The organism is Paraburkholderia podalyriae, from assembly GCF_014397785.1.
Taxonomy (GTDB): domain Bacteria; phylum Pseudomonadota; class Gammaproteobacteria; order Burkholderiales; family Burkholderiaceae; genus Paraburkholderia; species Paraburkholderia podalyriae.
Window position 1 is genome coordinate 1 of record NZ_VZQQ01000038.1, and the last position, 57,671, is coordinate 57,671.

Here is a 57,671-nt window from a genome sequence, read left to right on the forward strand (position 1 = left end):
CTGTCCGATCAGACGCCGGATGAGGCATACTTCGCGACGCTGCCAGCGATCAAATTGGCAGCTTGATGACCCCGGCGCTTCCACTTATAAACTCGATCTGACTGTCCGAACCAACGGCGCCACCTCTAAAGGCGAGCTGGTGACGACGGGTTTTGATTTGTGCGACCGAACTTCGGTGGCAGAGAGGCGCGGGAAGATCCTGTGAGGCGTTGCTCGAAAAGATGCGGTGCCATGCTCGGTCCTCGCGGCTCGGACTGTGAGCCCCGATATGCAGGACGAAAACGTTGAGGTTAACTATGAAGATAGCTGCTGTAGAAACATTTGAAATTCGTCTTCCTTACCGACGGAACCATACCTTGAGTTCCGGGCCGCTTTATGGTGCTCACTCCGTCATCGTCCGTTTGCAAACGGATGAGGGATTGGTCGGGGCAGGCGAAGCGTCGATTCCAGGTGGGCCCGTGTGGAGTGAGGAGTCTGTCAGCTCTGCACGTGCCGTGATCGAAGAATACCTCGCTCCTGCCATCCTCGGACGGGATCCTCTTCAGTGCTCGGATGTTGCCGCCGTCATGAGCAAAACGGTTCGTGGCAATCCCTTCGCTCGCGCGGCGATCGAGATGGCATGCTTTGACGTCGCCGGTCAGGCGCTTGGGGTACCTGTTGCACAACTAGTGGGCGGCCGGCGGCGTTCGAGTGTGCCGATGGTGTGGTCGTTGGCATCAGGCGTTGTTGAACAGGAAATCGAAGAGGCCCGGGACGTTAACGAGCGGTTTGGAATTTCTCGCTTCAAGGTGAAGGTTGGCCACCTTGAAGCCGCAGCAGATATACAGCGGGTTCGCACATTGGTTAGCAATGTTCCCGAAGATTTCCAGATCCGCCTCGATGCGAATCAAGGCTGGAACGAGATGACCGCAAACTGGGCACTGCCAAGACTGCAGGATCTGGGCATCACGGTCCTCGAACAACCCTTGCCAAAATGGGACCTGGCCGGAATGGCACGCCTGAAAAAGCAGAGCCGTGTTGCCATTATGGCGGACGAATCGGCAATGAACGCGAACGATGTTCTCAACATTATTCGCAGTGCTTCGGCAGACATGATTGCGCTGAAGCTGGCGAAGGCCGGAGGCATATTGGCGACATTGCAAAGCGCTACAGTCGCGGACGCAGCGGGTCTGTCGTATTACATGGGCTGCATGATGGATACCGGGCTCGGGACCGCGGCGTATCTCCAGACTGCGTCCGCACTTAAGGACATGTCCTACGGAGCCGCGTTACCCGGACCATTGATGATGAGCTCCGATATCCTCTCGACGGAAATTGTGTATCGAGACGGGAATATCGAGGTGCCCGCAGGGCCTGGTCTTGGAGTCGCTGTCGACTGGGATGCGGTCGAACACCTCTCTAACAAGACCCGATAGCGTTCGCCGACGCTCTGCTTTGCCCAAGGCCGCGCATTAGGGGCGAAAATTATCTTCGCGTCCTGAGTCAAAGTTTGGGCCGTTAGCGAGATCTTGCCGGCAAGAAGTCGCCGCGTTGCGCATCGATTTTTTTCAGTATTTGCCGGGCGCGACGCTGATATGTATGGGCCGTGTCAAGTATCAAAATCGGTTCTCCAAAGCCTGTCGTGACGCGGTTTCCATGCAATGCATTGGTCGTGAGCGTATGCGCGCTCACGACCATACGAAACCGGGCGTCTTCGATGGTCGTCAACAACAGGCTGCCAGGCCAGGACGAGGCGGTTATCCGACAGTTGATCATTCTGATATGCGCGGGTTGGCTACCTCATGACAAACGAAACGTCGGGCAGCTGCCCCCAGTCTGGTGTCGACGAATGTGTGGCCCAATAGCCTAGATATAGCCGACGAGCACCCGCGCAACGGCGGCACAGATTTGGTTCTTGATCTTGCCGCATGCCATCAACTCGCGAAACTGTGACGCGGGCGCTTGTATGCCGATCACGTGATCACCTGGACTTCGAGTGCCGTGCGGTCCGCGAGCCGCTGCAGAATTGCGGTCTTTTGCGGCAGCATGACGATAGGTCCACCTGCTTCAACTTATACCCGCGGAACGTGGCTGTCGCCGGTCTTGGTGATTCCACCGCGGCCCTCGCGCTTGCCGCTGGAGTGTTCACTGGGCACAGCACGAGACCTGGACAGGCAGGTAGTTGGGGTTGGCGCGCGTTCGCAAACCGTGCGAAATCACCCAGCTCTGCGATCACCGTTACAGCCGCGAGCAGACTGATACCGCGCAGCGCCATCAACGCCTCGATCATCGCGGGCAGAGCGCACTGACGTGCGACGCAGTCCCGACTTTGCCGTCACGACTAGCCACGCGTGTGCCGCAGGCATGCGCTGCGTCGATATATTCCTGCATCACCATCTTGTCCCTTCGGCGGGGCTGACTCGATAACAGCCGTTGCTTGGCCTGACGCGTCGCTGATACTTCATGTCCTTGCGAGCTCAAGTCAGATCGCGCAGCGCCCTTTCTTCATCGGTTGAGGCCACCGACTTTGGGCCAATATGCACTCGATTTTAGTCAATCCGAGGGAAGTGAAACTCCTCGTTCAGGACCTTAGTCGATGATTGCTACCAGTCGTAAAGTGAGTGTCGAGGAAATATGAAGACGAAAGCAGCAATCGCGTGGAAAGCCGGTGCACCGTTGACGATCGAAGAAGTCGACCTCGAAGGGCCGCGCGCCGGTGAAGTCCTGATCGAAGTGAAGGCGACGGGCATCTGCCACACCGACTACTACACGTTGTCGGGCGCCGATCCGGAAGGCATCTTCCCGGCGATTCTCGGTCATGAAGGCGCAGGCGTGATTGTCGACGTCGGTCCGGGCGTCGGCACGTTGAAGAAGGGCGATCACGTCATTCCGCTCTACACGCCGGAATGCCGCCAGTGCAAGTTCTGCCTGTCGCGCAAGACCAATCTGTGTCAGGCGATCCGCTCGACCCAGGGCCGCGGCCTGATGCCCGATGCGACCTCGCGCTTCTCGCTGGATGGCAAGCCGCTGTTTCACTACATGGGCACGTCCACGTTTTCGAACTACATCGTCGTGCCGGAGATCGCGGTCGCCAAGGTGCGTGAAGACGCGCCGTTCGACAAGATCTGCTATATCGGCTGCGGCGTGACGACGGGTGTCGGTGCGGTCGTGTATTCGGCGAAGGTCGAGGCGGGCGCGAACGTCGTCGTGTTCGGTCTCGGCGGCATCGGCCTGAACGTGATCCAGGGCGCCAGGATGGTGGGCGCCGACAAGATCATCGGTGTCGATCTGAACCCAGGGCGCATCGAGCTCGCGAAGAAGTTCGGCATGACGCACTTCATCAACCCGAATGAGGTGGAGAACGTGGTCGATCACATCGTGCAGCTCACCGATGGCGGTGCCGACTACTCGTTCGAGTGCATCGGCAATACGAAGGTGATGCGTCAGGCGCTGGAGTGCACGCACAAGGGCTGGGGGCAGTCGTTCATCATCGGGGTGGCGGCGGCCGGTCAGGAAATCAGCACGCGTCCGTTCCAGCTGGTCACGGGCCGCGAGTGGAAGGGTTCGGCGTTCGGCGGCGCGCGTGGCCGCACCGACGTGCCGAAGATCGTCGACTGGTACATGGAAGGCAAGATCAATATCGACGACCTGATCACGCATCACCTGAAGCTCGACCAGATCAACGAAGGCTTCGACTTGATGAAGAAGGGCGAGTCGATCCGCTCGGTCGTCATCTACTAAAGGGGCGCGCGATGCTGGAACTGATCGAATCGCACGCGTCGTTCGGCGGCACGCAGCGCATCTATAAGCATGAGTCGAAGGCGACCGGACTGCCGATGCGCTTTTCCGTCTTCATGCCGAAAGAGGCGTCGCAGAAGAAGGTGCCGGCGCTGTTCTATCTTGCCGGGCTAACCTGCACGGAAGAGACATTCCCGATCAAGGCAGGCGCGCAGCGCTTCGCCGCGCAGCACGGCATCGCACTGATCGCGCCCGACACCAGCCCGCGAGGCGCAGGCCTGCCGGGCGAGAGCGAGTCGCGGGACTTCGGTGTCGGCGCGGGCTTCTATGTCGATGCGACGCAGGAGCCCTGGTCGAAGCATTACCGGATGTACTCGTACGTGCGGGACGAACTACGCGAGATGGTGGTGAATGAACTGCCCGTCGATGGCGAACGACTCGGCATATTCGGTCATTCGATGGGCGGACACGGCGCGCTGATACTCGCGCTGCGCAATCCGGACATCTATCGGTCGGTATCTGCCTTCGCACCGATTGCCGCGCCGATGCACAGTCCATGGGGTGAGAAGGCATTCGGCGGTTATCTCGGCGCGGCTCGCGAAGTCTGGAAGCAGTATGACGCGAGCGAGCTCGTCGGCAAGGCGACGCGCAAATTTACGGAAGGGATTCTGATCGATCAAGGCTTGGATGATCAGTTTCTCGTGGCGCAATTGAACCCAACGGTGTTCGAAGCCGCGTGCAAGGTTGCGGGCCAACCGCTGACGCTGCGTCGGCATGAAGGCTACGACCATAGCTACTTCTTCATCTCAACGTTCGTCGAAGATCACATCAGACATCACGCCACGACTCTCAACCGCGTCTGCTGATTCCGCAACGCGTTGAGTAGCAACACATGGCACCCGGATGAATGAGCGGAACCTCGAACCGCTCGCAACGCGGGAGCCGGGTAGGTTCTTTAAAGGAGGCAATATGACAGCTTTCACCCACGTCACGGTAGGCACCAATGATCTCGCCACAGCCCGGGTTTTTTACGACAATATCCTTGCTAAGATCGGCCTGCTGCGACTGGCGGACCTTGGAGATAATGGGTCTATCTGGGGCAAGGACTCCCCGTCATTTTTTGTGCTGAAGCCTGCGAATGGCCAGCCGGCGACGGTGGGCAATGGTGTTACCGTGTCGTTCGAAGCACCGGACCGCGCTTCGATCCGCGCCTTTTACGACTCTGCGCTAGCAGAGGGGGCGAAGGACGAGGGCGCGGCGGGTCCGCGCGGGTGGGCACCGAATGCTTACGCCGCCTATGTCCGTGATCTGGATGGCAACAAGTTGGCGGTTTACTGCTTTAAACCCGAATAATTCGCTAAGCCGCGTGTGGCGACCCATCGCATCGCGAGGCAGCGCCTGGCTGGGGACGCTACGCTTGCGGCGGTCGACGTAATAGCAGCGCCTGGACAAGCCGTCACCTCAGATGCTCTTCTGCCTGGTCGTCGCCATGATGAAGACCGAAGTGATCACGGTAGGCGAGTGGAGTGACGCCCAGCGTCTGGTGAAACGCCTTTCTCATTGCTTCGTATGTCTTGAAGCCACACCGTGCAGCGATAGTCTTTGCCGGCGAGTTTCCTTCTTCCAGCATCCGGCGAGCGGCTTCAATACGAGCGCGCGTCAGGAAAGTCGACGGCGTCATGGCCGTTTCCCGTTTGAAACAGCGATTAAAGCTGCGCACGCTCATCGACAGACGTTCCGCCATCTCGGACGGGGAGAGCTCTTTTTGCGTGTTGGCGAGAATCCAGGCCTGTACGTCCCTGATACCCGGATGATGCGTTGCCTGGCTGACGAGATGGGCGCTGAATTGTGACTGACCGCCAGGCCGTTTGAGATAGACGACGAGGTCTCTGGCAACGGCGAGTGCGATATCCAGACCAAAATCTTCCTCAACGAGCGCAAGCGCGAGATCGATTCCGGCCGTCACGCCGGCCGAAGTCCATATACGGCCGTCACGAATGAAGATGCAGTCGGCATTGACGCGCACTGAGGGGTATTTCTCTTTCAGTGCGTCCGCGACTGCCCAATGCGTCGTTGCCCGTCTTCCGTCCAGCAGCCCCGCGGCAGCCAGAAAGAATGCTCCAGAGCAGAGCGCGGCTGTCCGTGCCATTCGGCCTGCCGCAGCTTCGACCCACTGCACGATTTCGGGTGCCCTGCTCACCGCTTTTTCGATGTCCCATGCGCCGACAATGATCGCGGTGTGGGGTAACGACAGTGTATTGAGGCTCTTTGCGGACACAAGCGGTACGCCCGTGTCGGACGGAATTTCACCGCGGCGGACCGAAGCGAGCTTGACGTCATAACGCTCTGACAGGCCGCAGCGCTCCAGATGGGTATTCGCGTACGTGAAAACGCTCAGAGCACCGATCGCCTCGAGGGCCTTAAAACCGTTGTAAATGACGATATCGACTGTCAAAAGCATAGTTCAATCCGACGCGTTGAAGATGCCGAGTTGGTGAGTGCTGCATTTCGCTGGCAACGCCGGCGTGCATGACGATGGGCTCGTTCGCCTGCCAGGTGGGCGCGACGTGGATCATCGCAGCTACCCGTGCAACCAGGGCGGGTAATCGTTTCCGGCGGCAACCCGTCAGCGCCTCGTGACGGTTGCTGCTCCCCGGCGCAACTCGACCAGTGAAGCCGCGTAGCAGCGCCTGTATGTTCGGCGACATGAGCACAAAGAGCAGGCCGGCAGAAACAGCGGGCATCACATCCGCGCGGCAGCGACAACACTGCGCTAGCGCCGCACCAGAGCGTCGTGCCTATAATGGCACGCAACTGACGGCATTGAAGGCGGAGGCGACGGCCCTCAGGCCAGGCGCCGCCGCGAAGCCGCCGATGGCCTGGCCGACTGCGCGGCATGCGGCCGCCGGCGGAGGTCTGCCACGACTGCTTGTGGCGCCCGGTTCGGAGGCCCGACAGGAAGGTGTCGTCGAAGCCGCAGCCACCGCGTCAGCGTGCCTTGGTAAGCCAGCACCGCAAGTACACCGACATGGCGAACATGAAAGCCTGTGCGATCAACATCAACAAGCCGTGGTGGAGGTTGTCGGCAAGCGCGCGGCGGCCCGCGAGAACAACATGATCGGCATCGCCGGGCTGGGGGCCTGGACCAGCGCCACGTTGTGGTCGCTGGAGTGCTGATCGCGGCTATCAGCCCGGCGGCGTCGATATTCTGCATCATCGTGCCGAAGCCATAGATGCAGACGCCAATCCGAGGCGAGCGGTAGTGTGGCAGCGGCGACACGCAATCAGGCATCGCGGCATTCCGGTTGCGCGGCCTGACCGCGAACGCCAAATCGCTTGTTCCGGGAACCCTCCAGGCCGCCCACTCTCCGGAGGTGATGGCACGACTTGCGGTAAAGACGTGCTACGCGTTCCTACGCCACACGACAGGGAAGGCTTCGCAATCCAAGGGATCACCATCGCGTGGCGCGCCAACGGCGGGCGGGGGAGGAGACATATCTCCCGACCTGCGCTGGAACCAGGCATCATCGCCAGCCCACCGCGTCGAGAGGACACGCCGGTCGGTCGTGTCACTATTTCCTGCTGATCCATGCAGAGTGAGACCCTGGAACACGACTACATCGCCTGGCTCCATCGCCCACCTCAAGATCTCGTAGCGATCCCGATCTGCTTCGACATCTGGCAAGAGCTCCCAGCGCGCATCGTCGTCCTCTCGAAGGGCTCCTGTGGTAAACCGCTGCGGCCGGTACCATTTGCCTGAAGCATGAGAACCGGCCACAAACTCAAGGGCCGTTTGGTTAGAAACGGGCCCGGTCGGCAGCCACATCGTACAGAAATCACGGCCATCGATCGGGCTGTATGGCTGATCTTGATGCCACGGTGTTCGCATGGCGACACCCGCCTTCTTCACGAGCGTATGGTCATGAAAGAAGTTGATCTTTGACGCGCGCATCAATTCTCCCGCAATGATCTTGGCTGGAGAATTCAGGACGAAGTCGCGGAACTCTTCAATACGTTGCCAGTTACAGCTGTCCTGAAAGAAACCGCGCGACTCGCCGTCAACGTATGCATCAGGTCTGCTTGGTTTCTCCAGATTCTTCGTAATACCCGCAGCGACGGTCTTCAGCCAATCCTTCGTGAAGACACCCCTTACGACGGTGACCCCCTTTTGTTGAAATTGTTCGATCTGCTCCCTGGACACGATCTGTTCCATGATGTTTCTCCTTTCCGTTGCGACAGTCAGCCTGCATGCGTACAAATTGTATTGAAAATTGCGAAACGATTCAACATGAAATAAATCATTCGTTCAGATGGGTGGGCTTGGGCGAATTTGGGGTGCGATGGTCGTGCTGGAGGTCTTGCACTGGCACCTGGTGTTCACTCAGACCTATCCTCCTTCGCCGGCGGCCTCAGTGCGATCCTGGACGACGTTGGTTATGGGCGGGTCTCCGCCATGCAGGTGTAGCCGCTGATCAGTGGCGGCAGAATGGTGGCGCTCGCCCTTGAGTGTGACCTCGTCATCGATCATTGCTGGCATTAGTGGGAGCAGGAGCCCGAGCCGCTCGCGACGATCAGCGCACTGGTCATGGAAGCGGCGCGGCGGAGCCTGGTTCAGCCGGTGCCAAGGGACGCGCGCGCCAGTTGACGGAGCATTGCGACGCGCCGACGTGATGCTTTGCGTCGACTCTTCAGATCGCGGCTATCGTGCCGCTCGTCCCTGGCATTTTTATGGAGGCAGCAGACGCGAACATGATGGTCGCGGCGCCGCCTGCGATCGCGTGATCCAGGCAGTGATCGCGTCACTCTGAAAATTGCGATCACCCGCTACGTTGTGGGCCTCAGCGCGGCTCGCTTGTTGACTGTTTCGGTGCACGAACGGTCTTTCGAACGACTATCGGCATTGGCCGCAGTGTCACTGACGCGTGCAGCATAGTCATGGCTGCACGGGTTCACGCCTGCCCGTTTCGTGCAAGGTATAGGCGGCGTGTTGATGCGTTCAATGATCATTTCACGCCTCAAATTGCGAGCGCCGCATTCGATGTCCTGACACTGCTCGGATACGACGTCGTGTCGCCTCACAAGCGTCTGTGTTGCGGACGTCCGCTGCATGACTACGGGCTCATCGACCAGGCGAGAGCCTTGTGAAGCGGGTCGACGAACTATCCGAAGAGATCGTGCTCGGCGTTCTGGTGGTCGGTCTCGAGCCGGCTTGTCTGTCCGTGTTCAAGGACGCACTACTCAAACAGTAGCCGCAGGATGGCATCGCGCGAACGCTCTTGGCGCAAACGTATCTCTTGTCGACTTCCTTGCCGCTACGGATTTTCAATGGCCGATGCTCGAAGGCGATGTCGTCGTGCACTGGCATTGACATCGGAAGTCGCTGTTCGGCATGAACGGCGAAACCGCGCTGGCCGACAAACTCGGCGGGCGCTGGAAGCTGCTGGACACAGGATGCTGCGGCATGGCCGGATCGTTCGGTTTCGACAACGAGTATTACGATGTATCGATGAAAGTGGCACGGAAGACAACCTGTTGCCGCTTTTGCGCACAGCGCCGTCGGATGCATTGATCTTGACGAACTGCTTCAGGGTCGTCTGCGAAACCCCGCGACGAGGCGCAACATTGGGCCGTCGTCAAACTACCGCCAGGCGATGAAGATGGGGGCCCGATTGGAGATTGCCAAGGACGAATGCAGCCTCGATAAAGTTGAGTTTCGCTGCTGGCGTTGCCGGCGCACGCAATGCTGCTGCCTTGGCGCATATCACGGAAAACGGGGAGAGTTGGCAGCGCTTGAGCGTTCGAAAGAGAAAGACTACGCGTACGTTTCGAGGATTCGAACTTGGATGTTCTCAAGAAGTACTTCACGCTCTGCCATACCAAGTTTCGGATGCAGCGGTAATTGGCTGAAATTGCGCCACTTTTTTATGCAAACGCAACACTGTATCGACATCACAGTGATGGGCTTGTTTGAGGTTATGGTTCCCCAACGCCCGGACGTGGCGCGGGAGTGTTAGGCGTGTTCAGATGGAGTGAGCGTTCATAAAGTATTGAACAAGTCAAAAAGTTGAGCATGTCGTGCACGTCGTTCGTATTGGTTGCACGTTCATGATTTGTGTACAGGTGGAAATTGTGAACGACCACGACCATATGGCCTTACGGACTTCGATCGCCCGACTGAAGTCCTGCACAGTCAGCTCACCAACGCCGCAACCCGGCGCTGGTACGGTACTGCAGGTTTGCGTGATCGCCCCGTAGGTGCCTTGCCGTACGAGTCATGAAAGCGATGAATACGGCATCACGAGCTTCGCGTATCGGGCGCGCAAACCCTTTCATCCTGAGCGGCTCTGGAGCTGGATACAGGCGGAGTGGCCAGACGTCGTGCGGTCAAAAGACTATTTCTGACTCGCTTCGCGCAATGAGCTCGTCGGCAACTGGTCTCAGGCCGGAGCGATTTCGCGGCACGGTCTGGCTGGCAGATGGTGGGCCGCGGTACCTCGACACCGCTGGCCGCAGGATGCCGAAAGCCAGGCAATGATCGCGCAGCGCTGGTCCGAGTCATTTGGTAATCGCCAGCAAGAGCTCGTGGTCATCGGCAACTGCATCGATGAAGCTGAATTGCGTGCGGAGTGAGTCCAATAATGATGACACGCTACGTTGAATCGACCGCGTGGCCCGAGAGGGTGGCACTTGAGCACCGGGCTACGTTTTACCGAGTAGCTTACGGGGATACGACAGAAATGCTGCGTACAATCCGACACGCTTTTGCAATGGGAACGCGGTAAGTTCGGCCTAGAGATTCGTCACTTCATTTTCCCGCAGCCGCCGACGTGCGGGAACGGCATGCAGCTGTTTGCAAGAAAGGGTGGCTAGATGCGCGGTGAATGCTACGGCGCGACGTTGCATTTGCAAGGACACGGCCGTGTCTGGACTCGCACTGGTTCGCGCTTAGAGGATCCCATGGGCACTCGATCAACAGAACCGATGGTCACGATAACGGTTGATGACCTCGACCGCGATCCGGAGGGGGTGCTGCGCACGGCAGAGCAGATCGGCGTGACGATCTGCAAGGAAAACAAACCGGTCGCGATGTTTGTTCCAATCGAGGCGTGGCGCGAGTACCTCCGGCGATTGGAAGGGCTCGGTGACGACGCCCCGAACGGTTAAAAGCGATGCCAGACAGTTGATGTCGGCCAGAACATGGCAAGCGATCCATACGAGGCAGATGACCGCCGCATTCCACACGAAACATTTCGGACGGCGACATGCAAACGCGAAAGGCTTTACCTTAATCGAGGTATTGATCGCGCTGGCCATCGTCGCCATTGCGCTGGGTGCAGTGCTACGCGCAATCGGTTCACTGGCGTCGGATACGGACTCGGCGCGCGCGCACCTGCTTGCACTATGGAGTGCGGACAATGCCCTGAGCGCGATACGCATCTCGGCGGCGTGGCCGGAAGTGGGACAGAGCACGTTCGTCTGTCCACAGGGTCAGTACCGCTTCGTCTGTCGACAGACGGTGGCGGCGTCGGGGAGTCCATTGGTACGCCAGGTGACCGTGAGTGTCTACCCTTCGGCAGGCAGCCGTGCGGTGCTCGCGGAAGTCGTTACGGTGGTGCAGAATGAAGCTCGACGCTAAAGCGTCTGCCCGCAGGCAGGTAGCCGGCTTTACGTTGATCGAGATGCTTGTCGCGATCACGCTGCTCGCGGTGATCGCGCTGCTGTCCTGGCGGGGTCTGGACGCAACCATACGTGGACGCGACGACATTGTCGCGAGTCTCACCCAGACGCGCATGCTGGGTCGATACTTTTCGCAGATGCAATATGACATGCTCAACCTTGTGACGGCCGACGAGGTTTTTGGGCCGCCGCTGCGCATCCGTCCCAACGAACTTGTACTGGTGAGACACGTGAGTGTCGGCAATGGCCCGGCCTCGGTGCAGGTCGTACGCTATCAGCTCAAGGGCAACCGGCTCATGCGCAGCGCGTCGCAGCCGCTGTCCACGCTGGCCGATTTGTCCAGCGCGTTGCACCATATGGACGACTTTGCGGCTGTCGTGGCCAATGACGACGTGCGCTCGATAAGCCTTGCAGTCTGGGTTGCCCCCGGGGGCTGGACATCGAAACAGGAGGTCGTCGAGCAGGCTTACGCGCAGTTCCTGGCTCAGCACGGCATCAGCAATATCACCTCGCTGGGGATGCCACTGCCGCGCGGCATCCGGTTCTCGATGACGATGGGCAAACCCCCTTTGAATTTCGAACGGATGATCCCGATTGGCCAGTGACCCACACGCTCACTGGCTGTTTTATGCGCATTGAATGATCTGGTTCTACTGCATTCGTGTTTGATCAAACGAGTGGAGTTGTCCCGCTTCTGATGGCTATGTCGATAGCGCTGCGAGCCGGCAAAATGGTCCGTAACATTCGTCATACGCCCGTTACTACTCGTCCGCTAGTCTGGCTTTGGAAATAGCCATGGCAACCCGTCGCTTCAGACGATCCAGTGGCAATGGATTCCGCAACACGACGAGGGAGCGAATATGGAGGTCGAGCATCCGGATGGTGCAGATTCCACCCAATCGGTGACCATTGCGCCCGGAATACGGCAACCGGTGGCGAGCCTCTCCCGTGCAAGGGACTGGCACTCGGCAGGCAGATTCGATGACGCGGCCCGCGAATACGCGGCGGTGATGGCACGCGATCCGGACAATCCGCAGGCCTTGCATCTGTACGGCGTGCTGCAGTATCAGCGTGGCGCAGCAGCAGAAGCGGAGTCGTTGGTGCGCAGATCGATTTCGCTTGAACCGGGAGCACGTGCGCGTTCTGATCTTGGCGCAATACTGGCCGAGAGCGGTCGCGCGACGGAAGCGCTCGAGCAGTTCGACGCGGCCTTGCGCATCGAACCCAGCGACGTTCAGACCTTGGTCCGGCAAGGCAACGTGCTGATCGGCCTGCGTCGATATGGTCCGGCACTCGCCTCGTTTGACAGGGTGCTCGAGATTGCGCCGCTCGTCCTTGATGCACTGTGCAATCGCGGAAGTGCGTTGCGTGCGCTCAAGCGGCATAGCGAGGCGCTGGAGACGTACGATCGCGCGCTCGTGGTGGATCCCCGCTCGTTCGAATCGTGGTTCAACCGCGGGCTCGTTCTGCGTGATCTGCAGCGTCCGGCCGATGCGTTGCACTGCTTCGAGCGTGCCATCGAGATCAAGCCGGGTATTGCGACGATGCTCTCCGCGCGCGGTCAGACGCTGGTTGATCTGGGACGGTTGAACGAAGCCCTGGGGGCGTTCAACGAAGCGATTGCGATCCAGCCGGACTTGGCGGAGGCTGTCTACAACAGTGCCGTGGCGCTTGAGCAGTTGAACCGAGCCGAAGAGGCGATCGGACGATGCGAGCGCCTGCTGGCGCTCGAACCCCGGCACGCCCGGGCGCATGCCTGCCGGGGCAATGCGTTGCTGCAGTTAAAGCGCTATGTCGACGCGTTGGGGAGCTACGAGCGCGCACTTGAGATCGAACCCGGCGCGAGTGAAGTCCAGTGCAATCGGGGTACGGCGCTGCGCTATCTGAAGCGGTTTGACGATGCGCTGCAAAGCTACGACGCCGCGATCGCCGCAAACAACAATTTTGCCGAGGCATGGACCAACCGCAGCAATGTGCTTCAGGACCTGCATCGTTATGAGGAAGCCATGAGCACGCTTGACCGGGCGATGGCGCTGCGGCCGGATCACGCGACGAACTGGTTCAATCGCGGCAATCTGCACTATGAGATGGGACACGAGCGTGAAGCACTGGCGGCCTACGATCGTGCGATCGGACTGAACGCCGACTACGTGGATGCTCATTTCGCGCGGGCCTCGCTCCACCTAATTCAAGGCGACTTTGCGCGGGGATGGGCGGAATATGAATGGCGCCTGCGGGATGCGCTGCTTTCGCGCCACTATCGTCCGTTTGCGCAACCCTTGTGGCGTGGTGACGAATCGCTCGACGGCAAGACCATCCTGCTCCACGCCGAACAGGGCTTTGGCGACACGCTGCAGTTCTGCCGCTATGCGTCGCATCTCGCGGCGCAGGGCGCGCGCGTCGTCCTCGAAGTGCAGCCTCCGTTGAAATCGCTGATGGCGTCGCTGACCGGGCCGGCGCAGGTACTTGCAAAAGGCGAGCCGCTGCCGGCATTCGACTATCAAATTCCGCTGCTCAGCCTGCCTTTTGCGTTCAGGACGGATTTGACGAATATTCCGCAGCAGATTCCGTATCTTCGCGCGGACCCGCAGCGCGTGCAGGCGTGGGCGGAGACGCTTGGCGAGAAGCGGCGGCCTCGCATCGGCCTTGCCTGGTCCGGCAATCCCGAACATCGCAACGACCACAACCGGTCGATCGACTTTGCGCTTTTCGCGCCCTTGTTCGAACTGGATGTGGAGTGGATCAGTTTGCAAAAGATCGTGCGGGAGCATGAGGAGCCGTTGCTTGCCAATGCGCCTGTCCGTCGCTTTGACGATGAGCTCGGCGATTTTGCGGACACGGCGGCGCTCATGCAGTCGCTTGATCTGGTGCTGTCGGTCGATTCTGCAGTGGCGCATCTGGCCGGTGCGCTGGGCCGTCCCCTCTGGCTGTTGCTGCCGGACCCGCCTGAGTGGCGCTGGATGCGGGATCGGCAGGACAGTCCGTGGTATCCCGGCGCACGACTTTTCCGGCAGCCTGTCCCAGGGCAGTGGACGAGCGTGATCGACGCGGTGCGGACCGCTGTCGGTGGAATCGGCCGTTAGGCAGAAAACTGCCGGGTGACAACAGGGACCAGACAATGACTTCGAACGGGGAAGGGACGACGCTCGCGATACCAACGATTTCGCCGCGGCCGCCAGACGTCCCGAAGCCCGACGGCGCACGGCTTGAGAGGCTGCTGCTGCGGGCGCGCAAGGCACACTCCGAGGGCTCGCTTCAGCAGGCTGAGAAGGCGTACGGTGAGTTACTGGAGTTCGACCCGGAGCATTCGGAAGCGCTGCATCTGCTTGGAGCCGTACGTTTTCAGCAGGGGCGACTTGCAGAGGCTGAAACGCTGATGCGACGTTCGATCGAGCGTCAGTCGGTGCCACTTGCACTGGCCAATCACTCGGCCGTGCTCGCAGGCATGGGGCGTGAAGACGAAGCACTTTCGCGACTCGACGAAGCGTTGGCGATCAATCCCGCACATCAACGTGCCATTTTTCAACGCGCCGGCCTGCTGGCGCAATTGGGCCGCCATGCTGATGCGGTCGCGGCATACGATCGGCTGATCGAGCTTGCGCCGGCTTTTGCCGACGGTTTCCTGAGGCGGAGCGAAATGCTGCGCGCGCTCGGGCGCCTCGACGATGCGCTGACGGATTGCGACCGTGCGCTTGCGCTGACCGGGCGTTCCTTCGAGGGCCACCGCGAGCGAGGATTGGTGTTGCGCGCGCTCGGCCGGTACCGGGAAGCCGCGGACAGTTATGGCCACGCATTGTCGATCACGCCGGGCAGCGCCGAAGTCATGTTCCTGAGGGGCGTGGCATTTCTCGATCTGAGCGAACCGGAGCGTGCGCTCGCGGACTTCAATGGGGCGATTGCGGCGAGCCCCGGTTTTGTGGATGCGATTTTCAACAGTTCTGTCGCGCTCGAGCAGTTGGGACGGCATGACGAGGCGATCACGCGATGCGACCGTGTGCTTGCGATTGCACCGAAGCACGCGATGGCGCTGGCCAATCGCGGTAACGCGTCGAGCAACGTCGGGCGGAACCGGGAGGCCGCGGCGAACTACGCGAGTTCGCTTGAAATCGAGCCAGATAGCCTTGGCGTGTTATGCAACTACGCGAGCGCGTTGATGCATATCGACCGTTATGGCGATGCGTGGCAGGCCTGTCAGCATGCGCTGACGGTCGATCCGGACTATCTGCCGGCGCGGTTCACGCGCGGCCGGGTGCTGCTCGAAACGCACCGCTATGACGAGTCATTGGAGGATTTTGCCCGGGTACTCGCAACTGCTCCGCGCGATAAATTCGCGCATTTTCATCGTGGCAATGCACTGCGTGCGCTGCGCCGCCACGAAGAGGCGAAAGAAGCCTATGCGCAGGCAATCGAAATCGATCCGGACTATGTGCTGGCGCACTGCCTGCGCGCGTTTTTGTGCCTGTCGATCGGTGACTTTGAAGCCGGCTGGGCCGAATACGAATGGCGTTGGCGCGACGCTCAGCTTGATACGAGCCGGCGTGAATTTGCCCAGCCGAGATGGACGAGAGATAGGCCGGTCGCTGACCGGACGATTCTGTTGTATGCCGAGCAGGGGCTCGGCGACACGCTGCAGTTCTGTCGTTACGTGTCGCTCGTCAAGGCGTTGGGGGCGCGGGTCATCCTCGAGTCGCCCACGGAACTCAAGGCGTTGCTAGAGAGCCTGGATGGCGTGGATGCGCTCGTCGAGCGCGGCGCGCCGCTGCCGCCGTTCGATCTGCATTGTCCGCTCCTGAGTCTGCCGCTCGAATTTCAGACGGACATTCCGACGATTCCCTCGGACGTGCCCTATCTGCAGGCGGATCGGGTGCGTGTCGAGCGCTGGAGAGAGCGGCTTGGACCGTCCGGGCGCCCTCGGGTCGGCCTCGTGTGGTCAGGCAATCCGAAGCATCTGAACGACCGCAATCGGTCGATGGCGCTGACCGACCTGTTGCCGCTGCTGGACGATGCGTACGAGTGGGTGAGCCTGCAGAAAGTGATTCGCGACGAGGATCAGGCCGCGCTTGCGTCCAGTCCTATCCGATCCGTCGGCGAACATCTCTCGGATTTCGCCGACACTGCCGCGCTTACCCAGTTGATGGATTGTGTCGTGAGCGTCGATACGTCCGCGGCGCATCTGGCAGGCGCGCTGGGCCGCCCGCTCATTGTGATGCTGCCGCACACGCCCGACTTCAGGTGGCTGCTCGAGCGCGAAGACAGCCCGTGGTATCCGACGGCAAGACTGTACCGCCAACCGGAAGCCGGAAAGTGGGCGCCGGTCGTCGAACAGATCAGGGCGGCACTGCCGCTTATCGTGCAGGGAGCAGTGCGATGAATCGGCACCGGGAAATCCGACAGCAGCCGGCTCAGCCGGTCGCGCAAGGCACGAGCATAAGCGCCTTGCGCGCGGCGATCGACGATGCGCTGCGCAATGCGCGCGGACTGCTGGAGAAGAAAGATCTTGCCGGCGCGCGGCGTCTCTACGAGGGCGTACTGGTCATGGCACCCGACAGTGTCGAGGCCCTGCATCTGCTCGGGCTTGTCCATCTTCGCCAGGGCGATGCCGTTCGTGCGGAACCACTGATTGCCCGCTCGATGCAGCTCGGCCTGCGCCAGCCGTGGAATCTCGCGAATCATGGAGCGGCGCTTACCGGTGTGGGTCGCCACCGGGAAGCGCTTGCCGTGCTCGATGACGCGCTGAGGCTCGATCCGGCGCATGCGGCGGCCAACGCTGCGCGCGGCGACGCGCTGCTGGCGCTCAAACTGCCGGATGACGCATTGATTGCCTACGAGCGCGCACTCGAACGGGAGCCCGGCCTTGCGGCGGCGTGGAGCAAGCGCGGTGAAGCGCTGCGGGCATTGGGCCGACCGGCCGATGCGCTGATCAGTCTCGATCGCGCGTTGCGGATCGATTCGAACGATCCCGCGACGTACGTCGAGCGTGGCCATGCGTTGCGCGCGCTGGCCCGGTACGAAGAGGCGCTGCATTGTTACCGGCTGGCCATGGTCATCCGCGGCAAGACACCGGAGCTCGTGTTCTGGTGCGGCGTCGTATTGACCGAATCAGGCCGCATCGCGGAGGCGCTGGCCTGCCTGGACGAAGGGCTGGTCATCGCACCAGACGACGGGCAGTTGCTGTATGCAAGCTGCGTGGCGCTCGATCTGCTGCATGAGCGAGATGAACTGCTGCGGCGCTGCGACCAACTGCTCGCGCGCAATCCAGACAACGTGGCGGCATGGGTAGGGCGTGGCAATGCGTTGCTAGGACTGGATCGGCACATCGAGGCATCCGGGTCCTACGCTGAAGCGCTCGCGCGCATGCCGGAGCACATCGATGCGCTGCGCAACCGCGCGGCGGCACTACGGGGGCTGGGAGATATGGAAGCGGCGCTGGCGCACTATGATCGCGCGCTCTCGATTACCGGCCCGCACGCCGAACTCCTGTACAACCGCGCCCTTGCGCTTCAACAGTTGGGACGTTTTGACGATGCGTTGGCGAGTCACGCCGCGGCATCCCAGGCACCCGCGGAAAGTGCGCCAGGTCTGTTTACACGCGCCGTGGCATTGCAGCAGCTTGGCGAACACAAGGCCGCGCTTGCGGACTTTCTGCTTGCCTGCGAACACGATCCTCATCATGGCGGGGCGCGGCGATCGGAAGCCTTCTGCCGCTTGCTGATGGGGGATTTCGAGGCCGGCTGGAAACTGCATGAAACGCGCTGGCAGGCGTCCGACGTTCTGTTGCGCCGGCGTCATGCCGACCGGCCTCTCTGGCTGGGTACCGAGTCTGTCGCGGGGAAGACGGTGATGCTGCACGCCGAACAGGGGTTCGGCGACACGTTGCAGTTCTGCCGTTATGCGAGCCTTGTGGAACAGAAGGGGGCGACGGTCATTCTGGAAGTGCCGGCCGTGCTCGCGGAGCTGCTCCGTTCGCTGCGCGGCGCGAGCCGCATCGTCACCGAAGCCGACGTCACGCCTGCGTTCGACCTGCAGTGTCCGTTGATGAGTCTGCCGCTTGCCTTGCGCACCGCGCTCGACACGATTCCCGCTGACATTCCCTATCTGCGGGCGGATGCGGTGCGCCGGGAAGCATGGGGGCGGCGTCTCGATGCCGTTGCTTTGCCGAAACGACTGAAGATCGGTCTCGCGTGGGCGGGCAATCCGCGGCACAACAACGACGAAAACCGTTCGCTGCCGTTCGCTGCGCTCGCGCCGCTTCTTGCGTGCGATGCGACCTTCGTGAGTCTGCAGCCGCAGGTGAGGCAGCGCGATGCAGAGGCATTTGCCGCAAGCGGCATGTTGAGTTTTGGCGATGCGCTCGCGAACTACGCGGATACCGCCGCGCTTGTCGAGGCGCTCGATCTGGTGATCTCGGTGGATACGTCGGTGGCGCATCTGGCTGGCGCCGTCGGCCGGCCGGTCTGGATTCTCCTGCCGCGCGTACCCGACTGGCGCTGGCTGCTCGAGCGTGAGGACAGTCCGTGGTACCCGAGTGCCAGGCTTTTCAGGCAGGCAAGGCCGGGTGACTGGCCCGCCGTGATCGGGCACGTCAGGCAGGCGCTGCTTGGGCTGGCGCAAACCGGCGGCTACCTGGTTTAACCATGCTCATGTGACAAAAGGTACGGACCTTTTGGGGCGGCATGGTGGTCCGTAACACCCGCCATCTCGTTGCCATGCGGGCTGCGTATTTTCCACTGATTCTGGTTGCCTGCCACAGGCGATCGACATTCCAGGCTGTGCGCTGGCGTCAACTTCGACGCGATCGATTCAGCCGTCAAATTCTTTGAGTTCGGGGTAGAGCATGGCAGCACGCGCACGCATAGTACGACAACAGGACCTCCATCGTTCGCGGTTTGTCCCGGGATCGGATCTGCGACCGCTTTACAGGGCAATTGCGTTGATGCTCGCCGCTGGTGTCTCGGCCCACGCGCATGCTGGCGGCATCGTGAATCTGGGTCAGGCCGGTGCGCGAGTGGCCGCGGGTAGCGGCGCAAGCTATGGCGGCGCAGGCACGTCCAACCTGGGCGTGTCGCCGCAGCAGGCGCTGCAGGCAAGCCAGCCGTCGATCCAGAACCTTGGACGCGCGGCGCAAGGCATCGCTGCACAGATCGCCGCGCAGCAGGCGGCTGCGGCCGCAGCGGCGACCGCCTTGTCCAATGTTCCGAACGGCCTGGCGCCGGGCGGGCTGCAGGTGGCGCCAGGGCTGAGTTTCAATTCGAAAGGCGCGCCGACAGCCGCGACCGCCAATACGAACAACCCGGTGCTCTGGTACAACGCGAATGCACCGGTGCAGAGCGTCGACAGCAGCGGTCACGTGAACGTCGACATCACGCAGACGGGGCAGAACGCAATCCTGACCTGGCAGACGATGAACGTCGGCAAACAGACCACGCTCAATTTCGACCAGTCGGCCGGCACGCAAACGAACGGCGCGAACAACTGGGCGGTGCTCAACCGGATCAACGATCCGAGCGGCTTGCCGAGCCAGATTCTGGGCAAGGTCACGGCGCAAGGTGCGGTGTACGTGATCAACCGCAACGGGATCCTGTTCGGCGCGGGTTCGCAGGTGAACGTGCATGCGCTGGTGGCGTCGTCGCTCGATCTGCTGAACATGAACGATTACAACCAGACACTGGTCAATCGCAACCCGGTGGTAGTCGGCAACCTGGCGCAGGATGCCGCGGGCATCGTGGCGAGCAACCAGCAGTTCCTGAGTCTGCCTGCCGGAACGACCGGTGGGCTGGCGTACCAGGAATCGGGTAGTTCGACCGGTGTGCAGGGAAATAGCCAGATTCCAAACGAGGTGCTGGGGCTCGGGAATCAGGTCGTGTTGAGTTCGGCGAGCCAGTATCAGGGCTGGGGTGACATCACGATCGCGCCGGGCGCGTCGATTACGACGCAGAAGAACGGCACGGCCAGTGACGGCGGCTTCGTGCTGGTGGCTGCGCCGAACGTAACCAATGGCGGAAACATCACCGCCACCGACGGTCAGGTGGTGCTGGCAGCGGGCGTGGGCGTCAGTCTTAAGCCTAATTCAAAGGGTGTTATTACCTTTCCGCAGGTACTGCTGCCCGAACTGAGCGGGCAGATTGTCACGACCGGACAGAATGGCGCGACGATCGACCTTACGCCGGCCGGCACGCTGACCAATACCGGCATCATCCAGGCTGCGCGCGGCAACGTGAATCTGCTGGGCAGTCAGGTGGTGCAAAACGGCGTAGTGGGTGTAACCACGAGCGTGAACACGCCAGGTACTATCACGATCTCGACGGTCGACGAGTACAGTTCGAACAATCCGTCAGGCAACAAGTATCTGGGTCTTTCACAGGTGACAGGCGGCGACGCGAACACCACGCACCGTGCCGGTCTGTTGAGCTTCGGTCCTGGCTCCGTGACGACCGTGATGCCGGATACGGATGGCCAGACAGCGACTTCCGCGCCGGGTACGATCTTCACCCCCGGCAGTATCTCGATGACGGCGGGTTCGGTCTGGTTCCAGGGTGGTTCGCTGATCGAGGCGCCGGGCTCGAGCGTGTCCGTTGTTGCACTCACGCCGTCCGCCTTGAGCAGTCCGACACCTCCGGGGCAAACGGCGGTGCCCGGCCGCATCTATCTGGACGACGGCGCCACGATCGATGTGTCGGGTCTTGCGAACGTCGAGCTGCCAATGGCCGATACGCTGGTCACGATTCCCCGCATTGGCCAGAACGAACTGGCCGATTCGCCGCTGCTGCGCAATGGTTTTCTCTTCGGCCTGAAGAACGTCGTGGTCGACAGTACGCTGTCGGGCACCAATGCCGACGGCTTGCAATGGGTCGGCAGTCCGATCCTGAATCTGGCCGGCTATGTCAGCCTGATTCCGCGCACGGTAGACCAGTTGCTGACCAATGGCGGCACGATCACGCTGTCAGGCAACCAGGTGATGACGGCGGCCGGCTCGTCGATGAACCTGAACGGCGGCTACGTGCATTACGACGGCGGTATCGTGAACACGACCCGCCTGATCGACGCAAATGGCGTGATTGTGCCGATCGGTCAGGCGAGCCCGAACGACACGTACGTCGGGATCGCCGGGCAATTCACCGAAAGCCATCCGCGCTGGGGCATCACGAAGACCTGGTACAACGCGCTTGCCACAGGGGGCGTATATCAGCCGGACTACATCGTGGGTGGCAATGCTGGGACGCTGGACCTCTACGCGACGCAGGCGCTCGTGCTAAACGGCGATATTAGCGCGCAGGCGTTCGGCGGCTCGAAACAGATGCAGGGCAATAGCCTGCCGACAGGGGGTACGTTCAATCTCGGCGCCGATCCGGCTCTGGGCAGCAGTGCGCTCGTCGACCTGACCCAACCGAACAACGTGTCGGACAACGGCCAGTCCGGTACGGTGATCCTGCTGGACAGCGCGCCGCAACTCGCCGATCTTGCGCCAGGTTTTTCTGCCACTACGCCGATCAGTACAGCCGCCCTGAGCGCGTTGTCCAGCACCGACCCAAACAACGTGCTGGCAACGACGGTGGTGCCGGTCGATACGCTGAACGCGGGTGGCTTCGCGAAGCTGGGCGTAACGGAAGATTTTGGATCCGGCAAAGGCGTGGTCGTAGCGCAGGGTATGCAACTGCAGATGCAGCCTGGCGGTTCGATCACGTTCAAAACACCGGGAGCAGGCGACAGTATCCTGGGCGGACTGAGTGCGCCGGGAGGCACGATCGCGATCACGGCTGGCGGCAATATTGTCGTCGGAGCCGGTGGCTCGCTGAGCGTCGCCGGCCAATGGGTCAACAACGACACCCAGACAACAGCAGGCACCACGCCGGGCAACAGCCAGTACATCAACGGCGGCAGCATTACGCTCGCGACGGTACCCAGCAGTGCGAACGGGTCGAGTCATAATGACACTACCGGTTCGATCATCCTGCAACCGGGCAGCCTGATCGATGTATCCAGCGGCGGCGAGATGCTGTCGAACGGGCAGTTGCTGATGCAGAACGGCATTCCCGCCGGGCTTGGCGGCAATCTGTCGTTGCTGACGTATTCCGCGGGCGTATCCTCGCAATACGGCGGGGATCCGAGCGCGCCCATCCTGCCGTCCAGCCAGCCGCAAGCGGGCAGGATAGAGTTGGGTGGCACCATCGACAGCGCCGGTTTTTCGGGCGGCGGCACCCTGACACTGCAGGCGCTGGGGTTCCAGATTGGCGGTGATCCGACGCAGGCATTGGTCTGGGACACGGTGCTGCCCGAAGATTTTTTTGCGCAGCAGGGCTTCGGCAAATACGTGCTGAACGCGCTGTACGAGTCGTCGGTCGCGCCAGGTGCAACAGTACGCCTGACCCAGCAGAACCTGATGCCGGACGCGCAAACGCTGCAGCAGATCGCGACGGGTGCAAACCTGTCGTCGGGCGGCGTGACCACCGGCACGCTGGACGCCTACCATCGCCAGGCCACGAGCCTCGTGATGACAGCAGGCGGAGATCTGATCTGGAAAGACAACGTCGGGAACATGGCTGCCTTTGCTGGCGTAACCAATGCGATCACGGTTGGCCAGGGTGCGTCGATCGTCGGCGATGCGGGGGCGAGCATTGGACTGGGTTCGCCCGCGCAGGTGACAGTGCTGGGTTCGCTGATTGCGCTAGGCGGCTCGATCTCGCTGAATGCGGTTAGCGGTGGGCCCTATCTGCTAAGCGGACAGTACAGCGGGACTACGTTCACCAGCCCGAGCAAGTCGGTGTGGCTGGGCGCGGATGCCGTGCTCGACGTGTCTGGCGTGGCGCTGACCAATCCGCTGGCGACACCGGTGAAGAGCGGATTGACGACCTTCACGCCGAACACGGGCAAGGTGCTGCCCGGCGGCTCGGTCACGATCATGGGCGATTCGGGTTACGTGGTCGCGCAAGCAGGGTCGCTGATCAACGCGTCAGGCGCATCGGCGAGTTTCGACCAGTTGCAGGCGAACGGCACCTATGCGTCGCAGCCGGTGTGGAGCGACGCAGGCTCGATCACGCTGGCCGCCGCCAGTGGACTGTACTTCGACGGCACGTTGCAGGCACAGCCCGGCGCAAGCCAGGCGCAGGGCGGGACGCTGTCGATCCTGCCCGAACGATCAAATCAGCAGGGTGCGAGCGCGCTTGTCATTCAGCAGAGCGGCAATCTGGTGCCGGCAGGTCTCGCGCCGGGCCAGAGCTTTGTCAATGCGGTCGGCTCGCCCACGGGCGTGCTGCAGTTCGCTGCGGACCGTCTGAACGGGTCCGGTATCTCGACACTGGTGCTGGGCAGTCAGGGTACCGCCAGCACGCCGAGCCTGGGGACGGTTCCGGTCGTTTTCTCCGACGACGTCGATCTGAACCTGGGCAGGGCCGTAATCGTCAACGCGGGCCAGGTTGTCGCGCTGGGCAGCGGGCAGCTTGCCAGCCTGTTGCCGACCGTCGATCCCGTTACCGGACAATGGCTCCCGCCGCAGCAGGCCAGCCTGTCGTCGTTGCTGGCATCGCAGCCGGCAGCGACCACAACGGGTACGGATGTGACGATCAACGCGCCCTATGTGGCATTGGTCGGCCCTCTGTTCACGCCTCAGTCCACGGATATGGTGCCGGTGCGTGCGGCGGCGGATGGCACGCTGAACGTACGCGCGTCGTTCATCGATATCGAGAATCAGGTTCAACTGAACAATTTCGCCCAGGCGAATTTCACCAGCAGCGGTGATATCCGGCTCAGCTCGACGAACGGAGTGCAATCGGGGACAGGAGCGTTGGATGCTGGCGAACTGTACACGCCGGGCAACCTGACCTTCCGGGCGGCGGACCTGTATCCGGCCACGGGCAGCACCTTCATCCTCGACGCGGTCGGGCCCACGGATCCGATAACGGGCAAGCCCGCGCCGACGACGATCACCTTCGAATCGAACGGCACCTCCGGTGTGCCGTTGTCGGCGGGCGGCACGCTGCTTGTCGACGCGACCAATATCGTGCAGGGCGGCACGGTCCGCGCACCGTCGGGCACGCTCGTGTTCGGCGTGGGCGACCCGACGAACAGCACGACGCTGGCCCAGTTCGACAACAACCTCCCGCTCGTGGCAACGGACTCGGTCACCCTGGCCAGTGGCAGCGTGACCTCGGTGTCGAACGGTGACACCACGATTCCCTATGGCACGACGGTCGACGGCGTCGAGTGGCAGTTCAACCCGGTGGCCGGCACCACATCCCCGGACGTGACAGCGCCGCCGGTGAAATTCGTCGGGGTGAACGGCAGCAGCGTGTCGCTCAATCCGGGTGCGACGATCGACCTGTCGGGCGGCGGCAATCTGCAGGCGGCCGAATGGGTGGCCGGTACCGGCGGCAGCCGTGACGTGCTGTCGCAATACAACGTAAGCTACGCATCGAGCGCGAGCGGTGTCGCCATCCCGGTGAACGCCAATGCCGGGAATGTCTACGCGATCGTGCCGGGCGCACAATCGCCGGTAGCAGCGTACGATCCGGTACTCGCGCAGACGCTGCAGCCGTCGACCAATGCGAACGGCACGGTGAGCACCACGACGCTGAGCGACGGAGTCGGCCAGGCGTCGCTCAACGGTGCGGTTGGGCAGGCGGTGTACCTGTCCGGTGTGCCCGGATTGGCCGCGGGCGTCTATACGCTGTTGCCGGGCAAATACGCGACGCTGCCCGGCGCCTATCGCGTGACGGTGTCGAGCGCCACAGGTGCGGTCGCGCCAGGCGCGAGCCAGGTGCAGCCCGACGGTACGGTGGTCACCGCCGGCTACTTTACCGACGCACTCAGCGGCAGCCGCAGCGCGACGCCGACGCTGTTCAACGTGCAGTCCGGCGCGGTCTGGCAGCAGTACTCGCAGTACACGCTGACGGGCGCCAATAGTTTCTTCCCGACCCTAGCCGCGGGCAAGGGCAACGTCACGCCGCCGCTGCCCATCGACGGCGGGCAACTGGTGTTGGCGGCGACGCAGGCGCTCACGCTCGGCGCGACGCTAAATACGGCTGCCGCTACCGGTGGAGCCCCCGCCGAGGTCGATATCGCGTCGCAGGATATCCAGATCACCGGCAACGGCCAGGCCGCGCTGGCCGGCTATCTGCAGATCGGTGCCGATGCGCTCGATTCACTCAACGCCGGCAGCCTGCTGATCGGCGGCACACGTAGTGTCACGACAGCCGGTATCACGATCAATCCGATCGCGAATAGCGTGGTCGTTTCCAACAGTGCCGGCAGCGCGCTCAGCGGTCCGGAGATCATGCTGGTCACGAAGACGGATTCGACGGGAACCGATCCGAACGGGGTCAACGGTTTGCGGGTCGATGCAGGCAGTGCGATTACGGCAACCGGCAGTTACCCCGCGTCGAAGGATCTGTCGATCGCGATCACGGGCGACGGCGCGCTGCTGCGTGTGTCGGACGGTGCGATGACGACGCTCACGCGCAGCGGGGCAACCGGAACCGGCCTCTTGACAGTGGGTGCGGGTGCAACGCTCACGGGTGGTCAGGCGCTCACGCTCGATTCATCGGGTGACCTGAAGGTGGACCCGAGCGCGGTGTTGTCGGCGAAGGCGATCACGGCGGACGGCTCGGCGATCACGTTCACGAACGAAACGAGTGCGGCCGCCGCGGGTCTGCCGGGCTTCGTACTGGATCCCGCCGGACTCGCGCAACTGGCGAACGCGCAGCAGGTGATCCTGCGCAGCAGCGGGGCGATCAATTTCGTCGGCGACGTGAACGCGACGTTCGGCAACAGCGTGGACCTGAGCGCGGGCACCTTCACGGGTGACGGTGGCGCGGTGACACTGAACGCGCAACAGATCGCGTTCACGAACGAGACCGGCGCGCCGACCCCGGTGGGCACCGCCGGGTCGGGCACGCTGACGGTCAACGCGATGGAGATCGGCTTCGGCACCGGCAGCAAGACAGCGAGTGGCTTCGGCGCGGTGACGATGAATGCGACGGGCGGCATTGTCGGGCAGGGTGCCGGCGCGTTCGACTTCGGCGCACTGCCGGTGACGCTCAGTGCGCCGGTGTTCCTGGCCGATACGAGTTCGGCCTCCACCGTGAAGACGACCGGCGCGCTGAGCCTCAACAACGCAGCGGGCACGGCGTTGACGATTACGCCGGTGGGCGGCGCGTGGAGTTTTATTGGTGGCACGATTAGCGATAACGCGACGATTACGGCGCCCGCAGGCAATGTGAGCCTCGAAGCGACGACCGGCAACCTGACGGTCGGCAGCGGCGCGAAGCTGAGTTCGGCGGGCGTATCGAAGCAGTTCTTCGACGTAACGGAGTACGCACCGGCCGGCGCGATTACGCTCACTGCCGATACCGGCACAGTGGATGTGCAGGCGGGTTCGACGCTGGACTTCTCGGGCGCGAGCGGCGGCGGGGCGGCAGGCAGTCTGACGCTGTCCGCGCCGGATCAGGTGGTGAACCTGAACGGCACGCTCAAGGGCGCCGCGGCGACGGGCTACGCAGGCGGGTCGTTGTCGTTGAACACGGGCGGCGCTGCCAACCTCGACAGTCTGGCGAGCACGCTTGCTTCGAGCGGCGTGAATCAGTCGATCGAGATCCAGACGAAAGCGGGCAACCTGACGCTGTCGCCAGGCAACACGCTGACGGCGCACGCAGTGTCGCTGACCGCAGACGGTGGCGCAGGTGGGCAGGACCCGAACAACGGCAATGTACAGATTCTCGGCACGATCAATGCGGCGGGTGTCGCCGGCGGGCAAATCGGCCTGTATGGAAAGAGCGGCGTGGATGTGGAAGGCTCGCTCATTGCAACCGGTTCGAGCGCGACCCAGCGCGGCGGCACGGTGGTTATCGACACAACGGGAACGCCGGGCAGCACGGTGACGGTGAATCCGACTTATGGCTACGAGAATATTTCGTCGGCGAACTCGGGCGTGATCACGCTCGGCAACAATGCGGTGATTGACGTATCGGGAGGTACAGCGGGTGGTCTGTCGGGTGGCACTGTGAGCTTTCGCGCACCGCTGCTGGACAACGGCGGTGTGAACGTGACGCTCGCGCCGGGTGCGCAGATCAAGGGTGCGCGCAGCGTCAATCTGGAAGCGTACGCGGTGTGGAGCACCACCGATCCGAGTACCGGCGCGCAGCATTTCGACGGCATTGTCGATCCGGCGGGATGGTATGGCGATAGCGTCACAGGTGCGGGGCAGCCAGGGATGGTGGCGGGTACGTGGACGGACCAGAAGGGCAACGCGTTGGCCAATCCGACGGCGGACCAGCTTGCCACCTATCTGGCGAACGACTTCTTTGCTCCCACGACGGCCAATGCCGATCATCAGAGTTTCTATGGCTATGTGAACGGCGACGCGACCGCTGCGGTGCCGGGTACATTGATGAGCTTCGTTGAGAATGGCCTTGCCGGCGTAGCAGCTCAATTCGCCACGACGAATGTCGCGAATTTCCATGTGGTTCCGGGCATCGAACTCGACAACCCGAGTATGGCGGTCAATGACGGCAATATCTCGGTGTTGACGAACTGGAATCTTGGAGCCGGTACGTCGCCGACGAATCTCGCGTTCCGCTTCAATGGGCAGGCGCCGGATATCACGTTCCGGGCCGAGAACAATGTAAAGGTCGATGCGAGTCTGACAGACGGGTTCTTCCAGATTGTCAATCCGGTTGGTAACGGGATTACCGCTCCTATTCCTACGCCCTCCACGTATACGGCAGTCGAGACGGCATGGGCCGCGACCTACTTTGGTCAGTTTTACTACATATTGTCAAACTATGCTTATCTTGGCTTGTCCGCTCCGCACAACTGGGTGTCTGGCGATACGGCTGAAGTTGCTCAGTACTACGGGATGTACGAGGAATATACGCATTACCTTACCTCTCAGGATGCCAACGGCCAGTACAATGTTTTCGGAGCCTCACGAAAGAACCAGAATGCGCAAGTGGTGGCTGGACAGCCGGTGTTATTGGTCCAGGCGCCTACAGCTCAACAGGAAGTGGATGACCCCACCGCGTACCCTCGTTACCTCGCGCTTTATCAGTCGTACCGCAACGACATCCTGAAATGGGAGAATGCCAATCCTGGGCTGACTCCCCATATCGATCAGGTGCAGGCGCCTCCAGTCGCACTTGCTCAGGTCATTACTACACCTATCGCGATCTCGGCTGCGCCGACCGACAACACACCGTCCCCTGTCGCCGTATTGGGGAACGCGCTGCCCCTGCTTTCTGCATCCCTTGCCGGCGGGACCAGTTCGTCGTATCGGATTGTTGCAGGCGCTGATCTGTCGAGTTCCAATCCGCTCGCGTTGCAACCAGTGACCGCTTTTTCGTCGTCGGCCGCGCCATCTCTCACTGAGGGCGGCAACGTGACGATGGGTGGCTATTTTGCTTACGACAACTCGACCAATCCCAACAGGCCGGACAATCTGACGCTGCTTGCTCCGACGATGATTCGGACCGGGACTGGCTCGATCGACGTGGCTGCCGCGAACGGCATCGCATTGTTTGATGCGAGTGTGACACCGAAGAACGATCCCGGCGTGATGGTCGTCCCTGGCGTCATATACACGGCGGGCGCACCGTCGGCGGCCGCACCTGCGGTCGGCATCGATGCCACGATAGTGCGGGGGGGAACTGGGGAGCCGGATGTGCTGGTTACTCCGAGCGTGAACCCTGATTCCGCTGGGGACATCTCGATCCGGGCACAGGGCGACATTACCGGCGTCGAATACACTACAGATGCGACGGGTGCCGTGACGGGACAGGCCGGCAACAGCATCAGCCAGTTCTGGTGGCAATGGATGCAGATTACAGCGAGTCCCACGGTCATCAATGGGACGTACACACCGCTGTCGCGCTCGTCCATCGATTTCGGTGCGTTCGATCAGGGGGTCATGAGTGTTGGTGGCAATGTTTCAGTGAGTGCGGGCGGCAATATTTCGGATCTCGCAGTGTCGTTGCCGACAACCTGGTATCTGACTGGAGCGAACGCGGGCAACCCGACAGTCAATACGGTCGGTGGCGGCAATCTGACGGTGCGCGCGGGCGGCGACATCCTGAGCGGCGATTATTTTGTCGCGAAAGGGACGGGATCTCTCTCAGCCGGCGGACAGGTCGGATCGGACTTGGGCGTTTCTCAGGCAGGCCCTGGAGTCAGGCCGTCGGTCGATGTATCCACGCTGCTCGCTGCACAGGATGGGATATTCAACGTGACGGCTCGGCAGGGTGCCGACATTGGTGGGGTACTTGACCCGTCATATGCGAGCAGTTTCTTTCAGCCGGGCGGGCAGTCCACTTCGCGCATCAATCTTTCGGACTACAGGCAGTATGCAGACGGCCAAGGCTACTCGGCAACATCGGCTGTGAATGTTCTGTCGACAACGGGCGACATTCAGTTCGGTACATTGGCTGGCCTGATGACCGGGGCCAGTGGCGTTTTGCCGGCAAGCGTGAATCTCACGGCACTTACGGGAGGTATCACGCTGGATTCAGGGGGCACGCTGTACCCGTCCGCCGTTGGACAGTTAAACCTGATTGCCGATCAGACAGTGAATATTTCCAACATTGCGGCAATTCGGACCGCAGCGGGCCTACCCAGCGTATTCACCATGTCGGACGCTGATCCGTCGCAGATGCCGTCGCCGACCAATCCACAAGCTAGTCCCGATCCGCATGCCACCAGTGCACTTCATGCGGACGATACGACACCGGCACGGATCTACAGCCTGAATGGCAGCATCGTAAACGGCATTCTCGAAACGACAGGGAGCATATCGGGCTTCTACGATAACCTGGTCACGATTTCAATCGACAAGCCGACGTTGATTCAAGCCGGCGAGGATATTGTGAATCTGGCGTTCCAGGGGCAGAACCTGCGGAGCGCGGATATCACCCGCTTCGTCGCGGGCCGGGATATTTACGACACACCCGTTCCACACAACGGCGGCGGGGCAGTGCCGACACTGGTACTCGGTGGTCCCGGTACTTTTGATGTCGAGGCTGGAAGGAATATCGGTCCGCTTACGAGTCAGGCACAGTTATATGCGGCTTTGGCCGGCTATCCCGGTACCGCGATCACCGGCATCGACGCGGTGGGTAACGCAAACAATCCGAACCTGCCGCACGAGAGCGCGAACATCAATGTGCTGTTCGGCGTGGGGCCGGGCGTCGACAATGCGGCGTTCATCTCGACCTACATTGACCCGGTCAGCACGGCAACGGGCATTCCCAGCGCGACCCCGGCTCTGATCGCGTTCATGGAACAGTACGACGCCGGGCAAGGCGTCGATACGGGACTTGCAGCAGACAAGGCCGCGGCACAGAAGAAGGTCGGCACACTGACGCCTGACGAAGCATGGAAGCAGTTTCAGGCGCTACCGGTCTACGTGCAGCAACTGTTCGCCGAACAGGTCCTGTTCAGTGTGCTCAACACGGTCGGCCTTGACTACAACAATCCGGCGAGCCCGTACTACCAGCAGTACGCACGTGGTTACCAGGCGATCAATACGCTGTTCCCGGCTTCGCTGGGCTACACGGCCAACAGTCTGGGTGGCGGGGTGAACGGCGCGAACAAACTGGTCGATACCGGCAACCTTGATATCCGCAGCACGACGATCCAGACGCAGCAGGAGGGCAATGTCACGATTCTTGGTCCGGGTGGACAGGCGCTGGTGGGCAGTACCTCGGCGCCGCCTGCAATCGTGAACAACAATGGCCAGGTCGTGGCTGGCCCCGGCACGCAAGGTATCCTGACGCTGGAGCAGGGCGACATCAATGTCTTTACTGACCAGAGCGTGCTGCTCGCGCAGAGCCGGATCTTCACCGAGCAGGGCGGCAACATCACGATGTGGAGTTCGAACGGCGACATCAACGCCGGCAAGGGCGCGAAGTCGTCAGCCGATACGCCTGCGCCGAACTATGTGTGCGATGCGAACCACTACTGTACGGTGGATGCGCGTGGCGAGGTATCAGGTGCCGGCATTGCCACGCTGCAGACAATACCGGGTGCACCTGCAGGCAACGCCAATCTGATTGCGCCGCGAGGCACGGTGGATGCGGGCGACGCGGGTATTCGCGTGTCGGGTAACCTGAACGTGGCGGCACTTCATGTGGCGAACGTCGACAACATCCAGGTGCAGGGGACATCGACAGGCATCCCGGTGGTTCAAGCGGTTAATACGGGCGCGTTGACGGCGGCTAGCTCGGCTGCATCGGCAGCCAGCCAGATGGCGCAGGATCTTGCGAAGAACAATGCGTCGGGTGTCGGCCCTCGACGATGGACCATTACTGTGCAGGTCGAGGGCTTCGGAGACGCCGGAGATGACGGTACGAAAAAGCACAAACGGGCGGGGCAGGTCAGTTACGACTCGTCTAGTGCAGTGTCCATTCTGGGCTTCGGTCCGGTGGGGGCTGCTCAGCGGTCTGCACTGAGCCCGGAAGAACGCGCGCGATTGGGCAAGATCTGAATGGAGAGCGGTCGCGTCGCGGCCGCCAATTCAACTGACGACCTGATCATTACGGTCCGCTTGTCTGTCGGTTTCGGGGGAAGATGCACGACGAAGGAGTCGCGACCTTGAATGTCCGAGGCCGCGACTTATGCGTCTGATGGATGTGAACCCGCAAGACACGGTTTCCGGATAACATGCAAAAAACTGCGCCCCGGTTGCCCGGGGACGTAGTTCAGATGTACAGCGGAAGTGCTATTCCGCCGATCGCTTAACGACCGGTAACCGTCCCGGTACAAACGCTTGTGTTGCCGATGTCCAGGTTGTACCCGTTGGCATTGCTCAGGAAGATGTTCGAAATGTTCGTCTGGTAGCTGGAAGGCACGGTGTCGAAACCGTTGCCGTGAACGATCGAAGCGAAGCTGGCACTTGTGTAATGGTCGTTCAGGAAATCATGCACGGCCGTCGTGACAGCGGAACTTGCGTAGCACTGGCTCAGGATGATCTGGCTCGTACCGGAAACCGCATAACCCGATGCCGGGTTGGCGAGGCTCTTGTAATTCGGGCCGGAAACGGGCGCCCAGTTCACCGGATTGGCGGCGGCAGTTTGGCTCCCGCCAGGAGAGGCGACAGAGCCGAGTGCGGTCGTAGCGTTGGCATACGTCGGTGCGTAGTACAAGCCGTTCGTTGCGTTGACGAGGCTGGCCACCGCGAGTTGCAGTGCACCCGTCGGCGTCACGACCGTGCTCGACGGCGCGAGGAACGTGTTCGTGTAGTCCGGGCTCAGATAAGCGACGGCTGCGGTGCCGGCGGACGAGAGGGTGGTCAGCGAGGTACGAACGCCACCGCTACCCGAAGCCGCGACGAAATTCGACGGTACGCCGCTCGGGAACGATGCGGTAAAGGTCAGCGAGTCGACGAACGTGACACCCGTAGCAGTGTTGGCGGTCGTACACACGGCGGCCAGGTGGCGCGTCAGCAACTCGGTCGTGCCGCTGCCGTCCGAACGGTAGACGACGGAGATCGGCGCGCTCAAGGCATAGGCCGACGTGGTCTCAGGATTGATCACCTGGTTCCAGTTCGCGATCTTGCCCGAATAGATACCGCACAGGTCGTTGTCGTTAAGCGCGATGCTGTGTGTCTGACCCGGCGTCGTTTGCGGCGTGGTCGTGCTGGTCACAGCCGGACCGTTGACGAGCGGAACCGTGATCGGCGTAACGATGTACGGAATCTGGATCAGCGGGCCGCTAGCCGAACCGACGCTGCTGCTATTGTAGGCCGTAACTTGCGAGGCGCTCAACGCCGCATCGCTGTTGGCGAAGTCAACAGTACCCGTCAGCCCGGGGCTGAGGAACGTCGGCTGGTTACCCAGGAACGCGTTCTGGCCGGCACCCGAGCCAACCGAGTAGTACGTGAACGTCGCTTCGCTGGTGCCGAAGAGACCAATTTCGCCGGTCGCAGTCGGCGTGAGGTTGCCGATCGTCGGAGCGACGAGCGACGAACCGCCACCTTGCACGAGCGGGCCTGCGGCCATAGCGGCCGATGCGCCGATACCCGAAATAACGAGAGCGAGAACCTGACAAATCTTGCGCTTACTGGATTTCATGAGAATTCCTTGGAACGAAGATAAAGGGGAGCCAGCGATTGCAGTCACGTATTGCGTCGACTGCGTGATCAATTTAGATGGAATTTCATGGGCAGCGTGTGAATTTTTGGTAACGGATGGTACCCAACATTTTGTCGGTTTCAATTCGGCATTGAAACACTGGCAATACCGGCTATCCGAATGCGTTATGCGAATTGCGCAATCGCAAATATTAAGTCGTAGGTACCGGAGAGCGAAAGTCGGCAGAGGCAGGAGCGGCCGGGACATGTAGCACGTCCGTTACCGTGAGAATGCCTGCTCAAGAGACGGCTAGCGCTTCGACGATTCGCGTGGAGCGAATCCAATTTAAGTCAACTTTACGACAAAAGATCCGTAACACGCTGCCTGATCATTCGATGTGCGAAGTTCGATGCGAAATGAATAAGACAACGTTTTCATCCAATAAATATTTCCGGAGAGTCGCCGCTAAATATCAAAAGATCTCGCCAATGTAATTCGAAATGAAGATTATATTTTTGTGAGGCGTATTTAAGCGCGCAACTCCCGTCCGGAAAAGATTTATTCGCAGGAGCGACAAAAATGTTACCCAACATCTGTCACATTTTTGCTCCGGTTCACTGCTTAGTCTTTGCCCGGTAAATCCGCCTGTTGAGAGTTCAGCAGAACAGGACGGACCAGAAAACCATACGCTGACTTGCGGGGTGTGTGTCGAGCATTCGATTCACGCGGCAGGCGCGTCCGTCTCGGCCCGCCTGTCGTGCCGGCATCGAACCCCAGGTCTATGACACGCACATGCTCCTGCTTCCGGCGTCATCCTGTTGCCTGCACGGTGCTGGCAATCAATCTGCTGTTTACACAGATGGCCCAGGCACAGGTCAATCTCAGCTTTTCCAATGCCGATATCAGTCAGGTCGCGAAAGCGATCGGCGCCGCAACCGACACGACGATCATTGTCGATCCCCGCGTCAAGGGACAGCTCAACCTCGTATCGGACAGCCCGGTCAGCAAGGAGCGGGCGCTGAAGACCCTCGAGGCTGCGTTGCGTATGCAAGGCTTCGCGCTCGTGCGGGATAACGGCATCCTGAAGGTTGTGCCCGAAGCCGATGCAAAACTGCAAGGTGTGCCGACCTACGTTGGAAATACGCCGCAAGCGCGTGGAGATCATGTGATTACCCAGGTTTTCCGGCTGAGAAACGAATCTGCGACCAACCTGCTGCCCGTGCTAAAGCCACTCATCAGCCCGAACAACACCATCGCCGCCTACGCGAGCGACAACACGTTGATCGTGACCGACTACGCGGACAACATCCGGCGTATTGCTTCCATCATTGCCGGCGTGGACGCGGGTTCCCCGCAAAGAATCGCCGTGGTGCCGCTCAACCATGAGAGCGCTGTCGACGTCGCGCCGGTCGTGCTGAAGATGCTCGACCCGAGCGGCATCGGCAACACTGATGCAACGCTCAAGGTGTCGGTCACAGCTAGTCCGCGCATCAATGCATTGCTGCTGCGCGCGAGCGATCCTGGGCGGCTCAGGGATGCGAAGGCGCTGATTGCGGAACTTGACGCGCCCACGCGCGTTCCGGGAAACATGCATGTCGTGCGGTTGCAGAATGCGAACGCCCCGGATCTTGCCAGGGTACTGCGCGGCATGATGGGGCTGGGCAGTGGTGACGCCGGCAGTGACCCGGACAAGTCCGGCGCTAAAAACTTCAACCAGGGCAACGGCGGGACCTCCAGCAAAAGCGGGGTCGGGACCAATGCATCGACAGGGACCGCAGGTGTGCCGCCGTTACCTGGCATGACTGACGGCAGCGCGGGGGGCGGCAGCGATGCGTCCGGCAGCCAGGGCGGTCTGATCGCCGCGGCGCGCGGCGGCGGCAGCGACTCGACGGGCGGCGGCATGATTCAGGCGGATACCGCCACCAACTCGCTCGTGATCACGGCGCCCGAGCCGCTCTACCAGAATATCCGCAACGTCATCGATCAACTCGACGTGCGCCGCGCGCAGGTCTATCTCGAAGCGATGATTGTGGAGATGAGCGCGACATCCGCGGCGAACCTGGGTGTGCAGTGGCAGGGCGCGCTGCAGTCCAGCAGCGGCAACAATGTGCTTTACGGCAGCACCAACTTTGCCACCTCGACGAGCCAGGGCATCGTCAACCTGACTGCACAGGGGCAGACGATAGGCCAGAAGCTGTCGACGGCGGCGGTGACGACGCTCCTGAACAACGGCATCAACATCGGGCTGATTCACAACTTCGGCAAGTTCTTCGGGCTCGGCGCGCTGGTGCAGGCATTGGCGACGGTCAGCAATGCGTCGATCCTGTCGTCACCCAACCTCATCACGCTCGACAATGAGGAAGCGAGGATCGTGGTGGGCTCGAACGTGCCGGTGCAGACCGGTTCGTACTCGACGGCGACCGCGGTGTCGAGTACCGGCGTGAACGCGTTCAATACATTCGACCGGCAGGACGTAGGTATCGTGCTGCATGTGAAGCCGCAGATCGAGAAGGGCGGCACCATCAAGCTGCAGATCTATTCGGAGGACTCGTCGGTCGACCCAACCTCCGTCAATAACCAGGGTGGTGTGACGATCATCAAGCGCTCGGTGCAGTCCACGGTGCTATCCGACGACGGAGAGATCATCGTGCTCGGCGGCCTGATCCAGGATAACTATGCCGAAGGCAACAACAAGGTGCCGTTGCTCGGCGATATTCCGGTCATTGGTTCGCTGTTTCGGGCGGAAAACAAAAACCGCACCAAGACCAATGTGATGGTGTTCCTGCGTCCGGTGATCATTCGCGATGCGCAGACCACGGCGAGCATCTCCGAAAACCGTTACGACTACCTGAGACAGCAGGCAGGGGATTATCAGTCGGACAATCGCATCGAGCGCGATCACGATAGTCCGGCGTTGCCGCCGCTGGCGCCAGGTCCTGCACAGGGCGTCCCGCCCGAGGAGGGGATATTCGACCTGAACCGGATGTCGCGCCCGGCACCGGTGCAGCCCGATGTGTCTCAGCCCGATGCATCTCGGCCTAACGCGTCGCAGCCCAACGCGTCGCAGCCCAACGCGTCCCAACCCCCTAACGTCGAACGGACACAGCCATGACGCCCGAAGCGCCCGTTGTGACTTCTCCCGGTCCGTTCCGCAGTTCCCGGGCGGGTGCGCCGGTCGACACGCTGCGCATGCTGCCTTATGGCTTTGCGCGCACCGGGCAGATCCTGATCGTGAACCAGCATTCATTCCCGGCACCAGGTACGCTCGAAGTCTGGATCAGCGACCGCACACCGATATCGGCAGTCGGAGAGGTTGCGCGCCATGCGGGCGGGTTGACGCTGGTATGCATGCCGGCTGACGAACTGGCCCAGGCGATTAACCAGGCCTATGCACGCCAGGACGGCAGCGCCGCGCAAGTGGTCGGCGAAGTGGAAGGCGAAGTCGATCTCTCACGCCTCATGCAGGACATTCCCGAGGTGGAGGATCTGCTCGAGTCCGAAGACGACGCGCCAATCATCCGCATGATCAACGCGCTGCTTACGCAAGCCGCACGCGAACAGGCCTCGGATATTCACATCGAGCCGTTCGAGACGTCGTCGGTGGTGCGCTTTCGCGTCGACGGCACGTTGCGCGACGTCGTGCGGCCAAAGAAAGCGCTGCACGGCGCGCTGATCTCGCGGATCAAGATCATGGCGCAGCTCGATATCGCCGAAAAGCGTCTGCCGCAGGACGGCCGTATAACGCTGCGCGTGGGCGGCCGCCCGGTCGACGTGCGCGTCTCGACGCTGCCGACCGGTCACGGCGAACGCGCGGTGCTGCGTCTGCTGGAAAAGGATGCGCAGCGGCTGAATCTGGAGCGGCTGGGAATGGCGCCGGATACGCTTGCCAGATTCGACAAGCTGATCGGCAAGCCACACGGCATTGTGCTGGTAACCGGCCCGACCGGTTCGGGCAAGACCACCACGCTGTATGCGTCGATGTCACGGCTCGACACCGCGACGACGAACATCATGACGGTCGAAGACCCGATCGAATACGACCTGTCCGGCATCGGGCAGACGCAGGTCAACGAGCGGATCGGCATGACTTTCGCACGGGCGCTGCGTTCGATTCTGCGGCAGGACCCGGACGTCATCATGATCGGCGAAATCCGCGACCTCGAAACCGCGCAGATCGCAGTGCAGGCGTCGCTCACGGGTCACCTGGTACTGGCGACGCTGCACACGAACGACGCGGCATCCGCCGTGACACGGTTGACCGACATGGGTGTCGAGCCGTATCTGCTGGCGTCGTCGCTGCTTGGTGTGCTCGCGCAGCGGCTGGTGCGTCAGCTATGCCCTGCGTGCAAGGCGGAACGCATTGAAGAAGAACCTGAGGGAAGACACACACGATGGCATCCGGTGGGCTGCGAGAAGTGCAACCACACCGGCTATGCAGGACGGCGCGGTGTCTACGAACTGCTGCTGGTGGATGACGCGATCACATCGCTGATCCACAGAAATGCGGCTGACGCGGAGATTCTGGCGGCCGGCAGGGCGGCGGGGATGCGCACTCTACGCGAGGACGCCAACCGATGGCTCGCGTCGGGGGCGAGCTCACTGGAAGAAGTCCTACGGGTGACAGGCGGAGAATGACATGTCGGCATTCCGGTATGAGGCGATCAATGCAACGGGCAAGACACTCAAGGGCGTACTTGAGGCCGATAGCGCGCGAGCAGGCCGCAGCCAGCTTCGCACACAGGGGCTGACGCCGCTGGTTGTCGAGCCCGCTGCGTCACGCGCGCACGGCGCACGAGGCCAGCGTCTTGCGCTAGGCCGCAAGCTGTCGCAGCGGGAGCAGGCAATCCTGACTCGCCAACTGGCCAGTCTGCTGATCGCCGGCTTGCCGCTCGACGAAACGTTGTCGGTGCTGAGCGAGCAGGCCGAGCGTGACTACGTGCGCGAGCTGATGGCGTCGATTCGTGCGGAGGTCGTCGGCGGACACTCGTTTGCCAACGCGCTCTCACAGCATCCGCGGGATTTTCCGGAGATCTATCGCGCGCTGGTGGCGGCGGGCGAACATACGGGCAAGCTTGGCGTTGTGCTCTCGCGCCTCGCCGACTACATCGAACAGAGCAATGCGCTCAAGCAGAAGATCCTGCTTGCGTTCACCTATCCGGCGGTAGTGACCTGTATCGCGTTCGGCATTGTGACCTTCCTGCTGAGTTACGTGGTGCCCCAGGTCGCCAACGTGTTCGTGAGCACGAAACAGGCGTTGCCGCTTCTCACCGTCATGATGCTGGCGCTCTCCGGCTACGTGCGGCACTGGTGGTGGGCGACCCTTATTGCAGTTGCGATTGTGGTCTGGCTCGCGCGCCGTATTCTCGAGCAGCCTGGCCCCAGACTCGCATTCGATCGGTGGGCGCTTACCGCGCCGCTGTTCGGAAAACTGGTCCGGGGTTATAACACGGTGCGCTTTGCGAGCACGCTCGGGATTCTCACTGCGGCCGGCGTACCCATCCTGCGCGCGCTACAGGCAGCGGGCGAGACGCTGAGCAATCGTGCGATGCACGAGAACATCGACGACGCGATTGTGCGGGTGCGGGAGGGGACGTCACTCTCGCGAGCGCTGGGCAATACCAGAACGTTCCCGCCGGTGCTGGTCCACCTGATCCGTTCCGGTGAAGCAACCGGCGACGTGACAACCATGCTTGACCGCGCCTCTGACGGCGAGTCGCGGGAGCTGGAACGCCGCACGATGTTCCTGACCAGTCTGCTCGAACCGCTGCTGATTCTGGCGATGGGCGGCGTCGTGCTCGTAATCGTACTCGCCGTCATGATGCCGATCATCGAACTCAACAACCTGGTGCAGTGATGGACCGTTCAGCGCACGAACACACTCGGGTCCTGAGCGGAAGGCAGAGCGATTTCGCGTTGCACGCCGTGTCTGTCGACCACGATCGAGTGCGGGCGAACTTCGCTGAGCGTAGTCGCATCGGTGATCGCACCGTTCACGCGAACGACGCGGGCTGCTTCACCGCCGATGCTGACAATGGCGGCGGCGTGTTGAGGACCGAAGGAGAGGATGCCCAGCAGTTGAACGCCGTCATGCTGGCCCTGATCGGGTTGTGCGCCAAAGAGCGTTGCACCCGCTGACGCATCGATTGATGCGGCTGGGGCGGGATGTGCCGGCGCGGCGGAAATCGGTGCATAAAGAACCCGGATCCACGCTGCAAGAACGGCCACGAACAGCGCAATGGCTGCAACGGATGCAAGCAGCGGCGGGGACGGGAATCGATGCAGAACGGGACGAAGCATGGTGTGAATTCCGGCTGGCAAAGCGGTGGAGGAATAGCACGAGGGGGTTGCGCGATGCGTTGCTGACATCGATGCATACGCATGGCAACAACACGACAACGCACGGCGTGTTCTTATTCTTGGGCGAAAGGGTGAATACATGATGACGGGTTCAAACATGCTGGGCTCACGTAGCGTCGGCGCTCACCGCCGTCGGAGAGGACGTCGCACGCAGCACGGCTTTACGCTGATTGAGATCATGGTGGTGATTGCGATTCTCGGGATCCTTGCCGCGCTGATCGTGCCGAAGATCATGAGCCGTCCTGATGAAGCACGGCGCATCGCGGCGAAACAGGATATCGGCACGGTGATGCAGGCGCTCAACCTGTACCGGCTCGACAACGGCCGGTATCCGACCACTGATCAGGGTCTGCGTGCGCTCGTTGAAAAACCGGCCGTCGATCCAGTTCCCAACAACTGGAAAGATGGCGGCTACCTCGAGCGCTTGCCGAACGATCCGTGGGGCAACGCGTATCAGTACCTGAGCCCGGGTGTGCATGGTGCGATCGACGTATTCAGTCTTGGCGCGGATGGCAAGGCGGGTGGGGAGGGTAACGATGCCGATATTGGATCGTGGCAATAGTGCCGGCATGCAATGGCGATGGCGCGCTTCCTCGGCCGGGCGGCGGCACATGCGTTGCCGTTCCGCGGGTTTCACGCTGCTGGAAATGCTGGTGGTGCTGGTGATCGCCGGACTGCTCGTGGCGGTCGTCGCGCTGGCGCCAAACCGGAACCGTCGCACGGATCTGGCGGAAGAGGCGCAGCGCCTTGCCACGCTGCTTGAATCCGCAGGCGATGAGGCACAGATCCGCTCGGTTCCGATTGCGTGGCAGCCTGTCGACGGCGGCTATCGGTTCTATCAGCGAGCCGGGGACGGCTCCTGGCGGCCGATGGCAGACGAGTTGCTCGGCCCGCATCGGTGGGCCACGGATGTGACCGGCGTGTCGATCCGCTACACAGGCAGCGGGGATCCGATCCAGCGGGTCGTGCTGGGCAATGAGAGCATCGACGTGCCGGTCACGATTACGCTGTACTCCGGTGCCGTACGTCTGCTCGTGGTCAGCAGTGGGATCGGCAATTTCGCGGTGAGCAGGCCATGAAGGCGCGGGATTACCGTCGTCATCAGCGCCTGTTCTGTGAGGTGAAACCATGTCGAGCCTGATCGTGCTGTTACCGTCGAGCGACATGGGCGTAGCGAACGGAGGCGCGATGATGCCGTTTGCGCTGTTCGATCGCGAAGGTAAAGCCCTGCGGGCCGGTCTTGCCGCGATGGATGCGCTGCCCCGGGCGCATGTTACGGTGCTCATTCTGGTCGCGCGCGACGCGTTGCTGCTCAATGTCACGTTGCCGCCGGTGACGGGTGCGCGGTTGCGCCGCATATTGCCTAATGTGGTCGAGGAATTCCTGATCCAGGACGCACAGCGCAGTCATATTGCGATCGATCCCACGCCGCAGGATTCCGGTGTGAGGTGCGCGGCGGTCGTTGACCGTGAGTGGTTCGCGTCTGTCATTGAGCGCTTTACGGGGGCAGGCCATCGCCGGTTGCGCGCCGTGCCGCTGATTCACTGCATTCCTTTACTGACTGCCGCGCTATCGCCGCCGTCCATGGAGTCACCCGCCCAACTGCAGGACGTGACCGCGACCGAGCGTCCCGCTGCGAGCGAGGAGCCTGAAGGGGGGGGCGCAGAAGTGGGCCGTGATGTGGCAAGTGCGCTGATCATGCGACGCGATCGCGTGTTGCCGGAGTCGGCGGAATCGCAGGAATCGCCGGAATCGCACGACGACACGCAGTGGGTGGAGCTGGCACTCAGGCAGGGCGCGCTTGGTTTCGGAGCGAGTGTCCCGGCCGTTCAACTGGACGCGACGATCGCTGAACTGGCGAAGCGTCAGGCATTGATGGTCTATTCGCTCGCAGTCGGAGCCGATGACGGCGGACCACCCGTCAATCCGGACGCGGAAAGTGGGAAGCACCGCGGTGATGAGAAGGTGACCCGAGCCAGTGAGCCCGCCCATTTGGGTACGGACTTTCCCTTGGCCACACATGTCCTGCCGTGGGTGAGTGTTGCTCGTGAAGCGCTCGCCTGCCGGTTCGACCTGTGCCAGTTCGAATTTGCGAATGCGGGGCGCAGCCGCCCTGGCGCCGGCGGACTCAAACCGTGGCGTGTGGCGCTTGGTTTCGTTGCGGCGTCGCTCGTGGTGTCGATCGTCGCCGTCAATGTGCAATGGTTCGAGTTGCGCCATCGTCGCGACGCGCTGAACGCGCAGATGACGCAGCTTGTGAAAACGGCGTTTCCGGGTACGACGGTGATTCTCGATCCGCACGCGCAGATGGGCGCGGAACTGGCCCGGCTGCGCAGGGCGGCCGGGGAATTGCGGTCGGACGATTTTCTGGCGATCGCGACAGGCGTTGCCCATGCGCTGGGGCCAGTTCCGTCCAGTGCAATCGCCGGGCTCGACTACAACGGCGGGGCGCTTGATATGACATTCAAGCCCGGCACGACGATCGACAGTGACGGGCTCAAGCGCCGATTGACGGCGCAGGGTTTGTCCGCTCAGGAGGATAACGGCAAATGGACGGTCAAATCCGTGCAGTCCGGGCCGCGCTGACGGAGTGGTTCGAGGTGCGTGCCCCTCGCGAGAAAAAGCTGCTGCTTGTCGGCGGCGTTCTCGTCGCCCTGGCACTCGTCTACAACGTGCTGTGGGAACCCGCTTACGATGGCCGCGCGCAGATCGTCGCGAAGCTTCCGTTGCTCGAGGCGCAGCTCGCCGATGTCCAGTTGCAAATCGATGAGGCGCGCAGGCTGAAAGCGGCGGCCGCGGTTCGCCCGCCTGCGGGCATTGCATTGCGCGAGGCCCTGGGCGCGTCACTTGCGCAGGCAGGTGTCGCGAAGGCGCAACTCACGGTACTGGGTAAAGGCGTGCAGGTCGACGCGAAGGCTGTGTCGTTCGCAGTGTGGATGGCGTGGCTCGACCAGGTGCGCCGGGAGCAGCATGTGCGCGTGATCAACGCTCACGCGAGCGCGGAAGCGAAGCAGGGGCAAGCGACGGTGTCCGCGACATTGCAGCCGGCGGCGGATCAATGACGCCATATCGTTGCGCTCGCATGTAGATGTCTGCGGCAAGCCCGATCGTACACTGTCGCGGACACTTAACTGTCACATTATCTTCTTACGATACGGTGCTCAACTGTTATCGATGCTGAGCCACGGCCTGTCCCACGTCCGCGCGACATAATCCAACTTCCGGCGATTCATACATGACACGCTCATGGGCACCGTCCGGTGTCCTGGCGCTTACTGCATGCTTCCTACTTTGCGTCCTTATCGTGCGGAGCGCTCAAGCACAGGATGCCGGTCGGGCGAGTCGGCCCTCTGGAGGCAGCGTGCACTATGATCTACCCGCACAGCCTCTTGCACAGGTGCTTCAGGCGTTTGGCCGTCTGACTGAGCTGGTGGTGCTCGCTCCCGCGCCGCTTCTCGATGGACGTATCAGCGCGCCGGTCAGCGGCGACTATCTGCCCCGCGAAGCGCTGCAGCGCGTGCTCGAAGGCACCGGGTTGCAGGCCGATTTTACGGGCATGGACGAGGCGCTCATCGTTGCCGCGCCAAAGAGTGACGAGGTCGCTCCCGCGGTTGTTCCGGAAGCAACCGGCACGCTGGCAATCGACGGTCTCTCCGACGATGGCGATCAGCGCGCTTATGCCGCGATGGTCCAGTCGCGCCTGACCGAGGCGTTATGCGCGCTGCCCCTGACGCGTCCAGGAAACTACCGGCTGGTGGCGCAACTGCGTATCGATGATGAAGGAGAACTGGTAGCCGCCGCGGTAGTGACCTCGACAGGCCTGTCGGCGCGGGACGCGGCGATCGAGCGAGCGATCCGGACGTTGCGATTCGATTCGCCGCCGCCTCGCGGGCTTCCCGAGCCGGTTACGATTCTGCTGCGGCCAGTCGGTAAAGGCGTGCATATCGACTGCTCACAATCAGGCGAACGGGGCTAGGGGTCATGTCAGACAGCAGCCGGACACAACTAAAAAAGCTCCTGGTTTCGCGCTATGCGTACCTGGTCAGACGGCTCGAGCGCGTGACGGGATCGAAAGACGGTGCCGCCGACGCTTTGCACGAAACCTGGTTGCGCCTCGAAAACGCGAACGTCGCCGCACCTGTTGCGAATGGCGACGCGTATATTCTGGGCATGGCGAGCAACGTCGCGATTGATCAGCATCGTCGCGAGCGGCGTCATTTCCATGAAGACGACGTCGATGCGCTGCTCGAGTTGCCGGACGAACTCGCTGATCCGGAACGGATCGTGGAAGCGCGTTTCAAGGTCGAGGCGCTCAAGGATATCCTGCGTGGTCTGACGCCCCGGCGCCGGGCGATCTTGCTGGCTGCGCGTGTGGATGGACAGTTGAACCGTGAAATCGCTGAACGTTTCGGTATTTCGCTACGTCTGGTCGAGAGCGAGTTGAGCACTGCAATAAAATATTGCCTCGAGCGCATGCAGGAATCAGGCGATCCGTACACGGGTTCGAGAAGCGGGCCGCGAAAATTTTGATTACCTTATCGATGACGAAAGCTGAGGTCGATGCCCAGAGCGAAGAGCAGGCTCAGGCCCGTGCATGGCTGCTGCGCCTGCGCGGTGGGAACCTGTGCCCGGATGACGTGCGGGCTTTTGAGCAATGGTGCGACGATCACCCGAGCACGTCCCATCTGTTGCGCGATACGTGGGGCATGCTGCGAACCGCCGCCGCCGAGATCAGGCAGGAAGAACTGGCATCGGGGCAGGCGTGGAAAGGGAACGTGAGCCGCACGCACGCGTTGCGGCCCGGGCGGCGGGCATTCGTGGGTTTTGCCGTGGCTGCGGGCGCTTCGTGGCTCGCGCTGCGTCCGCCCCTGAGCCTGTGGCCGGCCTTGACCGATTACGCCGCCGACTATCATACGGGCACCGGTGAGCAGCGCCGTGTGGCGTTGTCGGACCGGGTGGTGGTCGAGATGAATACGCAGACGCGGCTCGATATGTTGCCTGCCCTGCAAGCGGTCCGTGGTGTCGAATTGCTGGCGGGCGAGGCCGAGGTCGTTGCCGCGGCGCCGCCCGCCGGTCGCAGCGATCCGCTGCGGGCGGTTGCACTGGTCGCAGGTAAAGGCCGGATGCAGGCGCAAATCGCGCGATTCAATGTTCGCAATAGCGGGGACCAGGTCTGCGTGACCTGCGTATCGGGTTCGGTGGCATTCGAACATCCCCGCCAGCGCTTGACGTTGCTCGCCGGCCAGCAACTGGTCTATGACGACCGGGAAGTCCATCCCGTTTCGCAGGTGGATCCAGCCGAAGTGATGGCCTGGCGAAGAGGTGTGCTCGTATTCAATGGGGTGCCGCTCGCCCAGGTGGTCGACGAGATCAATCGTTACCGGCCGGGCAAGGTCATTCTGCGAAACGCGGCGCTGGGCGAAAATCGCATACAGGCGCAGTTTCCGATCGCCAAACTGGACGACGTCATCAACATGCTCGGCCGGCTCTACGGCGCGCGCGTCACCAAACTTCCCGGCAATATCGTGCTGCTCAGCTGAGCCTGAGCAGGCGGTGCTTCCGGCCACCCGATTTTCTGCGGGTTACGGCCGCCGTTTCCGACATAACTCATGAAGGCCTGCCATTTACGGCCTGTCAGCGTTCCGGTTCCCATGTGTCATGCATGACAGGGCTGAATCTGTCAGGCGGGAACTGGGACAGCTCCGCCGTGGACCGAGCGAAGTGCGCGAGTTCGGGCCGGATGTCCCATGAGCGATGGAGTGGCCATGAAAAATTATCGCGCAGGCTCACGCCGCGTTCTCGCGAAGACGGCGGCGTCCGATAGCGTCAGGGACGGCGCTATCCGGTGGTTGCTCTGGCTGCGTACGGCTGACTGTACGTCCGCCGAACTGGATGCGTTCCGGCGCTGGCGAGCGCAAAGTCCCAAACATGCGCGAGCGGCGTATGTGGCGATGTGGGTCTGGCGGGCACTTGGCGTGCTGGACGATCCGCGTGAGGTGGCCTGCGCTGGGACGTGGAGTCGGGCGCAGCCGGATGGAGGCGTCCGTCAATGCCTCGGGAGAGACTGCCGGGCGAGCGGCTGCACATGTCGCACGACGAGGCCGTCGGCCTGCAGTCGGAGAGGCGGATAGGTCCTCTGGTCCGGGCCGCTGTCCGACTGTCTGCCGGTAGCGCTGCGCCCTCGCGGCTGATTGATCTATGTCAGGGCAGAAGCACGTGGCAATCAGTACCCTTCACTGCGTTCCTCCAAAAAAAGTCTGCGGGATAGACGCACCTGGTTCGACCTTGTTTATGTAGGCCTCGATCATGCGGGAGTGCGGCTTTGCGCGCGCAGGCATGCAAGGCATCGAGCGCAAGGGCCGCTGCACGACTTGCGGCTCGCCTAGCGCGGTGCTGGGCTCGTCCCGCTCTCGGCGCTGGTGCGCGCGGCGTCCCATGTTGCGTCGAGAGGATCGTTGAGTGCTTGATAGGGTTCGAGCAGGAATGGAAAGCGCTCGGCTAATGACGCGGTTTTTCGCAAGGCCAGGATATGGTTGATCATCCATTGCAGGAGATCGCTTCCTTCATGAATCTGGGCCGCAGTCCAGTCCGGCATGACGGAGAACAGTTCGGCAAAACCGCTCCAGCGGGAAGGCCGATCGCTGGCGGCGGGCCGGATATACGTGTTCATGAAGACGTCGTCGGCATGGCTGATTTCGCCGACAAAGAGTCCGTCTGCGGTTGGGACCGCGGTCTGTTTCCACTTCTCGAGCAGAGCGAGCGGGCGCAGCACGCGTGCGAACACGAACGCGATGTTGGTCTCGCGTTCGATTTCCGCGACCGACAGAACCCCATTGCGTTGCATGCAGCGCGCAACAGCGTGGGGTTTGATGGTGTTGGAGGCGAAGCTGTTCAGGACCAGGTCGGGGATGGTGAGTCGCAACTGGAATTCGCGCAGCCCGTGCTCGGCGCTCATCGTCGAAAAATTGACAAAAAGGCCTTCCATATCGCCAAGTGTGCCGATGTACGGCTCGAGTCCGAGGCGTTCGAGCCGCGGCGCGATCTGCAGTTCGAGAAGTCGCATGAGGCCGCGCCGGTTAGGTGTCCCGGCGAAGTCTTCAAGGCTCTTCACGATGATGTCGGTGATTTTCCAGCGACGCTCCTCAGCGAACATTCGTGGAGAGCGGTTCAGGTCGAACTTCGCACGGCCATGCGCGACGCGTGGATCTACGTACATGCGGGTTCCTCCGGGATCCAGTTGAGCGGATTGCTGGAGTGTAGTGCCGCCGCGCCGGTATCCAGTCACGCTTGATATTCCGATATCGGAAATGGCGCGTCAAGCTCCTCAGCAAGTCGTTGTCGATGGCAGCGGTCGTAACGGGGTGTGCCCGACGGAATGTATTCGCGTGGCCGGCGCGTGCATCGCGGTAAGGGTAACGCGCAGGCATCTTGGCACCCCATGTTAATGGGGGTGGCAAGACAAGAGGCCTGATGGGAATCAAAGGAAAGATTTCCCGTCACGGTGATGGGGTCGAGCGCTCGACGGCGCTTTACCAGACAATTACGAGGCAATCAGGTGATACGCGCAGTGATAGAACGCTTTGTCGAGCACAGCCCGATGACCCTTATGGCGCGTCTGGTCCTGCAATGCGCGCTGGATGCGGAGTGGGCCGGCGATTCATTCGAGCAGGTGGAGGCTAGTGACAGTCTGCAGATGCGGGAGTCGTTGTTCTCGATGACGGTGGAAACGATGTCGATCATCGCTGCACGATTGCAGCATTCGGTGGATACGGCAGCGAAAACGCTTCCGGAGTTGCCGGCATCGATCACCGCGTTGCACGACAGGATCAGCCGGACCCGCTCCGGCTGGGGACGTACTCTCGTGCGGGACAGCGCGCAGCGATTGCTTCCCCTCGTGCAACCGTTGTTGCACGACCGGCAGGCGACCGTAAGCGATTATCGATTGAGGATTCTTGACGGCAGCCGTTTGCCGGCGAGCGAAAGGTGTTCGCCAGGACCGTCAGGCTGTATGCACGGCGCAATGATGCCCGGCGGGGAGCGCGATACGGAGTCGCCTGCACAATCGCTCGTGGTCTACGATCCGGATCTTGCGATGATCGTCGATCTGGTGCCATGGGAACACGGTCGGGCGCAGGAGCGGCCTGTCATGGGCGCCCTGCTGGATTCGGTTCAGCCTGGCGAACTGTGGATCGTGGATCGCCACTTCAATACCCGCGCCATACTCGCCGGCTGGCCGCGACGCGGCAGCGCATTCATCGTGCAGGAACATGGCTGCAGCCCCGTCTGGCTGGAGAGGGATTGTCGGCTGGAAAAAGGCCGTATCGAGTCGGGGCTCGTCTACGAACAATCGGTTAGCATGACCGATGAGTTAGGTTCGTCGCTTGTCTTCAGACGCATCGAATTGCATCTGGATCATCCGGACATGGACGGTGACACGGTGATCCGGATCCTGACGAATGTTCCTGCCTCGCACCTGAGCGCTCACGAGGTCGTGCGACTGTCCTGCCGGCACTGGAGCGAAACGTTGCCGGTGCCGCTCGAGCCGGTGTTCTATAGCGGGGTGCTTTCTTCGGGTACGCCGCGCGCAGCGCTACTGGCTTTCGGTGTTGCCGCGCTTGCGTATAACGGACTGAGCGCGATGGTGCGCGCGGTGAGCAACAGGCAGGAACTGAACGAGCGCGAAACCAGACGCTTGCCGCTTTACATCGCGGCGGGCGTCAGGGAAACCTACGCGGGCATGATGATCGCGGTTCCATCCAAATTCTGGCAGCACTACGATCACCTTGTGCCCAGCCAGTTCGGCCGTATCCTTAAAAATATTGCGGCGCATGTCGATCCGCGCAGCCGGCGCAAGCAGCAGCGCGAGCATACGACGGAGCCGAAAACCAAGGCCATGTTGCGCGCGTCGACACTCGACAGCATGTTTTGCCGGGAAGCCGGCGTCGATCCGGACGGCGGGTCGCGTTCCGGGCAGCGTGCTACCGCTATGGCCACGCGCGACTTCAGCAGTAACCCATCGAAGGCTTTGCGGGATGCGGCTGAGTCACCGGTGATGGTCACGAAATACGGTCAGGCAATCGCGTTTCTGGTTTCCGTGGAAGACTGGAACCGGATGAAATCGGAAATACGCGAAACCACCATGGACCGGCTGGCTCCCGAATACCCGGGATTTCAGGCGGCGGCTTATGAGAGCGCGTCGAAGCCTCGCTCAACTAGACCGGCGTCGTCTAACCGGTGACGCGATGAACCCAGAGCACGGCGGTCCAGCTGAAATTGCCGGTGCCGTATCGTGCGATCAGTGTGTCGATTCGCGTATTGATCCGCGCTGAGTGGATCCTGCAATGCACGATGAAATAGCCGCTATTAACCCCAACGAGTGAGCCAGAGGGCAGCGTCGTACTCGTTTGGGTCGGCGCCAATACTTCTGCGATGTCCCCGGTGCTGACGAAGTAGGCTGTGGCACGCCGCTCGACAAGCGTGTGAGCCTGACTGCGGGACAGGGTCGGAATTGTGGCGACGAGCGTTGGCTCGGCCGCCGTGTTGGCATTGACCGTGGTGAGATCCGGCAGGATCGTGACGTAGGGCGAGAGTGCCTCGACGGCGCGCGTGTCGTATCCCGGGATGCGGATGAGGTCGTCGACCGAGACAAGTTGCAGCGGCCAGTCATTCGCTTCCCTGGTTTCGGTCAGCGAGCGCTGCATATAGGCGGCGGTGAGCTGCGCAAGACCCGGGTTCAGGCCAAGCTCACCCAGCAGGCGACGATAACCCAATATCCCGTCACCGTTGATCTGCCACGGTTGACCGGGGCCTGGCCTTGAAACCAGGTTCGTCAGGTTGAACCTGGCCTGGGCATCCTCCACGTGACCGGAAATCCAGGCACTAGCCAGCTCGCCATTCACGGCCATGGTTTGGCGCGGCAGAAAGTCGGCGAGTTGGATGTCGCTTACGGGGGCGGCCCAGGGTTGTCCGTCGTAGGTCACATTGGAAGTTGAACTTTGCAAGCGCAGTGTCGCGCGCGCCCACTCTATGGCAGCGCGGTCGACCCACATTGTCTGAACAGACAGGCGCTGGTTTTCGATATCGCGTATGGCAACCCGCTGGCGCCACAGTACGCTGGCGGCCAGCGTGGCCGCCAGCGCCACCACCAGCAGCACGGTCACGATAGCGATGCCGCGTTCCCGGTTCGGGCGCCTTTTCTGAACGTGGTGCGTGCGATGCATGTCCGCTCCAATTGGGTGTCAGCGATCCTCAGGAATATGGCCGGGACATTCAGGCCTCGAAAGCAAGTCGTGCGTGCAAAATGCTGGCGTGTGCAAAGGACAACACCCCGAAGGCTGCAATCACAGTGCCACTCCATAAGACGCTAGCCGCGGGACCAGATGCACCCATCGTGACGACTAACGGCTCCACGAGACCCTGCAGAGCACCCGTATACCACCCCCCATCAGCATGAACAGTGTGCAACCGGTCAGCATGCTTGCCCCCGAAATAATGCAGGCCGACCTGCCAGCGCGCAGTGAATGGCCTGCGATGGTGGCGCTGATTTGCATGAATGATCGCTATGGCGTTCGTGATGGGAACAATAGCCATCGTCAGGGACCAGAAGAACGGTTGATCACTGTGCGCATTGATCATCAGCAGGATGCCGACCATCCAGAACGGCGGCGCGAGCAGTGTGCCTGAAATCCATGACAGGAACTGCCACGCGAGCCAGTGCGTGCGCCATTGCAGGGGCACGGTCGTGAGCGAGCCGCCGGCGTGGGGGGAGCCGGGAACTGCGGTCCGGCTCGAGGCAACGTTGCCGGGCAACAACCGTTCGGCGAGCCGCCGAAGCGGCATCATGGCGATGGACATAGGAACATTTTTCATTGACATCCGGGAAACGGAGATGCCGCGCTTGCACGAATATCGGCGTCTTCTTCTTATAAGACGGATGGACTGTCCCTATGCCGCATTCAGAACCGTCGTAGGTGATATGAAAACCGGATTTGACGGAGGAAGATCAGTTGGCTCCACTGCCCGCACAAAACACGCACGGCGCATATTTCAGGGTCGTTAAGGTCTGTCATAAAAAGTAACGCATTGCAAGAGGACTATAAACACGCTTTCGTCTGGCTTCATTCAAACCATATCGGCGGAGCGAGCCATTCAGATACGTGATGAGCCGGCGGAAACACCACAACGCACGCCGGTGAATCGCGGGCGATCATCGGCACGAAGCTGACGCAAAAAAAGTCTGCGGTATCGGGTAACTCGTTCCGTCTATGTAGGTATGAACCCGGGCATCGCCTTTTCCGGCCGATTTCATCCCGGGGAATGGTGGAAGACGTTTGAAGAGCGCGCCAATCGCACCGGATCGCTCCTTGCTGCGTGATGATCATCTTTGATGCCACGCAGTTTTCTTATTGCATGGCCACGTGTTGTCCGTTGACGGGACGCAGTGGAGTTCTGAAAGGCACAGGGACGTGGAACAGGTTCAAGGCAGCGAGTTGACAGGCACATTGCAGACCGGGGTAGATGAAGTTGTTTCGTCGAACAGAGCGGGCGAGGCCGAATCGCCTTTCATCAATCTGCGCGATACCGGGCGCTTTCTGGAGGTGCTCGCTGCGCTCAAATGTAGCCTTGCAATCAGCCGGCGCCCGTCGGGAGTTGCGTTGCTCGGTGTCGACAAGGGCATTCCCACGCTGTCCGCCTGTCTGTTGCCGCGTTCGATGGGGCTCGCGGTGTCGGGTAACCGGCTCGCCATCGCCACGAGTCATGAGCTGATGATCTTCGCGAACGTATCGTCGCTCGCGCCGCGCTATCCGGCACGTCCGGATTACTACGACGCGGTTTTCGTGCCGCGCACCGCGCACTACACGGGCGATCTGGATCTGCATGACATGGTGTTCGACAGGAACATCGTGCTCGCAATCAATACACGCTACTCGTGCATCAGTGTAATCGACGGATTCTTCAATTTCACGTCCATCTGGCAGCCACCGTTCGTGACGGAATTCGGTCCTGGAGACCGATGCCATCTGAACGGCATGGCATTTCATGACGGCAAGGTGCGCTTTGTGACCGCGCTTGGACAGACCGATACACCGTTCGGCTGGCGTAAGGGTATGGTCGATGGCGGCATCGTGATGGAAGTGCCCTCGGGCCGGATCGTTGCATCGGGGTTATCGATGCCGCATTCGCCGCGCGTGATCAACGGGGAACTGTATGTGCTCGAAGGCGGACGCGGGCAGTTGTTGCAGATAGACCCAGTCACCGGTGCGAAGCGTGTGGTGGCAAAGCTGCCGGGTTTTACGCACGGGCTGGTGGAATACGGGGGTGTGCTGTTCGTCGGGCTTTCCAGACTGCGCGACAGGCGCGGGCCGCAAGGGCTGCCGATCGAAGCGGAGCGTGACGAACTGGTGGCGGGTGTCGCAGCAGTGGATGCGAAGAGCGGACAGGTGCTTGGAATACTGGAATTTTACAACGGCGTGGAGGAGATTTTCGATGTGCAGGTGCTGCCGAACATTCTGCGCGCGGAGATTCTCAGTCCCCGGCAGTGGTTCGACACGCCGTCGATCGTCACCATGAAAGGCGGCTTCTGGCAGACACGGCCTTCTGAAGACGACGAGGGCGCGGCACATGCTGGCTAGGTCATCCTGCGCGATGGGGCCAAATGATGCAGTGTTCAGCTATGCACCCGTGTTGTGGCTTACGGGCCTGCCAGGGGCGGGTAAAACCACGCTTGCACATGCGCTGGCGACGGTGCTGATGGCGCGGGGATTCCGCGCGATGGTGCTGGGTGGTGATGTTTTGCGGCAAGGCCTGAGTCGCGATCTGGGCTTTTCGGCGCGCGACCGCTACGAGAACGTTCGGCGCGTAAGCGAGGTTGCAGCAATCCTTGCGCGCACTGGTCAGATCACAGTCGTCGCACTGATCTCACCGCTGGCCACCATGCGAAACCAGGCGCGCGAGGTCATCGGTGAGCGTTTTCGGCAGGTGTATGTAAAAGCCGGCCTCGAGGTCTGTGAAGCGCGCGATTCAAAGGGGCTGTACAGGAAGGCACGGCGCGGCGAGTTACCCGATTTTACAGGGGTGTCGGTGCATTGTGAGCCTCCTTTGAATCCGGATCTGGTGGTCGATACCGGCGCGCGCACGGTGAATGAGTGCGTGACGCAACTGAGGATTTTCGTGGAACGGGAGTTCGCGAACATCGGCACGACGCGAGCGTCTGCGCGGAAGCTTTTGCGTCGGCAAGCGGTATAGCGGCAGATACGTCTTTAACCTGAAGAAGGCTAAATGCACGTTATTTTTAGGAATGCAAATTAATTGTCATGGCGATGACATGTGCGCAATGTAGCGCCCACGTGTCATCGCCGGGCGGCCGGACGACAAGACGGACGATTTCGAACAGACAAGGGGAATGGCGCATGACGCCAGGAATTATCGGGGAATCACACGACGAAGCGCGCAGGCCGATGTCTGGGCGAATGCGCGCGCGTACGCAAGGATCGGTAAACGGTCTCGCATACGGCCGGTTCGGACCGAATTTCGCAGGGGCACTACTGGTTGGTGGATTGACGCTTGCACCTGGCGCAAGCGCTCAGAATGCTGCGCCGACAGCTGGAAGCACGCCGGTGGCCACCGCGACGGCACCCGGGGCGTCTGCGCCCGCAGGAGCAGCGTCGGCGGCCGGTTCGCCACAAACATTCGACGTGAACGAGTACATCGTACGCGGCAACACAGCGCTTCAGAGTCTGGATATCGAGAAGGCGGTTTACCCGTTCGAAGGTCCGGGCAAGACACTCTCGGACGTGAATGCTGCGCGGGACGCTCTGCAGAAGATCTATCAGGATAAAGGTTATCAGTCAGTGGTGGTCGAGTTGCCGCAGCAACGCGTGAACAATGGCGTGATCGTTTTGCAGGTGGTCGAAGCGAAGGTGGGACGCCTGCGGGTGGAAGGCGCGAAATACTACTCGCCGCAGAACATCCGCGACGCGGTACCCGCGCTGGCCGAAGGCAGCGTGCCGGATTTCACGATGGCCCAGCAGCAATTGACGGATCTGAACCGCTCGGCTGACCGGCAGGTGATCCCGGTACTTAAGCCAGGTACGCTTCCGCAGACGGTGGACGTCGATCTGAAGGTCGACGATCACAACCCGCTGCACGGCAGCCTCGAACTGAACAACGACAACAGTCCCAATACATCGTCACTGCGCACGATCGCGTCGCTCAGCTACTCGAACCTGTGGCAGCTCGGCCACGTTCTCTCGGGCACCTACCTGATCGCGCCGCAGCATCCGCAAGACGCGAGAGTGTATTCGTTTTCGTACCTCGCACCGCTGCAGGACTCGCACTGGAGTTTCCTCGCCACCGTCATCCACTCGGACAGCGACGTCGCGTCGCTGGGCGGCACCAGTGTGCTGGGCAAAGGCACAACGTTCGGCTTTACCGCGATCTACGCGTTGCCGGCAACCGATACGTACGCGCAGTCGGTCAGCGTCGAGATCGACCGCAAGCACTATGACGAGAACGTGAGCCTGGCGGGTCAGACGTCCACCGCGCCGCTGACCTATGTGCCGGTCACGTTTTCGTACAACGGACAACTGAGCCTGAAGAACTCACAGACCGCATTCTCGGCGTCGCTCACGACCAACATCCGGGGCGTGGGCAGCGACTGGAGCGCTTTCGACAACAAGCGTTACAAAGCGACGCCGGACTTCGTGTACGGCAAGTTCGACGTGAACCACACGCAGCACTTCGACCACGACATCGACGCCAACGCGCACGTGAGCGCGCAGCTGGCGAACTCGCCGCTGGTGTCGAGCGAACAGTTCGCCGCGGGCGGCATGTACAGCGTGCGCGGCTACATGCAGGCGGAAGCCACCGCGGACAGTGGTGTGATCGGCTCGCTGGAACTGCGCAGCCCCTCCATCTCGAAGTATCTCGGTGGCACCGTAGGCGGCCATTTTAACGAATGGCGTTTCCATGCGTTCGTCGATGCGGCACATCTGTGGCTGCTGAGCCCGCTGCCGGAGCAGACCTCCAGTTTCAACCTGCTGTCGGTTGGATTCGGCACGCGCATTCAACTGTTGAAGTACGCAAGTGCGGACTTCGAGGCGGGCTGGCCGCTGAAGGCGGGGGTCTATACGAAGCAGTACAGCCCGCGTTTCGACTTCTTTGTACGTCTGGCGTTCTGAACAATGCGTGAGCGAAGAAGTGCAAGTGCATTGACCGTTTTCAAGAGTGTTGTGCCGGCGCGATCCAGCCGGTTTATCAGGGGAGTACGACTGTGAAGCGAGTGTTATTTCTTTTCATTTCAGCCATGACAGTGCTGATGGGGTGTCTGCCGGGCGTGGCCAACGCCTGGTGGCAGAACGACTGGTCCTATCGTAAGGCGATCACCATCGACACGACGCCGAAGGGCGGCAACATCACGGAGTCAACCGGCCGCCTGCCGCTGCTGATCCGTCTGCATTCAGGCAACTTCCAGTTCGACGGACTCGAGGATAACGGCGCGGATATCCGTTTCGTCGCTGCCGACGACAAGACTCCGCTCAACTACCACGTCGAGCAGTACGACGCAGTGCTCGGCGTCGCGCTGATCTGGGTCGACGTTCCGCAACTCCCGGCGGGCGCGGCACAGAACATCTGGATGTACTACGGCAACAGGAAGGCGCCAGACGGCAGCAAAGCGTCCGACACATTCGATCCGGACTACACGCTGGTCTATCACTTCAACGGAGCTGCCGGTACGCCGCCGAAAGATCTGACCGCGTATGGGAACAACGCGCAGAACGCGCCGGCGCGAACGGTCGAGGACGGCATCGTCGGCAAGGCCGCGCAGCTCGACGGTACGACGCCGTTGAACCTGCCGGCCAGCCCCTCGCTGAACGTGAGCGCGGGCGGCAGCTTGACCTTCAGCGCGTGGGTCAAGCCGGGTGCGCTCACGCCGAACACGCTGCTTTACAGCCGCCGTGATGGCGCGAATGCACTGCTGATCGGGCTGGATAACGGCGTGCCCTTTGCTGAAGTGGACGGTGCGGGCGGCGCTTCGGCACCTGTTCGTACCGCGGCCGGTCAGCCGGTCGCGGCGAACCAGTGGACGCATGTCGCGGTGACGGCGGACGGCAAAAACCTGACGCTTTATGTCGGCGGCAAGCAGTACGCCCAGATGGCGGTGACATTGCCTGCACTGACGGGCGCGGCGGCCATTGGTGGTGACGTGGCGGGTGCGTCGGCCGGTTTCATGGGCTTCAACGGTGCGCTTGATGAACTGCGTCTCTCCAGGGTGGCGCGCCCGGCGACGCTGATCGCACTCGATGTGCTGAGCCAGGGCGCTGAATCGAAGCTGGTTGCCTACGGCGCCGATGAGAAGCAGTCCGGTTTCGGTTTTGGCTACTTTGGCGTGATCGTCAAGTCGGTGACGGTGGACGCATGGGTGGTGATCGGCATTCTGCTGGTCATGGCGTTCGTCTCGTGGGTCGTGATGTGGAACAAGGCCACCTATGTCGGCAACGTCGACAAGGCGAACGGCTTCTTCGTGCGACGTTTCCGCGAGGTAGCTGGCAGACACCTGGTGGGGCTCGCCCATACCGATGAGAAGTCGGAAGAAGGCAAGCGTCTGCGTCAGTCGTCGCTGTATCGCCTCTATCGGGCCGGTGTCTCGGAAATCCACAGCCGGGTCGACGGCAACGGCCGCACGGTGATCAGCGCCGAGTCGATCGAAGCGATCCGCGCGACGATGGATGCCACGCTCGTGCGCGAAAACCAGCGACTGTCGAAATCGATGGTGTTGCTGACCATCGCGATTTCGGGCGGTCCGTTCCTCGGACTGCTGGGCACGGTGGTCGGCGTGATGATCACGTTCGCCGCGATTGCCGCGGCGGGCGACGTGAACGTCAACGCTATCGCGCCGGGTATCGCCGCGGCACTGCTGGCAACCGTCACGGGTCTGTTCGTCGCGATCCCCGCACTCTTTGGCTACAACTACCTGCTCATTCGCAACAAGAACGTGACCGCGAACATGCAGGTGTTCGTCGACGAGTTCGTGACGCGTCTGGCGGAAGCGCACAGCAATAACGCGGATCACGCGCTGGCCGCTGAATAAGGAGAGCGCCATGCAGGTTCAGGACGACGACAAGCCGTATGACGACATCAACATCACGCCGATGCTGGACCTAGCGTATGTACTGCTGATCATTTTCATCATCATGACGACTGCCTCGGTGCAGGGCATCAAGGTCGATCTGCCCAAGGCGAGTTCGTCGACGAGTCTCGCGAAGCCGCAGACCAAGGCGATCACGGTGTCCGACAGCGGCCAGATTTTTCTCGATGCGTATCCGGTGAGTATGACCGAATTGGAGGACCGCTTGCGTACGCAGAAAGCGCTTACGCCGGAGTTCCCGATTGTGCTCAAGGGCGACTCGGCGGTGGCCTACCAGAAAGTGATGGACGTGCTGGACCTGCTGCGCCGCCTTGACCTGTCCCAGGTGGGGCTGGTGACAGGCAAGGCGCATCAGGGCAGCTAGGGACCCGCCATGGAAATGACCTACAACAACGGGCGCGGTGACCGCCCGGACGACGACGGGGCGTCACCGCGCTGGCTCACTCCCGCGATCTCGGGAGTGGTACTGCTCGGTGTCGCCGCGCTGATATGGCATTTCGCGAGCGATACCGCAGGCATGAAGCGGGCCACCGCGCCCCAGGTGACGACGGTCATTCCATTGCCGCCGCCACCGCCACCGCCGCCGCCGAAGCAGAAGCCGCCGCCCGAGAAGATGGACGATGTGAAGACGCCGGTCGACAAGCCGACGGTGGCGCCGAAGCCGTCCGAGACGCCGAAACCGTCGGACAACCAGCCGAAGCAGATGACGATGAACGCGCCAGCGC

At 61.7% G+C, this 57,671-nt stretch carries 39 protein-coding genes and 4 pseudogenes (1 of these 43 running past the window's edge); 34 read left to right on the forward strand and 9 right to left on the reverse strand.

Features of this window, described 5'->3' with window-relative positions; genetic code table 11:
• Positions 1–205: hypothetical protein (locus tag F6X42_RS43500; RefSeq protein ID WP_222945777.1), on the forward strand; the 205-nt coding region annotated here is incomplete at its 5' end.
• Positions 206–296: 91 nt separating this feature from the next.
• The gene (locus tag F6X42_RS30035; protein WP_187637674.1) at positions 297–1,415 is read left to right on the forward strand and encodes a muconate/chloromuconate family cycloisomerase; all 1,119 of its coding nucleotides are present in this window, start codon (positions 297–299) and stop codon (positions 1,413–1,415) included.
• Positions 1,416–1,497: 82 nt separating this feature from the next.
• Here F6X42_RS30035 and F6X42_RS30040 read toward each other — a convergent pair whose 3' ends face one another.
• Both F6X42_RS30040 and F6X42_RS46020 read right to left on the reverse strand, forming a co-directional pair.
• Positions 1,498–1,707, reverse strand: a complete 210-nt coding sequence (locus tag F6X42_RS30040; protein WP_187637675.1) for a hypothetical protein — start codon at positions 1,705–1,707, stop codon at positions 1,498–1,500.
• Positions 1,708–2,051: 344 nt separating this feature from the next.
• Positions 2,052–2,135 carry a hypothetical protein gene (locus F6X42_RS46020; RefSeq protein WP_376776457.1) on the reverse strand — a complete coding sequence of 28 codons (84 nt, stop codon included), beginning with the start codon at positions 2,133–2,135 and terminating at the stop codon, positions 2,052–2,054.
• A gap of 478 nt (positions 2,136–2,613) precedes the next feature.
• On the opposite strand from F6X42_RS46020, the gene F6X42_RS30050 reads away from it, so the two are divergent.
• The 3 genes from F6X42_RS30050 (at position 2,614) to F6X42_RS30060 (ending at position 5,070) form a co-directional block, all read left to right on the forward strand.
• Positions 2,614–3,720 (forward strand): S-(hydroxymethyl)glutathione dehydrogenase/class III alcohol dehydrogenase, encoded by a 1,107-nt coding sequence (locus F6X42_RS30050; RefSeq protein WP_018423094.1) that lies wholly within the window; start codon positions 2,614–2,616, stop codon positions 3,718–3,720.
• A gap of 11 nt (positions 3,721–3,731) precedes the next feature.
• A complete protein-coding gene (gene fghA / locus F6X42_RS30055; protein ID WP_018423093.1) occupies positions 3,732–4,583 on the forward strand; it encodes an S-formylglutathione hydrolase in 852 nt (283 codons plus the stop codon).
• A gap of 103 nt (positions 4,584–4,686) precedes the next feature.
• Complete coding sequence (locus F6X42_RS30060; RefSeq protein ID WP_018423092.1) at positions 4,687–5,070, forward strand: VOC family protein; 384 nt, start codon at positions 4,687–4,689, stop codon at positions 5,068–5,070.
• A gap of 103 nt (positions 5,071–5,173) precedes the next feature.
• On the opposite strand, the gene F6X42_RS30065 is transcribed toward F6X42_RS30060, so the two are convergent.
• Positions 5,174–6,178: a GlxA family transcriptional regulator gene (locus F6X42_RS30065; protein WP_018423091.1), complete on the reverse strand. Its 1,005-nt coding sequence runs from the start codon at positions 6,176–6,178 to the stop codon at positions 5,174–5,176.
• A 233-nt stretch (positions 6,179–6,411) separates the two neighbouring features.
• Here F6X42_RS30065 and F6X42_RS30070 point away from each other — a divergent pair, with 233 nt between their 5' ends.
• Complete coding sequence (locus F6X42_RS30070; RefSeq protein ID WP_187637677.1) at positions 6,412–6,894, forward strand: hypothetical protein; 483 nt, start codon at positions 6,412–6,414, stop codon at positions 6,892–6,894.
• Positions 6,895–7,120: 226 nt separating this feature from the next.
• Here F6X42_RS30070 and F6X42_RS30075 read toward each other — a convergent pair whose 3' ends face one another.
• Positions 7,121–7,930, reverse strand: coding sequence for a phytanoyl-CoA dioxygenase family protein (locus F6X42_RS30075; RefSeq protein ID WP_018423089.1), 810 nt, complete (start codon positions 7,928–7,930; stop codon positions 7,121–7,123).
• 195 nt (positions 7,931–8,125) lie between these two features.
• Here F6X42_RS30075 and F6X42_RS44330 point away from each other — a divergent pair.
• The 10 genes and pseudogenes from F6X42_RS44330 to F6X42_RS30120 all read left to right on the forward strand — a co-directional run.
• Positions 8,126–8,362: pseudogene (locus F6X42_RS44330) on the forward strand (HTH-type transcriptional regulator ArgP); the annotation flags it as partial.
• Positions 8,363–8,703: 341 nt separating this feature from the next.
• A pseudogene (locus tag F6X42_RS44335) lies at positions 8,704–9,303 on the forward strand (heterodisulfide reductase-related iron-sulfur binding cluster); the annotation flags it as partial.
• Between the two features lie 669 nt (positions 9,304–9,972).
• Positions 9,973–10,347: pseudogene (locus F6X42_RS30085) on the forward strand (GTP-binding protein).
• 327 nt (positions 10,348–10,674) lie between these two features.
• A complete protein-coding gene (locus tag F6X42_RS30090) occupies positions 10,675–10,881 on the forward strand; it encodes a type II toxin-antitoxin system prevent-host-death family antitoxin (RefSeq protein ID WP_187637678.1) in 207 nt (68 codons plus the stop codon).
• Positions 10,882–10,939: 58 nt separating this feature from the next.
• A complete protein-coding gene (gene gspI, locus F6X42_RS30095; RefSeq protein WP_187637679.1) occupies positions 10,940–11,353 on the forward strand; it encodes a type II secretion system minor pseudopilin GspI in 414 nt (137 codons plus the stop codon).
• Positions 11,337–11,999, forward strand: coding sequence for a PulJ/GspJ family protein (locus F6X42_RS30100; protein WP_187637680.1), 663 nt, complete (start codon positions 11,337–11,339; stop codon positions 11,997–11,999). Before gspI ends, F6X42_RS30100 begins: the two co-directional genes overlap by 17 nt.
• Positions 12,000–12,254: 255 nt before the next feature.
• Positions 12,255–14,477, forward strand: coding sequence for a tetratricopeptide repeat protein (locus F6X42_RS30105; RefSeq protein ID WP_187637681.1), 2,223 nt, complete (start codon positions 12,255–12,257; stop codon positions 14,475–14,477).
• A gap of 35 nt (positions 14,478–14,512) precedes the next feature.
• The gene (locus tag F6X42_RS30110; RefSeq protein WP_187637682.1) at positions 14,513–16,765 is read left to right on the forward strand and encodes a tetratricopeptide repeat protein; all 2,253 of its coding nucleotides are present in this window, start codon (positions 14,513–14,515) and stop codon (positions 16,763–16,765) included.
• Positions 16,762–19,026, forward strand: a complete 2,265-nt coding sequence (locus F6X42_RS30115; RefSeq protein WP_187637683.1) for a tetratricopeptide repeat protein — start codon at positions 16,762–16,764, stop codon at positions 19,024–19,026. Before F6X42_RS30110 ends, F6X42_RS30115 begins: the two co-directional genes overlap by 4 nt.
• Positions 19,027–19,327: 301 nt before the next feature.
• Positions 19,328–31,858: a filamentous hemagglutinin family protein gene (locus F6X42_RS30120; RefSeq protein ID WP_246530286.1), complete on the forward strand. Its 12,531-nt coding sequence runs from the start codon at positions 19,328–19,330 to the stop codon at positions 31,856–31,858.
• A gap of 250 nt (positions 31,859–32,108) precedes the next feature.
• Here the strand turns inward: F6X42_RS30120 and F6X42_RS30125 are convergent, their stop codons facing one another.
• Positions 32,109–33,443: a substrate-binding domain-containing protein gene (locus tag F6X42_RS30125; RefSeq protein ID WP_187637685.1), complete on the reverse strand. Its 1,335-nt coding sequence runs from the start codon at positions 33,441–33,443 to the stop codon at positions 32,109–32,111.
• 781 nt (positions 33,444–34,224) lie between these two features.
• Between F6X42_RS30125 and gspD the strand changes: the two genes are divergently transcribed.
• From gspD to gspF, 3 genes and pseudogenes are all read left to right on the forward strand, one after another.
• A complete protein-coding gene (gene gspD, locus F6X42_RS30130) occupies positions 34,225–36,555 on the forward strand; it encodes a type II secretion system secretin GspD (RefSeq protein ID WP_187637686.1) in 2,331 nt (776 codons plus the stop codon).
• A 74-nt stretch (positions 36,556–36,629) separates the two neighbouring features.
• Positions 36,630–38,078, forward strand: a pseudogene (gene gspE, locus F6X42_RS30135) (type II secretion system ATPase GspE); the annotation flags it as partial.
• A 1-nt stretch (position 38,079) separates the two neighbouring features.
• A complete protein-coding gene (gspF, locus tag F6X42_RS30140; protein ID WP_187637688.1) occupies positions 38,080–39,297 on the forward strand; it encodes a type II secretion system inner membrane protein GspF in 1,218 nt (405 codons plus the stop codon).
• An 8-nt stretch (positions 39,298–39,305) separates the two neighbouring features.
• On the opposite strand, the gene F6X42_RS30145 is transcribed toward gspF, so the two are convergent.
• Positions 39,306–39,899: a general secretion pathway protein GspC gene (locus tag F6X42_RS30145; protein WP_246530284.1), complete on the reverse strand. Its 594-nt coding sequence runs from the start codon at positions 39,897–39,899 to the stop codon at positions 39,306–39,308.
• Between F6X42_RS30145 and gspG the strand changes: the two genes are divergently transcribed.
• The 8 genes from gspG to F6X42_RS30185 all read left to right on the forward strand — a co-directional run bounded on the left by gspG (position 39,898) and on the right by F6X42_RS30185 (position 45,931).
• A complete protein-coding gene (gene gspG, locus F6X42_RS30150) occupies positions 39,898–40,362 on the forward strand; it encodes a type II secretion system major pseudopilin GspG (RefSeq protein WP_187637689.1) in 465 nt (154 codons plus the stop codon). The two genes, F6X42_RS30145 and gspG, sit on opposite strands and share 2 nt — an antisense overlap.
• 7 nt (positions 40,363–40,369) lie before the next feature.
• Positions 40,370–40,879 (forward strand): GspH/FimT family pseudopilin, encoded by a 510-nt coding sequence (locus F6X42_RS30155; RefSeq protein WP_246530288.1) that lies wholly within the window; start codon positions 40,370–40,372, stop codon positions 40,877–40,879.
• A gap of 49 nt (positions 40,880–40,928) precedes the next feature.
• On the forward strand, positions 40,929–42,386 hold the full coding sequence (gene gspL / locus F6X42_RS30160) for a type II secretion system protein GspL (RefSeq protein WP_281394057.1): 1,458 nt from the start codon (positions 40,929–40,931) through the stop codon (positions 42,384–42,386).
• A complete protein-coding gene (locus F6X42_RS30165) occupies positions 42,350–42,862 on the forward strand; it encodes a type II secretion system protein M (RefSeq protein ID WP_187637692.1) in 513 nt (170 codons plus the stop codon). The genes gspL and F6X42_RS30165 overlap by 37 nt, the downstream gene beginning before the upstream one ends.
• A gap of 299 nt (positions 42,863–43,161) precedes the next feature.
• The gene (locus F6X42_RS30170; RefSeq protein ID WP_312892941.1) at positions 43,162–43,776 is read left to right on the forward strand and encodes a TonB C-terminal domain-containing protein; all 615 of its coding nucleotides are present in this window, start codon (positions 43,162–43,164) and stop codon (positions 43,774–43,776) included.
• A gap of 5 nt (positions 43,777–43,781) precedes the next feature.
• Positions 43,782–44,330 (forward strand): RNA polymerase sigma factor, encoded by a 549-nt coding sequence (locus tag F6X42_RS30175; RefSeq protein ID WP_187637694.1) that lies wholly within the window; start codon positions 43,782–43,784, stop codon positions 44,328–44,330.
• Between the two features lie 11 nt (positions 44,331–44,341).
• Positions 44,342–45,340, forward strand: coding sequence for a FecR family protein (locus F6X42_RS30180; protein WP_187637695.1), 999 nt, complete (start codon positions 44,342–44,344; stop codon positions 45,338–45,340).
• Between the two features lie 225 nt (positions 45,341–45,565).
• Positions 45,566–45,931, forward strand: a complete 366-nt coding sequence (locus F6X42_RS30185) for a FecR/PupR family sigma factor regulator (RefSeq protein ID WP_187637696.1) — start codon at positions 45,566–45,568, stop codon at positions 45,929–45,931.
• A 251-nt stretch (positions 45,932–46,182) separates the two neighbouring features.
• Here the strand turns inward: F6X42_RS30185 and F6X42_RS30190 are convergent, their stop codons facing one another.
• A complete protein-coding gene (locus F6X42_RS30190) occupies positions 46,183–46,911 on the reverse strand; it encodes a hypothetical protein (RefSeq protein ID WP_312892942.1) in 729 nt (242 codons plus the stop codon).
• Positions 46,912–47,304: 393 nt separating this feature from the next.
• Between F6X42_RS30190 and F6X42_RS30195 the strand changes: the two genes are divergently transcribed.
• Positions 47,305–49,038 (forward strand): transposase, encoded by a 1,734-nt coding sequence (locus F6X42_RS30195; protein ID WP_246530289.1) that lies wholly within the window; start codon positions 47,305–47,307, stop codon positions 49,036–49,038.
• Here the strand turns inward: F6X42_RS30195 and gspK are convergent.
• Complete coding sequence (gene gspK / locus F6X42_RS30200) at positions 49,028–50,020, reverse strand: type II secretion system minor pseudopilin GspK (protein WP_187637699.1); 993 nt, start codon at positions 50,018–50,020, stop codon at positions 49,028–49,030. The two genes, F6X42_RS30195 and gspK, sit on opposite strands and share 11 nt — an antisense overlap.
• A gap of 49 nt (positions 50,021–50,069) precedes the next feature.
• The gene (locus F6X42_RS30205) at positions 50,070–50,654 is read right to left on the reverse strand and encodes a hypothetical protein (RefSeq protein WP_187637700.1); all 585 of its coding nucleotides are present in this window, start codon (positions 50,652–50,654) and stop codon (positions 50,070–50,072) included.
• Between the two features lie 611 nt (positions 50,655–51,265).
• Here F6X42_RS30205 and F6X42_RS30210 point away from each other — a divergent pair.
• From F6X42_RS30210 to F6X42_RS30235, 6 genes are all read left to right on the forward strand, one after another.
• Positions 51,266–52,432, forward strand: a complete 1,167-nt coding sequence (locus tag F6X42_RS30210; RefSeq protein WP_312892943.1) for a TIGR03032 family protein — start codon at positions 51,266–51,268, stop codon at positions 52,430–52,432.
• 31 nt (positions 52,433–52,463) lie between these two features.
• The gene (gene cysC / locus F6X42_RS30215) at positions 52,464–53,045 is read left to right on the forward strand and encodes an adenylyl-sulfate kinase (protein WP_312892944.1); all 582 of its coding nucleotides are present in this window, start codon (positions 52,464–52,466) and stop codon (positions 53,043–53,045) included.
• A 299-nt stretch (positions 53,046–53,344) separates the two neighbouring features.
• On the forward strand, positions 53,345–54,979 hold the full coding sequence (locus F6X42_RS30220) for a ShlB/FhaC/HecB family hemolysin secretion/activation protein (RefSeq protein WP_246530292.1): 1,635 nt from the start codon (positions 53,345–53,347) through the stop codon (positions 54,977–54,979).
• Positions 54,980–55,104: 125 nt separating this feature from the next.
• Positions 55,105–56,889: a DUF2341 domain-containing protein gene (locus F6X42_RS30225; protein WP_187637702.1), complete on the forward strand. Its 1,785-nt coding sequence runs from the start codon at positions 55,105–55,107 to the stop codon at positions 56,887–56,889.
• Between the two features lie 10 nt (positions 56,890–56,899).
• Positions 56,900–57,310, forward strand: coding sequence for an ExbD/TolR family protein (locus F6X42_RS30230; RefSeq protein WP_187637703.1), 411 nt, complete (start codon positions 56,900–56,902; stop codon positions 57,308–57,310).
• 15 nt (positions 57,311–57,325) lie between these two features.
• A protein-coding gene (locus F6X42_RS30235; RefSeq protein ID WP_376776458.1) for a TonB family protein crosses the window boundary here: on the forward strand, positions 57,326–57,671 show its start. 368 nt of this gene lie beyond the right edge of the window; only the first 346 of its 714 coding nucleotides appear in the window; its start codon is at positions 57,326–57,328; its stop codon lies off the right edge, out of view.

Coding starts and splice junctions, on each gene's coding strand:
- F6X42_RS30035 (WP_187637674.1), top strand. CDS start 297: ATGAAGATAGCTGCTGTAGAAACATTTGAAATTCGTCTTCCTTACCGA.
- F6X42_RS30050 (WP_018423094.1), top strand. CDS start 2,614: ATGAAGACGAAAGCAGCAATCGCGTGGAAAGCCGGTGCACCGTTGACG.
- fghA (WP_018423093.1), top strand. CDS start 3,732: ATGCTGGAACTGATCGAATCGCACGCGTCGTTCGGCGGCACGCAGCGC.
- F6X42_RS30060 (WP_018423092.1), top strand. CDS start 4,687: ATGACAGCTTTCACCCACGTCACGGTAGGCACCAATGATCTCGCCACA.
- F6X42_RS30065 (WP_018423091.1), bottom strand. CDS start 6,178: ATGCTTTTGACAGTCGATATCGTCATTTACAACGGTTTTAAGGCCCTC.
- F6X42_RS30070 (WP_187637677.1), top strand. CDS start 6,412: ATGTTCGGCGACATGAGCACAAAGAGCAGGCCGGCAGAAACAGCGGGC.
- F6X42_RS30075 (WP_018423089.1), bottom strand. CDS start 7,930: ATGGAACAGATCGTGTCCAGGGAGCAGATCGAACAATTTCAACAAAAG.
- F6X42_RS30090 (WP_187637678.1), top strand. CDS start 10,675: ATGGGCACTCGATCAACAGAACCGATGGTCACGATAACGGTTGATGAC.
- gspI (WP_187637679.1), top strand. CDS start 10,940: ATGACCGCCGCATTCCACACGAAACATTTCGGACGGCGACATGCAAAC.
- F6X42_RS30100 (WP_187637680.1), top strand. CDS start 11,337: ATGAAGCTCGACGCTAAAGCGTCTGCCCGCAGGCAGGTAGCCGGCTTT.
- F6X42_RS30105 (WP_187637681.1), top strand. CDS start 12,255: ATGGAGGTCGAGCATCCGGATGGTGCAGATTCCACCCAATCGGTGACC.
- F6X42_RS30110 (WP_187637682.1), top strand. CDS start 14,513: ATGACTTCGAACGGGGAAGGGACGACGCTCGCGATACCAACGATTTCG.
- F6X42_RS30115 (WP_187637683.1), top strand. CDS start 16,762: ATGAATCGGCACCGGGAAATCCGACAGCAGCCGGCTCAGCCGGTCGCG.
- F6X42_RS30120 (WP_246530286.1), top strand. CDS start 19,328: ATGCTCGCCGCTGGTGTCTCGGCCCACGCGCATGCTGGCGGCATCGTG.
- F6X42_RS30125 (WP_187637685.1), bottom strand. CDS start 33,443: ATGAAATCCAGTAAGCGCAAGATTTGTCAGGTTCTCGCTCTCGTTATT.
- gspD (WP_187637686.1), top strand. CDS start 34,225: ATGACACGCACATGCTCCTGCTTCCGGCGTCATCCTGTTGCCTGCACG.
- gspF (WP_187637688.1), top strand. CDS start 38,080: ATGTCGGCATTCCGGTATGAGGCGATCAATGCAACGGGCAAGACACTC.
- gspG (WP_187637689.1), top strand. CDS start 39,898: ATGCTGGGCTCACGTAGCGTCGGCGCTCACCGCCGTCGGAGAGGACGT.
- F6X42_RS30145 (WP_246530284.1), bottom strand. CDS start 39,899: ATGTTTGAACCCGTCATCATGTATTCACCCTTTCGCCCAAGAATAAGA.
- F6X42_RS30155 (WP_246530288.1), top strand. CDS start 40,370: ATGCAATGGCGATGGCGCGCTTCCTCGGCCGGGCGGCGGCACATGCGT.
- gspL (WP_281394057.1), top strand. CDS start 40,929: ATGTCGAGCCTGATCGTGCTGTTACCGTCGAGCGACATGGGCGTAGCG.
- F6X42_RS30165 (WP_187637692.1), top strand. CDS start 42,350: ATGGACGGTCAAATCCGTGCAGTCCGGGCCGCGCTGACGGAGTGGTTC.
- F6X42_RS30175 (WP_187637694.1), top strand. CDS start 43,782: ATGTCAGACAGCAGCCGGACACAACTAAAAAAGCTCCTGGTTTCGCGC.
- F6X42_RS30180 (WP_187637695.1), top strand. CDS start 44,342: ATGACGAAAGCTGAGGTCGATGCCCAGAGCGAAGAGCAGGCTCAGGCC.
- F6X42_RS30185 (WP_187637696.1), top strand. CDS start 45,566: ATGAAAAATTATCGCGCAGGCTCACGCCGCGTTCTCGCGAAGACGGCG.
- F6X42_RS30195 (WP_246530289.1), top strand. CDS start 47,305: ATGGGGTCGAGCGCTCGACGGCGCTTTACCAGACAATTACGAGGCAAT.
- gspK (WP_187637699.1), bottom strand. CDS start 50,020: ATGCATCGCACGCACCACGTTCAGAAAAGGCGCCCGAACCGGGAACGC.
- F6X42_RS30205 (WP_187637700.1), bottom strand. CDS start 50,654: ATGTCCATCGCCATGATGCCGCTTCGGCGGCTCGCCGAACGGTTGTTG.
- F6X42_RS30225 (WP_187637702.1), top strand. CDS start 55,105: ATGACAGTGCTGATGGGGTGTCTGCCGGGCGTGGCCAACGCCTGGTGG.
- F6X42_RS30230 (WP_187637703.1), top strand. CDS start 56,900: ATGCAGGTTCAGGACGACGACAAGCCGTATGACGACATCAACATCACG.